Below are 57671 nucleotides of genomic sequence, written 5' to 3' on the forward strand. Positions count from 1 at the left end.
GAGCCCCCAACCGGCGTAGAACGGGCAGCCCCAGCACACCACCGGCTTGCCGCGCAGCAGCGCCTCGAAACCGGCCAACGAGGTCAGCACATGCACCTCGTCGACCTGGCGCAGCACCTGGTCCATCGGCGCGTCGACGACGATCTCGTCGCACAACGCGGCCGCCGCACCCTCGCCGCAGCCCGCTTCGCGCAGCTGGGCCACGACGTCCGGGTGCGGCTTGTAGACCAGGTGCGCATCGGGCCGCTCGGCGCGCACCGCCTTGAGCAGCGCCATGTTCGTGCGCAGGCCCGGTGCACCCAGGCGGATCGACGCGTCGCCCTCGACCTGCCCGACCACCAGCACCACCGGCTTGGCCGTCGCGGGCCGCGGCCAGCGGGCCTGGCCGACGTTGTACTTGGTCAGCCCGGCGGCGAGGATGCGCTCTCGCAGCGCCCGGGCCCGCTCGCACAGCGTGTCGTCGAACACGGTCTCGGCCAACAAGCGCTCCAGCGCTGACGGCGCGGTCGCGTCGTAGTACATGCCCTGCCGGTCCATCACCCAGGACAGCGGCCGCACCAGGTCGGCACCCAGGCCGACCGAACGCAGGAAACCGTCTTCCAGCCGCACGACCAGCGGCGGCGCGCCCTCACCGGCCGCGGCGGGTGGCACCGGACGCCGGCCCCACAACGCCAGCCCGGCACCGGCCGGGACCGGGCGGTGGGCGCTCTGGAAACGCAGGTCGCTGCCGGCGAAAAAGGCCCGGGCGATCGGCTTCTTCCAGCGCGAAAAGCCCACCGCCACCATCTGCGCCGGGAAGCGCTCGCGCATGCGCCGCTGCAGCGCCATCCAGTCGAGCAGGCGCTCGGGCTCGCAGCGCTGGCCGGTCTCGGGGTCGAGGTAACGCGGGTAGTCGATCAGCGCCGCGTGGCTCAGCGCCGCCAGGCTGGCCGCGCCGCGCCGCTCGGGCGGGCTCAGCTCGTCGCGCGTCAGGCCCCAGCCGGCGTAGAACGGCATGCCGAAGCAGCGCAGCGGCAAACCCCACAACAGCGCTTCGAAGCCCATCTGCGAGGTCACGGTGTAGACCGCGCCGGCCCGCTCGAGCAGCCCGCAGGGGTGGGCCGGGCTCGCCAGCAACTGCACCCGCGCCGCCGCGCCGGGCGACAGCTGCGCAAAGTGGCCGCGCTTGCGGCCCGCCACCACATCGGGGTGGACCTTCAGCAACACGCGCGCGCCGGGGTGCTCGTCCAGTGCCGCCTCGAGCATGCGGGTGAAGCTGGCCGGCGTGGCACCGCCATAGGCGATCGACGCGTCGCCGAAGGTCTGGTCGATCACCAGCACGTCGCCGTCGCGCACCAGGCCCGGCGCTTCGCGCGCCTGGTTGTACTTGGACACGCGTGCCTCGCGCCAGCGCGTGGCCAGGGCCGACGCGCGCGCCTGCTGCGGCGCGGTCAGCGGCGTGGCGATCAATTGCTCCAGCCGCGACGGCCCGCCGGCGTCGTAGTAGATGCCGAGCGGGTCGATGACGACCGACAGCGGCGGCTCGTCGGCACCGAGCCCGACCGAGCGCAGAAAGCCGTCTTCGAGCCGGATCAGCGGCAACCGCCGCTCATGCGCCCAGGCCTCGGCGCGCTTGGCGCTGGGCTTGCGGCCCCAGACCAGCACGCCGTCGGGCCGCGCATCGGCGGCCTTGCGCGGGCCGACCAGCGACAACTCGGGCAGCAGCGCAGGCAGCGTGGGCGTGTGGGCCAGCAGGCCGGGCCCATGGACGACCGCCACGCGCCAGCCCGCCAGCGGCTGATCGCGCGCTGGCGCAGGCTCGGCGAGGGGGAAGCGGCTGGGGCTGGGCGGGGGCGCTGACGGCCTACCGGAAGAGATCAAGTTTCATGTCCGCGGGGGTTCCGTCGGCAGCATAGCCTTGCTTCAGGTGGCCATCGGCGTCCATCACGCGGATCGAGACCGCGTCGCTGGTCACGTCGACCTTCAGGAACCCGGGGCCGTCGGCGCCGGGCAGCGGAAACGGCGGCTGGCCCCAGAGGGCGATACGCTTTTTCGAGTAGTCCATGCCCAGGCACGCGACCGGGTCGCGCTGCAGGTTGGGCTCGAGGAAACCGCCGAGTGTCCAGGTGCCGGGCGCGCTGACCAGCAGCCGGCTGTCGGCCGGGTCGAGCCGGCAGTAGGTGTCGACCCAGGTCGACGGCATGTTGGCGTGCGGTGCGGACACCTCGGGCAGCCCGGCGTTGCGCCCGTCGTCGATCGCGCCGCTGGAGTGGATGTCGGCGCTCAGCACCACGACGTTGGCGATCTGGTGCTCCTGGATGAAGTTGAGCAGCTCGGCCCGCTCGGACGGGAACGCGCCCCAGGCGTCCCAGGGCTTGGTCGTCGGGTTGAAGGTGATCGGCGAGACGATGAACTTCCACACCGCGGTCGAGCGCGACAGCCCGTCGAGCAGCCACTGCTTCTGGCACTCGCCCAGCAGGCGGCCGGTGGCCGGGTCGCGGTTGCTGCGCGCGTCGAGCAAGAAAAAGCTGGCCAGGTTGCCGTGGCTGAAGCTTTGCCAGTCACCCGTCTCGCCGCAGAGCTGGTCTTCGCGCAGGCCGTTGTCGGCGGCCGGCAAGAAATAGTCTTTGTAGACGGCGCGGGCCAGGTCGCCGAACGGGCAGTGCGAATCCGAGCCGTTCATGCAGAAGTCGTGGTCGTCCCAGGCGTAGTACAGCGGGATCTGCAGCTGCTGCGCGGTCTTCGAGGTCACGAAGGCCTTGACGAAGTCGGCGCCCAGCGGCTGGGCCGGGTCGCGCATCAGGCGGCGCATCTGGCGCAGGTTGGTCAGCACCGTGTCGGCCTGCTCGATCGGGTAATAGTCTTGCGAGTTCGGCTGCCGGGCGGGGTCGGAGTGGTCCAGGTCGCCGACGATCAGCACGAAGTTCGGCCGCGGCGTCGTCGCGGTGCGCAAGGCCTTGCTCGAGCGCTGGCGGGTCATGAAATCACCCAGCACCGAGAAGCTCAGCGCCGTCGGGACCTTGACCGGCGTGCGGAAGTACGACGGCGTATTGCGGCTGACCTCGCCGAGCGCGTCGGTGAACTGCAGCGTGTAGCTGTAGCTGGTGTTGGCCTTCAACCCCGGCAGCGCAAAGCGGCCGGTGAAGTCGTGCGCCTCGGAGATCTCGATCTCGGGGCCATCGACCGACGCGCCGGCGCCGGTCGCCTTGTAGGTGACGTGGGCGGTGCCCGGCCCGCTCCAGCGGGCCCACACGGCGGCGCTGTCGGTGGTGACGACGCCCACCATCGGGCCATGGCTGGGCAGCCCGGCCTGGGCCAGGGCGGCGGCCCCGGCGGTGAGCAAACAAGCCCCGGTCAGCGCCGCGGCAAGCCGGCGACGCCACCCTTGCGGAGACGAAGGCCCCGCACCTTTGGACCATTTGGACATGGTCACCCCCCAGTCCATCTTCTTCGGGCCCGCCGGCCCGGCCTGATGTCAGGCCAAGCCGCTGGCTGCGAAATGCGGATTGTCGAAACCCGGCTTACCGTAGCGCAAATCGGCCCCGTCGGCCACCACAGTGACCCTGCCGCCTGCGGCACGCAGCACGGCATCGCCCGCGGCAATGTCCCATTCCATCGTCCGGCCCAGGCGCGGGTACAGGTCGGCTTCGCCCGCGGCGACCAGGCACAGCTTCAGCGACGAGCCGGCGTTGGTGCGCGAGGCGACCTTGCGGCCACCCAGGAACGCGTCGAGCGCGGTTTCGTCGCCGTGCGAGCGGCTGGCGACGACCGTCAGGCCCTCGGCCGGCACGGCGCGGCAGCGGATCGCGCGCTTGCCATCCTTGTCTTCGACCCAGGCGCCGACACCGACGGCGCCGGTGAACATGCGGCCGATCGCGGGGGCGTAGACCAGGCCCAGCACCGGCTTGCCGTGCTCGACCAGCGCGATGTTGACGGTGAATTCGCCGTTGCGGCTGATGAATTCCTTCGTGCCGTCGAGCGGGTCGACCAAGAAGAAGCGGTCGCTCACATCGGGGATGTTGCCCGCGGCGACGGCTTCTTCGGCCACGACCGGGATGCCCGGGGCGATCTTGGCCAGGCCGGCCAGGATCACGGTCTCGGCCTTCTGGTCGGCCTGCGTGACCGGCGACTCGTCGCCCTTCTTGGTCACGTCAAAGTCGGTCGCATAAATGTCCATGATCACCTGGCCGGCATCCCGCATCAGCGGGGTCAGTTGCTCGAGCAGGGCAGCAGCAGAGGTGTTCATAAGTCACATATACAAATGAGGGATTCGCCATTGTGCCCGGCGCGTGCCACAATCCAATCCCCTAAAACATTTTCTGACCGTGATTCGTGACTGCCCCCACCCCAGACATCGCAGCGCTCAACGCGCGCCGTCGGCGTGCGGTCGAGTTGCGGGTCGACGGGCGCAGCCTGAGCGAGATCCACGAGGCCACCGGGCTGAGCGTGCCGACGATCATCCAGGCCTACCGGGCGTTCGAAGCCGGCGGCTGGACGGCGATTGCCGTCGGCGCGCGGGGTCGGCCCAAGGGGGACGGCCGGGTGCTCAACATCGATCAGGAGCAGTCGCTGCGGCTGGCCGCGCTGACCGACCTGCCAGAGCGCCACGGCTTGCCGCCGGCGCTGTGGACCGGACAGTCGCTGCGCACGCTGGCCACCCGCCATTTCGGCACCTCGCTGGAGCCGCGCGCGGTGTCGCGCCTGCTGCAGCGCTGGGGCCTGGCGCTGGTGTCGCTGCGCGAGGCCAAGGCGGCTCGCTCGACGGCCGAAGCCGACTGGCTGGCGCAGAGCTGGTCCACCGCGGTGGAACAAGCCCGGGCCGACGGCTCGCAGCTGGCCTGGGCCGGCAGCCTGGCCCACCCGGATCGGCCGGCGCCCGGTGGGGTGCTGGTCGCCAGCCGGCCGCGCGGCAGCCTGGCCTGGTTGCCGGTGCCCGGCACGCTGGCCTCGGCCGACATCTATCTCGACTTCCTGGCCCGGTTGCTGCGCAGCGCGGCCGGGCCGTGGCGCGTGTACCTGCACGGGCCCGACTTTCGCCGTGTGCCCAAGGTGCAGCAATGGCTGGCCGCGCACCCGCGCCTGCAATTGCTGCCCGGCCCGCTGGCGCCGCGCGCGCGGCAGGCGCCCGAGCCGGCCTCGCCAGCGGCACCGCTGCCCCCGGCGCCCGCGCCGCACACCCGCCAACCGGTGGCCGCCGCGCCGACTTCCATCACGTTTTCGCCGCCGGCCCGTGCCGAGTCGGCGAACCCCGCTGCGATCATCGCGGCGCCGCCCGAAGCCCGGCCCCGCGCCGCCTCGATTTCCTTCCCTTCCCTGCCTGAAACAACGGACATCACCCCCATGAACCTGACCCACTTGCAGCGGCTGGAGGCCGAAAGCATTCACATCATGCGCGAGGTCGTCGCCGAGGCTGACAACCCGGTGATGCTGTACTCGATCGGCAAAGACTCGGCGGTGATGCTGCACCTGGCCAAGAAGGCCTTCTTCCCGTCGCCCCCGCCGTTCCCGCTGCTGCACGTGGACACCACCTGGAAGTTCCGCGCGATGTACGAGATGCGCGACCGCATGGCCAAGGAATTGGGCATGGAGCTGCTGGTGCACCACAACCCCGAGGCGATGGAGCTGGGCATCAACCCGTTCACGCACGGCTCGCAGATCCACACCGACATGTGGAAGACGCAAGGCCTGAAGCAGGCGCTGGACAAGTACGGCTTCGACGCCGCCTTCGGTGGCGCCCGCCGCGACGAAGAAAAGAGCCGCGCCAAGGAACGCATCTTCTCGTTCCGCTCGGCCCAACACCGCTGGGACCCGAAGAACCAGCGCCCCGAACTCTGGCGCCTGTACAACGGCCGCAAGCAAAAGGGCGAGTCGATCCGCGTGTTCCCGATCTCGAACTGGACCGAGCTCGACATCTGGCAATACATCTACCTCGAGAACGTGCCCATCGTGCCGCTGTACTTCGCGGCCGAGCGCCCGGTGGTCGACCGTGACGGCACGCTGATCATGGTCGACGACGACCGCATGCCGCTGCGCGACGGCGAAGTGCCGATGATGAAGAACGTGCGCTTCCGCACGCTGGGCTGCTACCCGCTGTCGGGCGCCGTGGAATCGACCGCCGACACGCTGCCGTCCATCATCCAGGAAATGCTGCTGACCAAGACGTCGGAGCGCCAGGGCCGCATGATCGACCACGACGCCGCCGCCTCGATGGAGAAGAAGAAGCAGGAGGGGTACTTCTAAGCCCCCCCGCCTTCATCTCCATTCACACAACACAGCTATTGAGGTAAGTCATGGCCCACCAATCGGACCTGATCTCCGTCGACATTGAAAAGTACCTGAAGCAGCACGAGAAGAAGAGCCTGCTGCGTTTCATCACCTGCGGCTCCGTCGATGACGGCAAGTCGACCGTCATCGGTCGCCTGCTGTACGAATCGAAGATGCTGTTCGAAGACCAGCTGGCCGCGATCGAGAATGACTCGAAGAAGTGGGGCACCCAGGGTGGTGACATCGACTTCGCGCTGCTGGTCGACGGCCTGGCCGCCGAGCGCGAGCAGGGCATCACGATCGACGTCGCCTACCGCTTCTTCTCGACCGACAAGCGCAAGTTCATCGTCGCCGACACCCCGGGCCACGAGCAGTACACGCGCAACATGATCACCGGCGCATCCACCGCCGACGTGGCCGTGGTGCTGATCGACGCGCGCAAGGGCGTGCTGACGCAGACCCGCCGCCACAGCTACCTGGTCAGCCTGATCGGCGTGCGCAAGGTCGTGCTGGCCATCAACAAGATGGACCTGGTCGACTACTCCGAGAAGGTCTTCAACCAGATCAACGAGGAATACCTCGAGTTCGCCAAGCAGATCGGCCTGAACGACGTCACCAGCATCCCGCTGTCGGGCCTGAAGGGCGACAACATGCTGACGGCCAGCGAGAAGACCCCCTGGTACCACGGCCCCACGCTGATGGGCTTCCTGGAAACCTGCGAGGTCGACGAATCCCGCCTGCAGAAGGAAGCCTTCCGCATGCCGGTGCAGTGGGTCAACCGCCCGAACCTCGACTTCCGCGGTTTCTGCGGCGTCATCACCGCCGGCATGATCAAGCCGGGCGACCGCATCCGCGCGCAGCCCTCGGGCCGTGAAAGCAAGGTCGCACGCATCGTCACCCTCAACGGCGACCTGCCGCTGGCCGTGGCCGGGCAGTCGATCACCCTGACGCTGGAAGACGAGATCGACATCTCACGCGGCGACGTGATCTCGGCCGCCGAGTCACCGGCCGAAGTGGCCGACCAGTTCGAAGCCGCGCTGGTCTGGATGCACGACGAGCCGATGATGCCGGGCCGTTCGTTCCTGATGAAGGTCGGCACCCAGACCGTCACCGCCTCGATCACCGAGCCGAAGTACAAGGTCAACGTCAACACGATGGAGCACCTGGCCGCCAAGCAGCTGGGCCTGAACGAAATCGGTGTCGTGAACTTGGCGCTGGACCGCCCGATCGCGTTCGACCCGTACACGGTCAACCGCGACACCGGCGGCTTCATCCTGATCAACCGCCTGACCAACAACACGGTCGGCGCGGGCATGCTGCACTTCGCGCTGCGCCGCTCGCACAACATCCACATGCAGCATGTGGACGTGGACAAGGCCGCCCGCGCCAAGGCCAAGGGCCAGCGCCCCGGCGTGCTGTGGTTCACCGGCCTGTCGGGCGCCGGCAAGTCGACGATCGCCAACCTGGTCGAGAAGAAGCTGCACGCGATGGGCCGCCACACCTATCTGCTGGACGGCGACAACATCCGCCACGGCCTGAACAAGGACCTGGGCTTCACCGAAGCCGACCGGGTGGAGAACATCCGCCGCGTCTCGGAAGTGGCGCGCCTGATGGTCGACTCGGGCCTGATCGTGCTGACCGCCTTCATCTCGCCGTTCCGCTCGGAACGCGCGATGGCGCGCGGCCTGCTGGGCCCCGGCGAGTTCGTCGAGATCCACGTCGACACGCCGCTGAACGTGGCCGAAGACCGCGACGTGAAGGGCCTGTACAAGAAGGCCCGTCGCGGCGAGATCGCCAACTTCACCGGCATCTCGAGCCCGTACGAGGCGCCGGAAATGCCCGAGTTGCGCCTGGACACGACCTCGATCAGCGCCGAACAGGCGGCCGACCAGGTCATCGCTCGCATCCGCGAGCTGGGCATGATCTGACGGCGGTAAACGGCAGGTAAAGAAGGGCCAACTCGGCCCTTGCAGTAGCAGTTTGGCACGTGCTCCGGCTTAACCAGGCCGGGGCACGGCCGATATCTCGCAACACAAGGGTGCATTCCTGCACCTTTTTGTTTGTCAAGCCGAGATACGCATGCCTGCACTCCTCGCTCCGGCCCTGCCCCGGCGCACCCACCTTGCTGCCCTGCTCGCCTCCTTGTGCCTCGCCGCCTGCGGCGGCGGCGGTGGCGAAGAATCCCCCACGGCCGACAGCGCCACCGCGCCGCCGGCCGAGACCTCCCAGTCCGGTGGCCAGGCGGGCAGCGGTGCCCAAGCCGGCACCGACGGCACCCAGGCGGGCACCGGCACCGACGGCGCCCAGGCCGGCACCGACAGCGCCCAGACCCAGGGCCTGAACCTGCCGGCCGGCACCACCCGCGCCGACGCCTTCCGCCTGCTGACCCAAGCCAGTTTCGGCCCGACCGAGGCCGAGGTCAGCCGCACGATGACGCTAGGCGCCACCGGCTGGGTCGACGAGCAACTGGCCAAGCCGGCCAAGGCCGTGCACCTGACCCGCTGGAACAACGACGACGCCGCGGCGAAACTCAAGGACCCCAAGGCCACGGCCGGCGCGCCGAGCGTCGTGTCGTCGTTCTACCAACAGGCGTTGCAGGCCGACGACCAGCTGCGCCAACGCGCGGTGTTCGCGCTGTCGCAGCTGTTCGTCGTCTCGACCTACGACCTGGCCAGCGAGCGCGGCCAGGCCGTGGCCTCGTGGGCCGACATGCTGGGCCGCGACGCCTTCGGCAACTTCCGCACGCTGCTGCAGGACGTGGCGATGCACCCGGCGATGGGCCTGTACCTGTCGCACCTGAAGAACCGCAAGGAAGACCTGGTGCTGGGCCGCGTGCCGGACCAGAACTTCGCCCGCGAGATCATGCAGCTGTTCACCATCGGCCTGGTGCAGCTCAACAACGACGGCACGCCGAAGAAAGACGGCAACGGCGCGCTGCTCGACACCTACGGCGCCGGCGACATCGAAGGCCTCGCCTCGGTCTTCACCGGTTTCTCGTGGGGCGGCCCGGACCAGCTCAACAGCCGCTTCGCCGGCTCGACGCAAGACCCGCTGCGCCTGGTGATCCCGATGCAGGGCTACCCGCAGTACCACTCGGTGCTGCCCAAGAGCTTCCTCGGCACCACGGTGGCGGCGCAAAGCCCGGCCAACCCCGCGGCGAGCCTGAAGGCGGCGCTGGACACGCTGTTCGCCCACCCCAACGTCGGCCCGTTCGTCAGCCGCCAGCTGATCCAGCGCCTGGTCACCAGCGCGCCCAGCCCGGCCTACGTGGCCCGCGTGGCCGCCGTGTTCAACAACAACGGCTCCGGCGTGCGCGGCGACATGAAGGCCGTCTTCCGCGCCATCCTGCTCGACAACGAGGCCCGCTCGGCCACGCTGGCCGCCGGCGCGCAATACGGCAAGGTCAAGGAGCCGGTGCTGCGTCTGACCGCGTTCCTGCGTGCCTTCGGCGTCAAGAGCGACAGCGGCAAAGTGCTGATGAACTTCACCGACGACCCCGGCCTGCAACTGGCGCAGACGCCGTTCCGCTCGCCCAGCGTCTTCAACTTCTACCGCCCGGGCTATGTGCCGTCGGGTGGCGAGGCCGCCTCGTACGGCATGACGCTGCCCGAGATGCAGATCACCGACGAATCCAGCGTGGCCGGCTACGCCAACTACATGATCACCGCGGTCAAGGCCGGTGTCGGCCCGCGCGGCATCAACAACACCGGCGCCCGGCCCGACCTGCAGCTGAACTACACCGCGCTGCAGCCGCTGGCGCTCGACCCGGCCGGGCTGGTCGACAAGGTCAACGCGCGCTACTTCGGCGAAACGGTCAACAGCGCGCTGCGCACCGAGCTGATCAACGCCGTCACCTCGATCACCGTGCCGACCCTGAAGCCGGACGGCAGCAACAAGGCGCTGGTCGACAAGGCCAAGACCAACCGTGTCTGGACCGCCGTGGCGATGCCGCTGGTGACCCCCGAATTCATCGTCCAGAAGTGACGCCCGACCCGACGAGCCCGATTGCCATGAACCGTCCGCTTTCGAACCCCACCCGCCGTGAACTGCTGCGCCGCGGCGCCGCCCTGGGCCTGGCCCAGCCGGCGATGTCCGGCCTCGGCGGCCTGGGCCTGAGCCTGGCCGCGATGGGCCCGGCCGCCGCCGCCAGCACCGGCGGCTACAAGGCCCTGGTCTGCATCTTCCTGACCGGCGGCAACGACGCCTACAACACACTGCTGGCGACCGACAGCGCCTCGTGGGCGGCCTACAACGCCGCCCGCGAAACCAGCGCCGAAGGCATCGCGCTGGCCGCCCCCGGCACGCCGGCACAACAAAGTGGCTCGCTGCACGCCCGCCTGGGCGGCGTGCTGCCGATCAGCCCGATCAACGCGCAAGGCCGCACGCTGGCGCTGCACCCGACGCTGGGCGCCGTGCGCAACCTGTTCGCCGCGCAGCGGCTGGCCTGCGTCAGCAACGTCGGCCCGCTGTCCGGCCCGACGACCAAGACCGCCTTCCTTGCCGGCACCGCGCCGAAGCCGCCCAAGCTGTTCTCGCACAACGACCAGCAATCGGTCTGGCAATCGTTCTCGGCCGAAGGCACGACGCGCGGCTGGGGCGGCCTGATGGCCGACCGCGTGCTGTCGGCCAACAGCAAGTCGATGTTCACGTCGGTCAGCGTCAGCGGCAACGCGGTCTGGCTGTCCGGCCAGGGCGCGCGGCCTTACCAACTGGCGCCCACCGGGGCGATCCACATCGGCGGCAGCGACGGCACCGTCTACGGCTCGGCCGCGGTGCGCCAGCGCATGGTGGCGCTGATGCGCGGCACCCGCGTCGACAGCGTCGCCCAGCGTGAGCACGCCGCCGTCGTCGGCCGCTCGGTCGATGCCGACCTGCTGCTGTCCGGCGCGCTGCCGGGCGCCGGCGCGGGCCCGTGGGGCACCGGTGGCCTGGGCGTCGGCCAGCCCGACCCGATGCTGCAGTTCCGCGACCCCGAAACCAACACGCTGATGCCCAACCCGCTGGCCGCACAGCTGCAGGCGGTGGCCCGCATGGTGGCCGCGCGCGGCACGCTGGGCATGGCGCGCCAGGTCTTCTTCGTCACGCTGCCGGGCTTCGACACGCACGACCTGCAGCCCTCGCGCCACACCCGCCTGATGGCCCAGCTGGCGCATGGCCTGAGCTACTTCGACAACGTGACCACCGCGATGGGTGTCGACGACTTCGTCACCACCTTCACCGCCAGCGACTTCGGCCGCACGCTCGCCGCCAACGGCGACGGCTCGGACCACGGCTGGGGCGGCCACCACTTCGTGATGGGCGGCGCGGTGCGCGGTGGCGACATCTACGGCAAGCTGCCGGCCTACGGCCTGTCTGACGGCAAGGGCGGTTTCAACAGCGCCGACCAGCTGCAAGGCGGCTCGCTGCTGCCGACCACCAGCGTCGAGGCCTACGCCGCCACGCTGGGCAAGTGGTTCGGCCTGACCGACAGCGAGCTGCTGAGCGTGCTGCCGGGCCTGTCCGCGTGGAACTACAGCCAGCGCAACCTCGGCTTCATGGCGGCTTGACCAGCGGCGCGATTGATGGCCCCAACGGCCACCGCTCGCGCCAACAAATAACGCCGCCTGTGGTGTACTTCGCGCGTGCCCTCGCTCGCGCCCGAACACCCCCTCGACTCCCCGCCCCCGCCTGAGGCGCTGCTGGCGCGCCTGCAGGCGCTGGCGCAGGCCCCCGGCCGCTCGCTGCCGGGCGGCGAAGCCCTGGCCGCCAAACTCGCCAAGCCAGCGGCACCGGCCGCCGCCTGGTCGCGCCTGGCGCATGCCATCCACACCGACTGGCTCAAGGGCCAGGAGCAGCCCGACGGCGCGCTGCAAGACCTCTTCATCGACAGCGTCGCGCTGGCCTGGCAAGGCCTGGCCGAGCCCGAGCGGCTGCACAGCGGCCTGTACCCGGCGCTGATCCGCGCGCTCGGGGCACGCGGGCATCACGCCGCCCTGGCCGCGCTGGCGGTCAGCCTGGCGCCCTTCGCCGCCGATGGCGAGGCCGAGCAGCCGCTGGCCGCCTTGCTGCGCCAGTTGCGCCAACACCACCAGCTCGACGCCCTGCGCACGCTGCTGGACGCCTTGCGCCCGGCCGCCCAGCCCAGCCGCGCCTGGAACGCGCCGCTGCTGGCCGGCGTGCTCGTGCTGGCCCGCGAAGCCGACGACTTCGACGCGCTGCGCCACGCCGCCAGCTGGCTGCCCGAGCTGCTCGACGCGGCCGAGGCGCAGGCACCGCTCGACAGCGCGCACTGGCGCGAGCTGGGCAAGCTGGCGCTGCGCACGCTGCAAGTGCCGGCGATGCAGCGGGTGGCGCAGGCGCTGCTCGACGACGACGGCATGCTGCACGCCGAAACCCAGCCGCTGCTGGTGCAGTTGCTGGGCCTGCTGGCCGGCTTCGCCCCCGACGCGACGACACGCGCGCAGTTGGCGCAAGCCGCCGCGCAGCAACCCGGCCACCCGGCGATCCAGCTGGCGCGCGCCCGCATCGCCCATGGCGAAGGCGCGAGCCTGGCCGAGGTCGGCGCGCTGCTCGAGGGCCTCGACCCCGCGCAGCCGGCCTGGCCCAACGCCATCAGCTGGCTGGCCGGCACCCGCTTTCACGGCGGTGACGACGCCGGCGCGCTGGCGCTGTACCGCGAGCTGGCCGAGCGCCACCTGCTGGGCGCCGCCGACCGGCTGCGGATGAACCACCTGTCGGCCCGCGACGACGCCGCCGAACCCGGCGCCGCGCCCGATGCCAGCGCCAACGGCACGCCGACCACCGAGCCCCCCGCAGCCTGGTCGGCCGAGGCACTGGGGCCGTTTGCCGCCGCGCTGGCGCCACTGATCGCGCTGCTCGACGAAGCGCCCAACCACGACGCGCCGCGCAGCGTCGAATCGCTGCAGGCCGCCACCGAGGCCGCCTGCCGCCAGTGGCAAGCCCAGCTGCCGCAGCTGCCCGACATCAGCATGCAGGCCTGCCTGCAGCTGGCGCGCCACCTCGCGCAGCTCGAAGCGGGTGCCTTCGCCAGCCACAGCCAGTGGTTGACCGCGTTCCCGTTCGCGCTCGGCCCGGCCTACGGCCGTGTCGACGCCCAGCGCTGCCGCCTGCTCGGCCGCGCGCTGCAGCAGCATGTGGTGGCGCTGTGCGACTTTGCGCTCGAGCGCCCGCGCGCGCTGCAAGGCGCCCCGGGCCAGGCCAGCCTGCGCCAGGTGCTGGACCTGGCCGAGCAGCGCTGCGAGGCGCTGTGGGCGCTGGCGCAGGCCGACGACGCCGCCATCACGCTCGAGCGGTTGCAGGGCCGGCTCGGCGCGATGGGCGCCGCGCCGCTGCACGAGCTGCAGGCCCGCGCAGCCTTGACCCTCGGCCAGCTGCCCCGCGCCGCCGAGCTGCTGGCCCACGCCGGCGAGCCGGTGGCGGCGGCCGACGTGTGGCCGCTGGCCGACTGGGACGACTGGCTCGCGACCGAGCAGCTGCACCCGCAGACCCTGGTCGACGACCCGGCGCTGGCCGGCCACTTCGAGGCGGTGCGGCCTGACGGCCAGGTTCAGCGGCACGCGCACCAGCTGGCGCCCACGCGGCTGACCGTGCTGCACCACACCGACCTGCGGGTGCGCAACTCGCACCTGCTGATCGGCCCGCGCGCCGGCATCCTGCGCCCGGGCCCCTGGCACCTGAGCATGGGCGACTACCCCTACGAGCACCGCCATGTGCGGCTGCGCGGCGGCGGCCCGCGCGCCGGCGGGGCGGTGCTGCGGCCGGCGCGCTGGCAGCGCATCGACACGCCGGTGCTGGTGCTGGCCAACATGGACGCCACCTACCACCGTAACTTCTATCACTGGATGTTGCTGCTGCTGGCGCGCATCGACGCCCTGCGCGCCCGCGGGTTGCTGCTGGGCGGGCGCAAGCTGCTGCTGCCGCGCGAGCTGTCGGGCTGGATGCGTTCGTCGCTGGCCGACATCGGCCTCACCGAGGACCAGATGCTGCTTTACGGCGGCGATGACGACCTGCAGCTCACCGACGCCCTGCTCGCCTCGCCGATCGACTTTGCCAGCCCGTCGCTGGTCGAAGGCCTGCGCCAGACGCTGTGGCGCCACGCCGGGCTCGACCCGTCCGCGCCGCCGCCCGCCTCGCGGCTGCTCTACATTTCACGCCGTGGCGAAGGCCGTCGCCCGCTGGTCGAAGAGGCGCGCATCCAGCGCGCCGCCGAAGCGATGGGGTTCGAGGCCGTTGCGCCCGAGACCCTGACGCTGGCCGAACAGGTGCACCTGTTCGCCACCGCGCGCGGCATCGCCGGGCCCCCTGGGGCCGCCTACACCAACCTGATCTGGGCCCAGCCCGGCACACGCGTGCTGTCGATATTCAAAGAGGAAGCCAATTTGCCGACCTTCATCGATCTGTCCATCATCCGCGGCCAATCGCACCGCTGGCTGCTGGGCCGCAACTTGGCCGGCTATGCGCTGATGTCCATCGTCAACGCACCGTTCAGCGTCGACCTCTCGTTGGCTGAGCGCGAGCTGGCCTGGGTGGCCGGTGGGAGTGACCACGAATGAGCAGTACCCAAGCAGTGGTGCCGGCGCTGGGCCGGCTGTGGTTCGACGAGCTGAGCCAGCGCTGCGCCAAAGAGGGCGTGGCGCTGCCCGGGCCCGAGAACCTGCACCAGAAGTTCCAGCAGCCCGAGGTGCCGCCGGCCGCGCGCGGCAAGCTGGCCCAGGTCATGCACGTCGAGTGGGTCAAGGGCCGCGCCGACGTGCCGCACTGGCAGTTGCAGGCGCTGGTCGACGCGATCGAGGCCTGGTGGCAGCTGCTGCCCGAAGGCAGCACGCCGCTGACCGCCGGGCTCGCGCCGGCCTGGGTGCGCGCCCAGGGCAGCCTCGGCCACATCGAGCCGCTGGCCGAGGCCGCGCTGCGTTGGCAGGCGCAGCTCGCCCTGCCCGACCATGAAGCCGTGGCGCTGGGCTTGCTGCGCCAGCTGCGCCGCCTGAAGGGCGAGGCCAGCATCGGCCCCAGCCTGGCGCTGATCGACGCGCTGGGCCAGCGCTGGCAGCCCGAGGCCGCCTGGACGCAAGAGGTGGTCGGCACGCTGGCGATGGTCGCCCGCGCGGCCGAAACGCTGCCGCCGCTGCAACGCGTGGCCGCCTGGCTGGACCGCCTGGCGCCGCACGCCGGCCGGCCCGACGCCCGCGGCTGGCAGGCCCCGCTGACCGCGGCCGCGGTGCGCTGCGCCGCCCTGCCGGTGCTGCGCCAGCTGGCCGAAGCGATGCTGGACGACGACGAGCCCGATCCGGCCGGCGGCTTCTCGCTCGCCGCGGCGCTCGAGGCGCTGGGTGAACTCGCTCCCAGCCCATCGGTGCACGCGCTGGTCGCGCGGGCCGCCAAGGCCTGGCCCAAGCAGCCGACGATCCAGGTTGAGCAGGCCAAGCTCAAGCGCGCCGAAGGCGCCACCGTGCAGCAGCTGGCCACGCCGCTGCTGAACCTCGAGGCCGCGCACCCGGCCACGCCGGCCGCCTGGCAGCTGCTGGCCGAATACGCCTTCCACGACGGCGATATCGCGCTGGCCAAAGAGACCTACCAGCGCCTGGCCGAGCTGGGCCAGCTCGACGAGCAGTCGCAGCTGCGGCTGGACCACCTGAGCCTGCACCAGGCCGGCGCCGTGGCCGCCGCCAGTGCCACCGGCGCCTTCCCCGAAGCCGGCACGCCGGTGCTCGACCCCGCGCAGCTGGGCCCGCTGGCCGAGCCGCTGGCCGCGCTGGGCCTGGTGCTGGCGCAAGCGCCGCGCCACGACAGCCCCGTCAGCCTGGCCGACACCGAGGCACGCTGCGCCCAGGCGCTGGCCTCGTTCGAACGCATCCTGCCAGCGCTGGACAGCCTGACCCTGGCCGAGGTCGGCCAGGCCGCCAGCCACCTGTGGGCCCTGGCCAACAGTGGCGCGCTCGACCTGGCGCACTGGGAAGGCGTGTTCCCGTTCGAGATCGGGCCGGCCTTCGGCACGCTCGACGGCCACCGCTGCCGCGCCCAGTGCCTGGGCGTGCTGCGGCACCTGGTCGCGCTGTGCCGCCATGCGGTGCAGCGTGAACGCCCGTTGCAAGGCGCACCGGGCGACGCGAGCCTGGCGATGCTGCTCGACCTGTTGCACCAGCAGCAGGACGCGCAGGTGGCAATGAAACAGGCCGACGCCGCGCTGGCCGACCTGGACGACGCCACCGCCCGCCTGGGCGGCCTGGGCCGCACCGCCACGGCGGCGCTGCGCGAACGCGCGCTGCTGGCCGCGGGCCGCATCGACACACTGCGCGCCGAGCTGGAAGCCACGCAGCCAGCCGACGCCGCGCAAGCCCCGCGCCACCCCGAGGCCTGGCCGCTGCGCGAATGGGACGACTGGCTGCAGGCCGAAGGCGTCACCGCCCACCCGCTACTGCACGACGAGCCGCTGGTCGGCCAGTTCGACGTGGTCGACGTCACCGGCCGCGTGCGCAGCCACGCGCACGAGATGGTCGGCACCACGCTGAGCCTGGCCCGCGTGACCGACCTGCGAGTGCGCAACGTGCACCTGCTGATCGGCAGCCAGGGCGGCGTGCTGAAACCGCACGCATGGCACTTGCAGATGGGCGAGTTCCCGTACCCGCACCCGAACGTGCTGGCGCGCGGCGCCGGCGGCACCGTGCTGCGCGGCGCGGGGCTGTGGAAGCGGCTGGACGAGCCGCTGGTGGTGCTGGCCAACATGGACGCCCCGTTCCACCGCAACTACTACCACTGGATGGTGCTGACGCTGGCGCGCATCCAGGCGCTGATGTCGCGCGGCATCCTGAAGACGCGCAAGCTGCTGCTGCCGCGCGAGCTGACCGGCTGGATGCTCAGCTCGCTGCACGACATCGGCCTGGACGAGACCCGCGTACGCTGGTACTCGGCCGACGACGACCTGCGCCTGACCGACGCGGTGATCGCATCGCCGTCGGAGTTCGCCAGCGCGACGATGGTCGAGGGCCTGCGCCGCACGCTGACGCAGGCCGCCGGGCTGGACCCCGACGTCGAAGCCACCGGCGACCGGCTGATCTACCTGGCCCGCCGCGGCGAGACACGCCGCCCGATGGTCGAGGCCGAGCAGGTCATCAACATCGCCGAGGAACTGGGCTTCGAGATCGTCGCCGCCGAAACCTTGAGCCTGCTCGACCAGGTGCGCCTGTTCGCCAGCGCACGCGGCATCGCCGGCCCGCCGGGCGCGGCCTTCACCAACCTGATGTGGGCGCCCCCCGGCACCCGCGTGCTGACGATCTTCAAGCAAGACATCAACGGCCCGACCTTCTTCGACCTGTCGTTCCTGCGCGGCCAGCAGCACCGCTGGCTGCAGGCGCGCAGCATCGCCGGCTTCGAATCGGTGTCGATCGTGACCTCGCCGTTCTCGGTCGACGTCGACCTCGCGCGGCGTGAATTGCAATGGGTGCGGGACGGCGAATGAGCAACGGCATCAAGTTCCTCGACCTGCAGGCGATCTACCGGCAAGACCAGACCGCCTACGACGCCGCCTACCGACGCGTGATGGACAGCGGGCGCTGGATCCTCGGCCCCGAGCTCGAGGCCTTCGAGGCCGAGTTCGCGGCCTACGGTGGGCGGCGCCACGCGATCGGTGTCGGCAACGGGCTGGACGCGCTGGCGTTGGCGCTGCAGGTGGCCGGCATCGGCCCCGGCGACGAGGTGATCGTGCCGGCGCACACCTTCATCGCGACCTGGCTCGCGGTGCGCCAGTGCGGCGCCACGCCGCGCGCGGTGGAGCCGGCCGCGGGCTCGTACAACATCGACGCGGCCGGCGTGGCCGCGGCGCTGACGCCAGCCACCCGCGCCGTGATGCCGGTGCACCTGTACGGCGCGCCCTCCGACCCCGCGGCCATCAAGGCCCTGTGCGACTCGAAAGGCCTGCTGCTGCTCGAAGACGCGGCGCAAGCCCACGGCGCGCGCCACCAGGGCCAGCCGGTCGGCGGCTTCGGCCGCATGGCCGCCTACAGCTTCTACCCGGGCAAGAACCTGGGCGCCTTCGGCGACGCCGGTGCGCTGGTGACCGACGACGACGCGCTGGCCGCTGCGCTGCGCGCACGCCGCAACTACGGCAGCGCCGTGCGCTACCAGCACGACAGCGAAGGCGTGAACAGCCGGCTCGACGAGCTGCAGGCCGCCTTCCTGCGCGTGCGGCTGGCGCGGCTGGACGAGCACAACGCCCAGCGTCGGGCACAGGCAGCGCGTTATGCCGAGCGGCTGGCAAGCGTGCCGGGCCTGTCGCTGCCGGCGGTGCCCCACGGCGACGAGCCGGTCTGGCACCTGTTCGTCATCCGCCACGCCCGGCGCGACGCGTTGCAGGCCGCGCTGAAAGACCAGGGCATCGAGACCTTGATCCACTACCCGAAGCCGGTCTACCGGTTCCCGCCGTTCGCAGCGCACGCACCGGCGGGCCGCAGTGCCGCCGACGCCGTTTGCGACGAGTGCCTGAGCCTGCCGATCGGCCCGCATCTGGCGCTGGACCAGATCGACCAGGTGGCCGATGCGGTGGTGGCGTTCTGCCAGGGGCGCGCGGCATGACCGATGCCACGCTGCCACCCACTGGCAAACCGCTCGACGCCGACGAATACGCCGCCCGCCACGACGCCGAGCTGGACTTCGAAACTGTCTGCCTGCAAGCGCGCCAGCAACACAACCTGGCGCAGGTGCAGGCGCTGCAACCGGCTGTTGTGCTCGAGGTCGGCTGCGGCCCCGAGCTGCTGAGCCTGCAGGCCTTGGCGCGGCCCCATCGCATCTCACGCTGGGCAGCGGTCGAGCCGGCCCAGCGCTGGGCCGAGGCCGCCCGGGAGGTGAGCCTGCGCGAGCCGCGGCTGGCGGTGGTGCACGACTACATCGAGCGCGCCGACGCCGCGCTCGCCGCGCTGTGGCCGCAGGGGCCGGCGGCCGACCTGGTCATCGTCTCGGGCGTGATCCACGAGACCGCCGAGCCCGAGGTGCTGCTGCGCGCCAGCCTGAAGTGGCTCAAGCCCGGTGGCCACCTGCTGGTCAGCGTGCCGAATGCGCTGTCGTTCCACCGCCTGCTGGCGGTGCAGATGGGGCTGATGGACGCGCCGGAGGTGCTGAGCGAGCGCAACCGCCTGCTCGGCCAGCCGCGTGTCTACCGCCCGCAAGACCTGCGCGAGACGGTCACCGCGCTCGGCCTGACCGAGGTCGCGCTCGACGGCTACCTGTTCAAGCCCTTCACCCATGCGCAGATGGCGCTGCTGCTGCCGTCGCTCGGCGAGCGGGGTGTGCAGGGGCTGATCGAGCTGGGCCGGCAGTTCCCGCAGCAGGCCGCCGAGATCGCGCTGCTGGCGCAGCGGCCGGCATGAGCGTCGACCGGCCGATCCGGGGGCTGCTGCTCGACCTCGACGACACGCTGTTCGACGAGCGCTCGACAGCGCAGCGGGCCTTCGCGGCCTGGCAGCCGATGCATGGCGGGCATCGCCACGACGAGAGTGCCGAGCAGGCCTTTCAACGCTGGCGCCTCGTCACCGACAAGCACTGGAAGCGCCACAGCGCCGGCGAGATCTCGTTTTTGGACCAGCGCCGCGAACGCCTGCGCGAGTTCGTGGGCCAGGCGCTGACCGACGCGCAGGCCGACGCCTTGTTCGAGCCCTACATGCAGGCCTACCAGAGCAGCTGGTCGCTGGTGGACGATGCGGTCGAGTTCTTGCAGCGCTGCGCCCACCTGCCCAAGGTCATCGTCACCAACGGCCCGCGGGTGATGCAGGAGCGCAAGCTGTCGAGCCTGGGCCTGAACGATCACTTCGTCGGCATGGTGACGCCCGACGACTGCGGCCACGCGAAACCGCGGCCCGAGATCTTTCACCGCGCACTGGGCCTGATTGGCCTGCCGGCCAGTGCGTGCCTGATGGTCGGTGACGATCACGTCTGCGACATCGAGCCGGCGCATGCGCTGGGCATGGCGGCTTTCCACATCCGGCCGGGCACCCACGAGCTGCTGGGCGCGCTGGCGCTGCTGTAGTCAGCCAACCTTTTCAGCGCGAGCGTTCAGCGGCGCGGCGGATCAGTTGCTGCGCCTGCGCCGAGGCCTGCCAGCGCTGCGACAAGAACTCGGCCAGCCGCGGGTGCTGGGCATGGACCACGTTGAAGCGCAGGTGGCGCGGGTCGGCGTTGGCCACGTCGAACGCCGCGCCGGCCAGCAGGATGTGCTGGCGAAAGGCATCCTTGACCAATGCGTCGGCGTCGATGCCGGCCGGCAGCTCGCCCCAGAGGAACAGCCCGCCTTCGGCCGGCCGGTCGAGCAACAGGCCGGCGCCGCGCAGCGCGCGGGTGCTGACCTGGCGCGCGGCGGCGAGCTTTTGTTGCAGCCGGTCCAGATGCTTGCGAAAGCGCCCGCTGGCCAACAGCTCGAGCAGCACGTTCTCGTTCAGCGTGGCGGTCGTCAGCACAGACTGGATCTTGGCCCGCAGCAAGGCCTTCAGCAGCGCGGGCTCGGCCGCCATGTAGCCCACCCGCAGCGCGGGGCTGAGCGCCTTGCAGAAGCTGGAGTAGTAGACGACGCCACGCAGCTCGGACAGCTGCGCCAGCCTGGTCACGCTGCCGGCATGAAAGTGCCCGTGCACGTCGTCTTCGGCCAGCAGCAGCTGGTGGCGCTCGGCCAGCATCAGCACGCGGTGCAGGTTGGCCGCGCTGCTGCCCCAGCCGGTCGGGTTGTGCAGCACGCTCTGGATGAACAGCAGGCGCGGCCGGTGTTCGATGCAGGCGGCTTCGAGCTGGTCGAGGTCGATGCCGTCGTGCCGGCGCGCGATGCCGACCAGCTTCACGCCCGCTTCGCGCAGCCGGTCGAACAGCAGGTGGTAGCCCGGGGTTTCGACCAGCACCACGTCACCGGGCTTCAGGAACGAGCGGCAGATCAGGTCGATCGCGTGGGTGCCGCCATAACAGCTGAGCACCCGGCTCGCATCGACCGCGATGCCCTGGCCGCGCATCAGCATCGCGATGCGCTCACGCAGCTCAGGCAGGCCTTGCGGTGGGCAACGCGCCGCCATGCCGCCCACACTGCGCGCCAGCCCGCGCTGCACCACCGCGGCCGGGATCGCGTCTTCCAGCCAGCTCACTGGCAACGCGCCGCTGCTGGCCGGCAGCAGGCTGGCGCGCTGGTCGTGGGCCTGCTGCACCAACCAGACGGCGTCGTGCGCCTCACCGGCTTCGAGCTGGCTGGGCAGGGCTTCGGGCATGGTCGATTCGGCGACGAAGAAGCCGGCGGTGCCGCGGGTCTCGACCACGCCACGCGCCACCAGCCGGTCGTAGGCCGTGACCACCGTGTTCGGGCTGACCGACAGCTGCGACGCCAGCGCGCGGATCGACGTGAGCTTGGCGCCCACCGGCATCTGGCCCGACGCGATCAACGCGGCCAGGCGCGACTCGATCTGGTCGGCCAGCGGCACGGCGGAAGAACGGTCGAGCGGGGCCATCGTCAAAGCGGCATCAAACAAGCAAGGCCATCGCCAGCACCACCAGCGAGGCCGCCATGATGGCATTGAAGGCACGCTGGCGGCGCGGGTCGGTCAGCAGGCGGCGGATCGCAACGCCGAAAAGCGCCCACATCGAGATGCACGGCACGCCGATGGCGACGGCGATCACGCTGACCAGCGCCGACGCCGGCAACACCGCCATGCCCGGTGGCATGAAGACGGTGGCCACGGTGATGGCCTTGACCCAGCCCTTCGGGTTGACGAGCTGAAAGGCCGCCGCCTGCCACAGGCTCAAGGGCTTTTGCACCTCCTTATGCCCGATCGCCGAGCCGGCCAGGCGCCACGCCAGGTAGACGAGGTAGGCCGCGCCCACCACGCGCAGCACCTGGTGCAGCACCGGAAAGGCCTGGAACAGCGACCCCAGGCCCAGGCAGGTGATGAAGATCTGCGGCCCGTGGCCGGCGGCGATGCCCAGGATGTGCGGCAGCGAGCGGCGGTAGCCGAAGTTGGCGCCCGACGCGGTCAGCATCAGGTTGTTCGGGCCGGGCGTGCTCGACATCACAAACGCGTAGGTCATCAAGGGCAGCAGTTCGATCATGGCGCGGGGTGTGAAGAGGTGCCGCCAGCCTAGGGGCCCGCGCCCGGCGGGTGAAGCCACAACGCGCCCCGCCACCGAATGCACTGTGTCAGCCCGCGCAGCCACACAGTTTCAAGCGCGAACCCGGGTGATACCTTGTCGGCCATGACTTCATTGGCCATCTCCTACGACGACGTCGCGCAGGCCCACGAGCGCCTGGCCGGCATCGCCCACCGCACCCCGGTGCTGCGCTCGACCACGGCCGACGCGCGCACCGGTGCCTCGCTGTTCTTCAAGTGCGAGACCCTGCAACACATCGGCGCCTTCAAGATCCGCGGCGCCTACAACGCGGTCGCCCAGTTCACCGCGGCCCAGCGCGCCGGTGGCGTGGTGACCTTCTCGTCCGGCAACCACGGCCAGGCGATCGCCCGCGCCGCGCAGCTGCTGGGCGTGCACGCGGTGGTGGTGATGCCCAAGGACGCGCCGGCGATGAAGGTCGCCGCGACCGAGGGTTATGGCGGCGAGGTGGTCCGCTACGACCGTTATGCCGAAGACCCCGCGCTGATCATCGAGCGCATCGTCGCCGAACGCGGCACGACCTTCATCCCGCCGTTCGACCATCCGCATGTGATGGCCGGCCAGGGCACGGCGGCCAAGGAGCTGTTCGAAGACGCCGGCGAGCTCGACATGATCGTCACGCCGCTGGGTGGCGGGGGCTTGTTGTCCGGCACCGCGACGGTGGCGCGCTACCTGTCACCACGCTGCGAGATCATCGGCGTCGAGCCCGAGGCCGGCAACGATGGCCAGCAAAGCCTGGCCCAGGGCTGCATCGTGCGGATCGAGACACCGAAGACGATTGCCGACGCGGCGCAGAGCCGCTCGCTCGGCCAGCACACCTTTCCGGTGCTACAGCAGCTGGGCGCGCGGGTGGTCACCGCCACCGACGATCAGCTGGTCGAGACGATGAAATTCTTCGCGGCGCGGATGAAACTGATCGTCGAGCCCACCGGCTGCCTCGGCGCCGCAGCGGTGTTCAACGGCCAGCTCGATGTGCGTGGCAAACGCATCGGCATCGTGCTGTCGGGCGGCAACATCGACCTGGCGCGGTTTGCGGCGTTGGTGGGGGCTTGAGGTAGCTGGCCTGCCTGCGTCGCGCTTGGGCAGGCGACTCGGGGCACGTTTTCCGGCCTGGCTCGCGGGGAGCCGGGGTGCGCTGGCCATGGTCTCTCGATCGGCCGCGTGTTCACGGGACGTCGGTTGGGGCGACCGCGAATGAAGGCCTGCAAACGCACCCCGAATCCCCTGCCCCATCCACCGCCTGTGGCATGCCACGCGGTGCCCTGCCACGGTCGGTGCCTCAGGGTGGCGGTGGTGCCCCCGGGCACCGGCCTTCATTCGCGGTCGCCCCCACGCATCACGGGCACGACGGTGTTGATGGGCAGCCCGCCGATCACCTCAAGCAGTGGCCCGCGAGCGGGCCGGAGACCGGGGGCACCGCCGCCGCCCTGCACGCCAACCTGCGCAGTAGGTGAGTCGACAACAACCTACGCCTTCGAGCCCTGCACCCACTTCATGAAGTCCGCATGCTCGCGGATGTAGTCCGCCTCGTCGAACAGCTCGGAGGCCAGCACCAGCAGGCAGGCGTTGGACGAGAAGCCATGCAGCTCGCGCCAGATGCCCGGCACCATCAGCAGCCCCTCGCTCGGGTGGCTCAACGTGACGACACGCTGGTGCACGCCATCGTCCATGTGAACCTGGAACGAGCCCGAAATCGCGACGTAAAGCTGGCGCAGGTTCAGGTGCGCGTGCCCAGCGCGTGACGCGCGCGAGGGCACGTCATAGGTCCAGTAGGCACGCTTGATCGGGAACTCGAAGTCGACGCCGGATTCGACGAAGGAAATGGAGCCGCGGTGGTCATAGACCGTGCGCAACTCGACAGCGCGGCAATCGTCGACGTGGGCCAAGGCAGGAATCCTTTCGCGTTCGCAGTCTGGGGCTAGCAGGGCAACAGATAGTGGTCGTGCACGACCGTGCTGGCGCCGAAGCTTTCCTTGTAGAAGGCCAGGCCAGTGTTCAGCACCCGGCCCTCGTCTTCGTTCGAGTGACCGAAATCGAACCACTTGGACTGCGCCTGCGCACCGGCGATGGCCTGTTCCAGCAACAGGTCGAGCGCCGCACAGCGGCGGCCTTGTTCGTCGGCGGCCATGTACTGCAGGTGGCAGACGGCGGGCGTGTCGAACAACACCAGGCCAGCCACGATGCGGCCCGACCAGCGCGCCAACCGCAGGCTGATCTGCGCGGGAAAGCGGCTCGCCAACATGCGGATTTCAGCGAGCGTATGCACCGGCCGGCTGCCATGGCGAGCCTGCAGCTCGTGGTCGAGCAATTGCCAGAACGCGGCCCAGTCTTCGGTCGCCTCGTTCGGCGCGCCGTCATGGGCCGACAGGCTCAACTCTTCGCGCTGGCGCGTGGCCTGCGTGATGGCGCGGCGGCGCTTGGGCGGCCAGTGCGCCGGCGTCGGTCCGATCACCGACAGCGCGTCGCGCCGCACCAACTGCGCGCCGCAGCGCAGCAGCGCATAACGGTCGTCTTCGCACGGCAGCCGGTGGTAGATCGACGGCATGGTCTTGTACAGCAACTCACGCACGCCCTGCCCGCGCCAATGCGCCTGCAAGGCCCGCATCAGATCCCAGGTGGCCTGCGCGCCCAGCGTGTCGGCCAGCACCAGGCCGCCGTAGCTCAAGCCGCCGTGGCTGGCGACGCGCTCGCCTTGCCGATGGGCCGGCAGCACCGCCACCAGCTTGCCGCGCCGCTCGACCAGCAGCGACGCGTCGTCGAAGCGGTCGGCGTGGTAGCCCATGAAGCGCCGGTCGAACAAAAAGGTGCCGTTCTGGCTGGCAGCAACGAGCGCGTTCCACGCGGCTTCGTCGGCATCGCGGTAGGGGCGGAAGCTGAAGGCATCGGCCATGGGCCCGGCCACCGTCGCGCGGGTCAGCGCAACACGCCGTGCTGCGACGGCGCGTGGGCGAAGTCGAGCACGCGGCGCACCATCGGGTGGGCCGGGTCGAACTCGGCCTCGATCTCGGCCAGCACCTGCGCGAACGGGCGCTCGGTGCCCTGCAGCTTGGCCAGCACCTGGCGCACGATGTCGATGTCCTCGCGCGAGAAGCCGTGCCGCTTCAGCCCGATCAGGTTGGCGCCACGCAGATGCGTCGGGCCCTCGGAGCCATAGGCGATCGAGTACGGCAGCACGTCCTGCGTCATCGCCGACATGCCCGAGATGAACGAGTAGGCGCCGACCCGCACGTACTGCTGCATGCCGACCATGCCGGCGATGACCGCGTGGTCGTCGATCGTGCACAGGCCGGCGATGCCGGTGTAGCTGGTGATGCGGGTGTGGTTGCCCAGCACCACGTCGTGCGCCAGGTGCACATAGGCCATCACGAAGTTGTCGTTGCCCAGCACCGTGCGCCCATCGCGGCGGCGGGTGCCGCGGTGGATGGTGACGAACTCGAAGACGTGGTTGCGGTCGCCGATCACGACCTCGGTGTCGTCGGCCTGCTTGTAGAGCTGGTCGTGCGGCGCGCCGCCGATCACCGCATGGGCACCGAACACGTTGTCGGCGCCCACCGTCACCCGCCCCTGCAACGACACGCCATTCATCAGCCGGGTGCGCGGGCCGATCGTGATGTCGCCCTCCAGCACGCACCAGGGGCCAATCTCGGCGCTGGGGTCGATCTGGACGTTGCCGGCGATGACGGCGCTCGGGTGGATCATGGCTGGCGCGGCCCCGCTGTCAGCGGAACCAGAACTGCAGCGAGCAGCCGGCGGTCATCGCGTCGTACGGGCGCGTCACCAATTGCTCGGTCAAGGTCTGGGCGTTGGTCTCGCGCTTCTCGGTCGCCACGTCGCAACCCAGGTCGAGCGCTCGCAAGGGCGTGTAGCGCACGCCGAGCGTGAAGGCGGTGGTGCGGTCTTCGATGCGCGAGCCGGTGGCGGTGAACTGGTCGTTGAAGCGCCGGCGCGACCATTGGGCGGTACCGATCAGGCTGATCTTGGCCGAGGCGGCCCATTGCGCCGACCACAGGAACGCGTCGCGCAGCTGGTCGCCCGCCGGGGCGGCCGGCATCGTGGCCTCGAGGTTCGTCACGTTGCCGCTGCTGCCTTCGGTGTCGCGCAGCAGCTGGGTGCGAAGACGCAGCTTGCCGCTCGGCGTCCAGTCCCAGCCGATGCCACCGGTCCAGAAGCTGCGATCGTCCATCACGGCATGCTTTTCTTCGGCCCGGGTCACGCGCGCGTCCAGGCGGCTGGCGCCGGTGGCCTGCCAGACCACGCCCAGCTCCAGCTGCTTGCGGCCGACGTCGTCGCCAACCCCCAGGTCGGAATCCGGCCGCGAGATGCGGGTGTAGCGACCCAGCGCGGTGAAGCCCAGGTCGGGGCTGGGCCGGTAGCCGATGCCACCTTCGGCGCCCCATTGCGACAGGTCGTTGAGCTTGGCAAAGGCGTCGGCCGAGTATTCGCGGTGCAGCGCATTGAAGCCGGCCTGCAGCGCCCACTCGCCCATGCCGCCCAGCCTGCCCTGCGCGAAGGCAGACTGCGTGCTCTCGATGTTGAGGCCATCGAATGGCGTCACGCTGTCCAGCCCGTAGCGGTACTGGCGGCGCGCCGATTGCACACCGAGCGCGCCGGACAGGTTGGCGACGGTTTCCCAGTCGAGCTGCAGGCCGACGTCGTGGCCGGTGTTGTTCAGCTCGTCGTGATCGCGGTAGCGGTTCATCTGCAGCGCGGCGCTGCCATGCAGGCGCTGGCGGCCGATCGGCTGGTCGAGCGCGAAGTTCAGCGCAGTGACCGAGTTCCAGTCTTCCTCTTCGTTGGCGCTCTCGCGAAACAGGTTCGACTCGTGCATCAGCGTCTGCGACAGCCCGAAGCTGAACGGCTGGGCCGGCCCGCTGGGCGACGGGCTGAGCGGCGGCGGCGGTGAGACCGGCGGCGGGGCGTCGGCTTGCGCCAACGCGGCACCGGCCAGGGCCCAGACGGCCGCCACCGCCAGCAGGTGCATCGCGAAGCGGGGGGCGAAGGAAGGGGTGGTGCCTGTCATGTGCGCCTCGTCGTGTCGTTGTCGTTTGCGTCAGCGCCGGTGCGGCGCGTTCAGGAGCGTGGGCTGCTGAAGGCCGGCCGTCAATACGCCTTGCGGTCGAAAAACATCAGCTTGGCGGTGCGGGCGATGATCAGCAGATCGAGCCCGAGCGACCAGTTGCGCAGGTATTCGAGATCGTACTCGACCCGCCGCGCCATCTTGTCCACCGTGTCGGTCTCGCCGCGCAGGCCGTTGACCTGGGCCCAGCCGGTGATGCCGGGCTTGACCTTGTGGCGCGCCATGTAGGCCTTGACGATCTTGCGGTACTGCTCGTTGTGCGCCACCGCATGCGGGCGCGGGCCGACGATGCTCATCTCGCCCTGCAGCACGTTGACGAACTGCGGCAGCTCGTCGAGCGAGGTCTTGCGGATGAAGGCGCCGAACTTGGTGATGCGCGGGTCGTTGCGCGTGGCCTGCTGGACGACGGGGCCGTTGTCCTGCGTGACCATCGAGCGGAACTTGAAGACCTCGATGATCTCGCCGTCCAGCCCGGTGCGTCGCTGGCGGAAGATGATCGGCCCCGGCGAGCTGAGCTTGACGCCGATCGCCACCGCCGCCAGCACCGGCGAAATCAGGATCAGGATCAGCACCGCCAGCACGATGTCGCTGGCGCGCTTGAGCAGGCCGTTGATGCCGGTGAACGGCGTCACGTGCAGGCCGACGACCGGCACGCCGCCCATGTCTTCGAGCCGGCCCTGGATGATGCTGACACCGAACACGTCGGGCACGAAATGCACCGAGGCGGTCGAGTTCTGCAGCGTCTCCATCAGCTGCAGGATGCGCGGCTGCGAGGTCAGCGGCAGCGTGATGAAGACGTCTTTCACGCCGTGCTGCTCGATGAACTCGGGCAGCTCGTTCAAGCCGCCGATCAGCGGGTCGGCCCCGGGCAGCTCCAGCCGCTCGGCCGAACGGTCATCGAAGAAACCCAGCAGGTCGTGGCCATAGCCCTTGCGCGCCTGCAGCATCTCGGCCACGCGCTGGCCCATGCGGTGCGCGCCGACGATGACCGCCGGCCGGCGGAACTCGGGCAGCGCCGCGCGGTGGCGCATGTACGCGGTGCCCAGCACCACGAACACCCAGTGCACCAGCGGCGTCGCGATCGCCCAGCCCAGCAGCAGGCGCGGCTCGAAGGCGCCCAGGCCGCCGGTGGCATAACCCACCATCAGCAGCACTGCGAGCACACCGACCCACGACAGGATGATGTCGATGCCGACACCGATGCCGGTCTTGCCGAAGCGATTGACGCCCGGGAACATCAGCACCAGCAGCAAGATGGCCAGCGCCATCGCCGCGCCGCCGAAGGGCTCGGCGAAGATGCCGTGAAAGACCGCCAGGTTGACGGCCGCCAGCACCGGCTCCAGCACCGCCGCGATGGCCGACGGCACGCTCGGCGGCGCGCTCAGGAATTGTTTGCGGGCGGTTCGTTCTTCAAACATCGACTCAAGCGCAGCGGTTTCCGTGCAGGGCACTCAGTTGCCGCCGGGCTGTCACCTGGCGGCGGGGCCGCAGCGCCGAAGCGCGGGGCCCTCGCCCAAGGTGACGCAGGGGCCACAGATCAGGCCGTACGGCCGTAGGTGTCCTCGTAGCGAACGATGTCGTCTTCGCCCAGGTAGCTGCCGGATTGCACCTCGATGATCTCGAGGTCGACCTTGCCCGGGTTGGCCAGGCGGTGCACTTCGCCCAGCGGGATGTAGGTGCTCTGGTTCTCGGACAGCAGGATCTTGCGCTCGCCGCAGGTCACTTCGGCGGTGCCGGTGACGACGATCCAGTGCTCGGCGCGGTGGTGGTGCATCTGCAGGCTGAGCGAAGCACCCGGGCGCACCATGATGCGCTTGACCTGGAAACGCGGGCCGGCGTCGATCGAGTCGTACCAGCCCCAGGGGCGGTGCACCTTGCGGTGCAGCAGGCCCTCACCGCGCCCGTGGGCGGCCAGCTTGTTGACGATCTTCTTGACGTCCTGGCTGCGGCCGGCATCGGCCACCAGCACCGCGTCGGCGGTCTCGATCACGACCAGGTTGTCGACACCGACCGTGCTGACCAGCCGACCCGACGCGTGGACCAGCGTGTTGCGGCTGTCTTCCATCATCACGTCGCCGACGAAGGCATTGCCGGCGCCGTCCTTGGGCGACACCTGCAGCACCGCGTCCCAGGCGCCGAGGTCGTTCCAGCCGGCGGCCAGCGGCACCATGCGGATGTCGAACGCGCTGCCGGGGCAACGCTCCATCACCGCGTAGTCGACCGACTCGGCCGGCACCTGCTCGAACTCTTTCTTGCCCGGGCGCACGAACTTGGCGTCGGCCCGCTTGGCTTCCCACGAGGCCTTGGTGGCTTCGAGGATGTCGGGGCGGAAGGTCTGCAGCGCCTTCAGCCAGACCGAGGCCTTCAGCACGAACATGCCGCTGTTCCAGTAGTAGCCGCCTTCGGCGAGGTAACGCTCGGCGGTGGCCTGGTTGGGCTTCTCGACGAACTGCGCGACAGCGGCCAGCTCGTTGCCCATCGCACCGGGCTGCACGCGGATGTAGCCGTAGCCGGTTTCGGGCCGATCGGGCGTGATGCCCAGGATCACGATCGAGCCTTCGGCCGCGCCGCGCACTGCGTTCTGCAGCGCGTGGTTGAACGCGGCGCTGTCGGCCACCGTCTGGTCGGCCGGCGTGACGACCAGCACCGGATCGGCGCCGCCCTCTTGGGCTTGCAGCGCCGCCAGCGTCAGCGCCGGCGCGGTGTTGCGGCCGGACGGCTCCAGCACCACGGCGGTGCTGTCCATGCCCAGCTCGCGCAGCTGCTCGAGCACCATGAAGCGGTGCTCGGCGTTGCCGACGACGACCGGCGACTCGACGACGATGTCGTCGCAGGCCAGTTGGGCCACGCGCTCGGCGGCTTGCTGGAACAGGCTGGTCTCGCCGGTCAGCACCAGGAACTGCTTGGGATAACCCGCGCGCGACAGCGGCCACAGCCGGGTGCCGCTACCGCCGGCCATGATCACCGGCAACACGGAAATGGATCGGGACATGGGCAACCTCTTTGGCAAATCGATATAGGCACCGCGGCGCATTCAGCCGCCGCAGTGCAAGTGCGGGCTATTGTGGCAAAGAACCCTTGCCCCGCCGGCCCCCTAGTAGGCAAGGAACGGGCCGTGTTATATGGGCATTCCGTCACGCCGGCCGGGCCGGAATGACGGACGGTCAGGCGCGACCAATCGAGCGGTAGTCGAGCCCGAAGCCGCGGACCAGGGCCGGGTCGTAGAGGTTGCGCCCATCGAAGATGCGGCGGTCGGTCAGCGTCGACGACATCGCCTCGAAGTCGGGGGTGCGGAATTCCTTCCACTCGGTCACGATGACCAGCGCGTCGGCACCGGCCAGCGCCGACGGCGCAGAGGAAACAAAGCGCAACTGTTGGGCCAACGCCTCATCGCCGAGGTCCAGCCGCAGCACGCGCTCGGCCTCGGCCGCCGCGACCGGGTCGTAGGCCCGGACCACCGCGCCGCGGCGGATCAGCTCGGCCACGACCACGCGGCTGGGCGCCTCGCGCATGTCGTCGGTGTTGGGCTTGAAGGCCAGGCCCCACAGCGCGAAGGTCTTGCCGCGCAGGTCGTCGCCGTACTGGGCGACGATCTTGTCGACCAGCACCAGCTTCTGCTCGTCGTTGACCGCCTCGACCGCGGCCATCATCTTGCTCGGCAGGCCGGCGTCGGCCGCGCTGCGGGCCAGGGCTTTCACGTCCTTCGGGAAGCAGCTGCCGCCGTAGCCGGCACCGGCATAGAGGAAGTGGGTGCCGATGCGGGGGTCGGAGCCAATGCCCACACGCACCTGCTCGATGTCGGCACCGACCGCTTCGGCCAGCCGCGACAGCTCGTTCATGAAGCTGATGCGGGTGGCCAGCATCGCGTTGGCGGCGTACTTCGAGAACTCGGCGCTCTTGATGTCCATCACCAGCAGCCGGTCGTGGTTGCGCACGAACGGCGCATACAACGCCCGCAGCAGCAGCGTGGCGCGCTCGTCGTCGGTGCCGATGATGATGCGGTCGGGCCGCATGAAGTCTTCGACCGCGGCGCCCTCTTTCAGGAATTCGGGGTTCGAGGCGACCGAAAAGGCGAGGTTGACCCCGCGCTTGGCGAGCTCGTCAGCCACCGCGGCGCGCACCTTGTCGGCCGTGCCGACCGGCACCGTGCTCTTGTCGACGATGACCTTGTGGTCGGTCATCAGGCGGCCGATGTTGCGCGCCGCCGCGGTCACATACTGCAGATCGGCCGAGCCGTCTTCGTCGGGCGGCGTGCCGACCGCGATGAACTGCAGCGTGCCGTGCCCGACCGCGCGCGCCACGTCGGTCGTGAATTCCAGCCGGCCGGCCGCGGCGTTGCGGTGCACGATCTCTTGCAGGCCCGGCTCGTGGATCGGGATGCCGCCACTGTTCAGGACCTCGATCTTGCGCGCGTCCACATCGAGGCAGACCACGTGGTTGCCCATTTCGGACAGGCAGGCGCCGGTGACCAGGCCGACGTAGCCGGTGCCGATGACGGTGATTTTCATGGTGCGGGTGTCGGGTTCAAGCGGCCAGTTCGCGCAGGCCCGGCGCCACCGCGTCCTTGGCCGACAGCACCGGCGCCACTCCGGCGTCGGGCCAGGCGATGCCCAGGTCCGGGTCGTCCCAGCGCAGCGAGCCTTCGGCCTGCGGGGCGTAGTAGTCGGTGGTCTTGTAGAGGAAGTCGGCCGAGTCGCTCAGCACCAGAAAACCATGGGCCAGGCCGGGCGGGATCCACAGCTGGCGGTGGTTGTCGGCGCTCAATTCGACCCCGACCCAGCGGCCGTAGGTGGCGCTGCCGGGGCGGATATCGACCGCCACGTCGAACACCGCACCCGCCGCCACCCGCACCAGCTTGCCCTGGGCATGCGGCGCACGCTGGAAATGCAGGCCCCGCAGCACGCCGCGGGCCGAGCGGGAGTGGTTGTCCTGCACGAACGCGACCGGCGCGCCGACGGCGTCATCGAACAGGCGCTGGTTGAAGCTCTCCATGAAAAAGCCGCGTTCGTCGCCGAACAGCTTCGGCTCGAACACCAGCACGCCCTCGATGGCGGTTTTCTCGATCTTCATGGGGCGGGATTGTCCCATGCAGGCCACGTTCGCCGGGCCGGTAACCACTTGTTCACGCTTTGCTTGCGGTGGCCCACTCCAGTGCCGGCGCGACAAGCCGATCATCAAGTGGTCAGGTACCCGCATGCCCGCTTCTCGCAAGACCACCACCATGAACCTCGAGTTGGCCGCCCTTGAATCCGAACTCGCCTACCGAGGGCCCGAGCGCCGCGGCGGCGAAAACGCCGGCCTGGTGCGGTTGATGGCCTGCGTGCTGGACGAAGTCGACTACGGCCTGATGCTGCTGTCGGCCAACGCGCTGGTGGTGCATGCCAACCATGCCGCGCTGCGCGAGATGGGCTCGAACCACCCGCTCGAACTGCGCAGCCGCCGCCTGCGGGCGCGCGACAGCCTGGAACAACAAGCCTTGGGCGACGCGCTCGACGCGGCCCGCCACCGCGGCGTGCGCTGCATGCTGAACCTCGGCACCGCGCCGGCGCGGGTCGGCCTGTCGATCGTGCCGCTTCCGCTGCCCTTGTCGAACAACGCCAGCGGCAACGCGGTGCTGCTGACCCTGCAGCGCGCGCAGCTGGTGGAAAAACTCTCGGTCGGTGCCTTTGCCCGCGCCCGCGGCCTGTCGCAGCGCGAAGAAGAAGTGCTGACCGCCTTGTGCGAGGGCCTGCGGCCGACGCAGATCGCCGAGCGCATGGGCGTGGCGGTGGCCACCGTGCGCAGCCACGTGCACAACCTCAAAGAGAAGACGCACTGCAGCAGCATGGTCGAGCTGGTCAAGCAGGTGGCCTTGTTGCCGCCGATGGTGACCGCGCTGAAGACCAGCCCGCTGATGAGCTGACGCGCCCCGCGGCGGCTGGCGCCGCAGGCGCTCAGAACACCCGGTCGCGCAGCACCTGCTGCAGGTAGCGACCGTAGCCGCTCTTGGCCAGCGGCGCCGCCAGCCCGGCCAGTTGCTCGTCGTTGATCCAGCCCTGGCGCCAGCAGATCTCTTCCGGGCAGCAGACCTTCAGGCCTTGCCGCTTTTCCAGCGTCTGCACGAACGCGCCCGCTTCGAGCAGGCTATCGTGGGTGCCGGTGTCGAGCCAGGCGTCGCCGCGGCCGAAGATCTGCACATCGAGCTGGCCGGCCTCAAGGTAGCGGCGGTTCAGGTCGGTGATCTCCAGCTCGCCGCGTGGGCTGGGCTTCAATGCCTTGGCGTGGTCGACCACCTGCTCGTCGTAGAAATACAGGCCCGTCACCGCATAGCGGCTCTTCGGCGCCTCGGGCTTTTCTTCCAGGCTCACGGCGCGGCCGGCCGCATCGAACTCGACCACCCCGTAGCGCTCGGGGTCGGTCACCGGGTAGGCGAACACGGTGGCGCCGCTCGGCCGCGAAGCCGCGGTCTGCAGGCGCCGACCGAGATCATGGCCGTAGAAGATGTTGTCGCCCAGCACCAGCGCACTGGGCGAGCCGGCCAGGAACTCTTCGCCGATCAGGAAGGCCTGCGCCAGCCCCTCGGGGTTGGGTTGCACCGCGTAGCGCAGCGACACGCCCCAGCGCTCGCCGTTGCCCAGCAGCTGCTCGAAGCGCGGCGTGTCCTGCGGCGTGCTGATCAGCAGGATGTCGCGGATGCCGGCCAGCAGCAGCGCCGACAGCGGGTAGTACACCATCGGCTTGTCATAGACCGGGATCAGCTGCTTGCTGATCGCCAGCGTGGCCGGGTGCAGCCGCGTGCCGGAGCCGCCGGCGAGGATGATGCCTTTGCGGGCGATGGGGGTGCTGGTCATGGTCGGGCTCCAACAGGGGGCCGCGGTGCGGGCACGGCCTGGGGAAAAGGGTCTTTGTACTGGCCGGCGCGGGCTTGCGCCATCCACCACAGGAAACGGGCGTTGCGCAGGTAGCGCATGCCGTAGCGGCGCGGTTCGCTCAGCACCCGGTAGGCCCATTCGAGGCCGAGCCGGCGCATCCAGACCGGCGCGCGCTTGACCTCGCCGGCTTCGTAGTCGATCGTCGCGCCGACCCCCATCAGCACGCGCACCCCGGGCAGTGCATGGCGATAGCGGGCCAGCCAGATCTCTTGCTTCGGCGCGCCCAGGCCCAGCATCAGCGCGGTCGCACCGCTGGCGCGCACCATCGCCAACACGCTGGCGATCTCGGCCTCGTCGTCGACGAAACGCATCGACGGGCCGTGCGCGCCGACGACCAGCTCGCGGCCGGCCATCGCGTTCAAGGCCTGGCGCGCGCGCTCGGCCACGCCGGGCGCCGCCCCGAGCAGGAAGATGCGCACCGCCGGGTTCGCGGCGTGGCGCCGGCAGTAGGCCGGCATCAGGTCCGAGCCGGTGATCTTCTCGGCCACGCCCTGGCCCTGCCAGCGCAGCGCCAGGTCGACGTAGTGGCTGTCGACGGTGATGATGTCGGCGTCGCGGTAGGCCGCGGTGAACGCCGCGTTGGTCTGCAGGTGGTACAGGTGGTCGGGGTTGATCGTGAAGACCATGCCGCCGTCGGCGTCGAGCCGGTCCAGCAACTGCGCCATCGTCAGGTCATCGGCCCAGACGTTGAGCAGCGGCACGCGCCGCCACGCCCGCGGCGCGATCTCGAAGTGCGGCCGGGCGCCCAGCGGGGCGACGGCCTGCGGTTCAGAACTGGTCGACATTCGGCTCATGGCCGCGACGCGGCGAACGGGGGTCGTGAAAATTCTGGCATGGCGTCATTCGCGGTCGGTGCGGACCCAGTCTTTTTGCCGGCGCGACCAGAAACGCAGGTAGATCGCCAGCTTCGACAACGCGTACCAGGGCGCACGCAGCAGGTCCCACGGCGCCAGCACCGCCCGGCCCCACCCGGCCCACGCCGCCAGCACGGCGGCCGACAGGACGGCGAGCAGCCCGCAGGCGCCCCACACCGGCCCGGCGCCCGTGCCGGCGAAGCCCAGCACCAGCGCCAGCAACCACAAGGCGCCGGCCAGCATCACCAGCAACGCCAGCGGCGGCACCGCCAGGTCGAGCGCCAGGCCCAGCAGGCGCCAGTCGGCACGGCGCAAGGCCTGCTGCAGCATCGGCCACGCGTGGTCGACCAGCATGCCCAGGTGGCCGTGCTCCCAGCGGGTGCGCTGGCTGGCGATCGCCGCCGCGCTGGTCGGGAAGGTGCTGCGCACCCCCGCCGCTTCGCAGAACTGCGGCGCGTTGCCGGCCCGCGCCAGCACCAGGCCGAGCTGCATGTCTTCGACGATGCTGCTGTTGGCCAGCGGCGCCGATGCGATCAGCGCCCATGGAAACGCCATGCCGCTGCCGGTCAGTTGGCAGGGCCAGCCCAGCCGCGCGGCGCCGCGCGGCCGCACCCAGTTCTTGACCCGCCAGGCGAACTCGGCCACGCGGCCGTTCAGGCCCACCGCACCTTCGTGCGTCATCAGGTACTTGGCCTGGATCGGCGCGCCGCTGCGCTCGCAGGCCGCGGCCAATGCGTCCAGCGCGCCCGGCTCCAGCTGGCAATCGGCGTCGACGATCACCACCACCGGCGGCGGCGCCTGGCGCAGGTGCTCGACACCGAAGGCCAGCGCATAACCCTTGCCGCGCTCGGTCGCATGCTGGCGCTCGATCACCTCGGCGCCCTCGGCGCGGGCGCGCTCGGCGGTGTCGTCGCTGCAGTTGTCGGCCACCACCAGCACCCGGTCGCCGGGGCGCAGCTGGGTGCGCAGCGTGCGCAAGGTGGCGGCGATGCCCAGCGCCTCGTTGTGGGCCGGCACCAGCACCGCCAACGTGGGCCGCGGCGCCGCGCCGACACCGCGCCTGGCCGGCAGGCAGGCGGCGGCGATCTCGACCGTGAACACCAGCACCGGCACCGCCAGCACCAACACGGCCAGGCCCAGCAGCACGCCGACCAAGCTGGCGACGATCATGCCGCCCCCCCCGCGGCCGCGTGCGCATCGCGCCAGGCGCCAAGCAGCTTGGTCGCCTCGGTGTCGACCTGGTGGCGCGCCAGCACCCGGGCGCGCCCCGCCGCCCCCATCGCGCCCAGCGTCTCGGGTGTCGCAGCCAGGCAGGCGCGCATCGCGCGGGCCGCGGCCTCGGGCGAGCCGGCTTCGAACAGCCAGCCTTCGACACCGTCGCGCACCAGCTCGGGAATGCCGGCCACATAGGTGCTGAGCACGGGCCGGCCGACGGCCATCGCCTCCATGATGACGACCGGCAGCCCCTCGGCAAAACTCGGCAGCACCAGGGCGCGGGCGGCGATCAGCTCGTCGCGCACCTGTGCGCTCGAGATCCAGCCGGTGATGCGCACCCGGTCGCCCAGGCCGTGGCGGCGGATCGCCGCTTCGACCTCGGGCCGCATCTCGCCGTCGCCGGCCAGCACCAGCTCGAAGTTCAGCCCTTCGGCGGCCAGCTGCGCCGCCGCGTCGACCAACAGGAGCTGGCCCTTCTGTTCGCACAAGCGGCCGACGCACACCAACCGCGGTGCCGCACTCGGCGGCGCCGCGGCATCACCGAAGAACGAGGCTTCGAGGCCGCAGTGCACGACATGCACCTTGGGCCAGTCGGCCAACGCCGCCCAGCGCCACAGCTGGCTGCGGCCATAGGCGCTGATCGCGACCACGCCGTTGGCACGCTTGATCTTTTCGGCCAGGCCCAGGAACTGCGGCTTGTCGAACTCCTCCGGCCCGTGGACCGTGAAGCTGAACGGCGGGCCGCCCAGCGCATGGGCCAGCATCACCACCTCGGCCGAGTTGGTGCCGAAGTGCGCGTGCAGCTGCTCGGCGCCGCCTTGGCGCTGGAGCTCGCGCACCAGCGCGCAGGCCTCGGCCAGATAGATCAGGTGAAACGGCCACGGCCGGTCGGCCCGGCGCGCCATGCGCAGCGCCAGTGCCAGCGCGGCGAAGAAACGCCCCGGCGCGGCCAGCGCCTGCGCCAGCGTGGCGATCAGCAACTGCGCGACGCCGCTCTGCAGCAGGTAGTGCGTGCGGCCGCGCTCGGCCTGGTCGTCGGGGTCGACGACTTCGGCGTCCCAGCCGCGCACCGCGAAACGCAACACGCTGGCGCCCTGGCGCTCCAGCGCCGCGATCTCGCGCCGAATGAAGGTGTGGCTCACCTTCGGGTACTGGTTGACCAGGTAGGCCACACGCATGTCGACGCCCCTGCCGCTCAGCGCAGGTAGTGCCGCACCGACGCAGCGATGCCGCGCTCGATCAGCCCTTCGCGCGTGCCCACCGGCTGCCAGCCCAGCACTTGGCGGCTGTGGCTGTTGTCGAAGCGTGCCGTCAACTGGCGGCAGGCCCAGTCGTGGTAGCTCGGCACCTTGCGGTTCGGGTGGCGGATCGCGTTCTTGACCAGCTCCTTGGCCACGTCGAGCAAGAAGAACTTCCAGATCGGCGTCGGCGTGGCGCGCAGCTTCGTCTGCGTCAGCGTCGACACCGCGTCGACATACTCACGCGCACTCAGCAGCGGGCCGTCGGTCAGCAAGAACGACTGGCCCTCGATGCCGGGCTTGTCCAGCCCCAGCACCAGCGCGTCGGCGACATCGTCGACCAGCACCAGCGGCAGCTTGTTCTGGCCGTCGCCCCAATACTGCACCCGGGTGTCGCTGTGGAACATGCCGACCCCCCAGTGCGCCGGCGGGCAGCCTTCGCCGATCACCACCGCGGGGCGGAAGATCACCAGCGGCAGGCCCTTGCTGCGGTGCATGTCGAGCAGCAGCGCTTCGCAGGCGGCCTTCGAGCGGGCGTAGAGGTTGCGTGTCTTGATCGCGGCGTCCAGCGGCGTGCTGCCGTTGATCACCGTCGACGGGTTGGCGGCATCGTAGGAATCGATCGTGCCGGTGTAGATGAAGCGTTTGACGCCCGCCGCAAGCGCCGCCTCGGCCAGCACCTGGGTCGGCTTCAGGTCGTTGTCGACGTAGTCCTGCCAGCGCTGGCCGACCGCCTTGGCCAGGTCATAGACCACCTCGATGCCCTGCAACGCGCGGCCCACCGCTGCCGCGTCGTCGAGCGCACCTTCGGCCACCTCGACCGGCAGCCCCTCGAGCTCGTACAACGCCGTCGCCTTGCTGCGCGACAACACACGCACACCATGGCCCTTGGCCAGCAGGGCCTTCACCAGGCGCTTGCCGATGAAGCCGGTGCCGCCAATGACCAGCACGTTGGCCGGCTTCGACGGCGTGGCCTGCGCCGCAGGTTGCGCGCGCGGCGTCAACGACACGCCGGCGCTGGCGGCCACACGCTCGCAGGTGCGGATGACCTCGGCGCCGAAGCGGCCGTCCAAGCGCTCGTCCAGCGTGCCGGCGCGCACGCCGGCGTAGAACGCGGCCACGCTGCGCGCGATGCTGTCGAGGAAGACATTGGCCTGCGGGCCCTTCTTCAGCGTCGAGATGAACTGGCGCTGGAAATTGCCCCAGGCCTGTGCGCGCAGCGAGGCGCTGCTGCGCCGGCCTTGGCCCAGGCCGTCGAACAGCGCACTGTTGGTGCGGGCCTCTTGCACCTGCAGCAGGTCACGGTCGAAATCGAGGTCGGCGCTGGCGGCATAACCACGCACCCGCACGCTGCGGTCGGCCTGGCCCGGTTGTACCGACAGCTCCAGGCTGACCCCCGTGCCACCCTTCTGCCCCGTCAGGCTCCAGTGGCGGAACACGCGCTGCGCGCCGGGCAGGTCGATCGGCAGCGAGGCGCGCGCCTGCAGCTCGTCCAGCGGGCCGACCAGGTCGAGCAAAAAGGCCACCAGGTGCGGCCCCAGCTCGTAGAACAGGTTGGCTTCGGCGCGCAGCATCCAGTTGTTGTACGGGCCGAACTGGATCAGGCCGAGCGGGTACAGCCAGCGCAGCGCGACATGGTCGAGCCGGCCGATCGTGCCGTCCTTCACCTGCGTGCGCAGGCGCTCGTACGACGACAGGAACAGGAAGTTGTGGTTGACGCCCAGCTTGACGCCCTTGGCCGCGGCCAGGTCGGCCAGCGACGCACAGGCCGCCGCATCCAGCCCCATCGGCTTTTCGACGAACGCGTGCACGCCGGCTTCGAGGATCTGCCGCGTCACGTCGATGTGCAGCTGCGGCGGCACCAGCACGTGGACCGCGTCGACGCCGGACTTGAGCATGTCGGCCAGCGAGGTGAACACGCCCGCGATGCCGAAGCTGGCGGCCGCCGCTTCGGCGCGGCCGCGCGAGACATCGCAGACCGCGGTGATCTCGACCTCGGGCAGGGCCTGCAAGGCCTTGGCGTGGGCTTGCAGGATGTAGCCGGCGCCGAGCAGGCCGACGCGCATTCGTTGGGTGGTCATGACAGTTCTTCTTTTCGCTTGTTTACTTGTATTCGATGATGCGGAAGCGCCCCCTCAGGCGGTTCCATTGAAAGCGCAGCAGCCCGCGGCCGTTGGCCAGCTTGGCCAGCAAATTGAAGCGGGTGTAGAGCCAGGCGTCGGCGGCGCTGTCGCCCCGCCCGCGGCGAAAGCGAAAGATGCGCCAGCCCAGCAGCACATAGCCCCCCAGCAGCAGCAGGCTCAGGCCGCGCGTGGGCCAGGCGGTCAGCAGCACCAGCAGCGGCAGCGCGATGCCCCAGAGCCAGGTGCTCTTGCGCTCGCGGGCACAGTCGCGCAGCGGGCCATCGCCATGCAAAAAGGCGCGTTGGCCGATCGCATGGCCGGCGCGCACCGAGCGTGTCCACCATTGTGAGAAGCGGTGGATGTCGGCATCGTGACGGGCCATCGCGACGTCGAGCTTGCGCACCTGCAGGCCCGCTTCGCCGACACGCACGCCGAACTCCGAGTCTTCGCCGGCGATCACCTCGGGGCGGAAGCCGCCGAGCCGCTCGAACACCGCGAGCTTGACCATCATGATGCCGCCCAAGGCACCGAAGTTGTCGATCAGGCCGGCCGGCGACTGCCACTCGAGCGCGCACAGCCGGTTGTAGACCGAGGCCTCGGGCTTCATCTCTTGCAGGTGACCGATCACGACCGCCAGCTTCGGGTCGGCGTCGAGCGCGGCCTCGGCGGCATCGAGCCAGGTCGGCTGCATCAGGCAGTCGCCGTCGATGAACTGCACGTAGCGCAGGCCAGGGTGGCGCTGGTGCAGCAGCGCCGCGCCTTCGTTGCGCGCACGGGCGGCAGAAAACGGTTTCGCCGGGTCCAGCGGCAGAACCGCGTCGCACAGCGGGCGGGCGCGCTCCGGGCTGCCGTCGGACGAGCCGGAATCGACGTAGACCACCGGCCGCGGCTGCGCACGCAGCGCCTGCAGGCAGGCCACCAGCCGCTCACCCTCGTTGCGGCCGATCACCACCACGCCGGCGGCGGGCACCCCGGCGGCCTCAGGCGGCGTCATGGCGCGAGGCAGGGGATTGCGGGGGACGAGCGGGGTGGAAAACGGTGGCCATCGGTGGGGTGGCGCCCGGCTGCCGACGTTGGCAGGCCGGCCGCGGGGCAGGAGCAGCGCGAACCCGCTATTGTTGCTGACGCACGGCCACCAGCCCAGCGGCCGGGTGCAGCGGCTGCCTTTCGGGGCGGTACAAGCGTGCACAGGACACGCCCAGGCCGGTCAGCATGTAGGTCAGTTGCAGCACCACGACGATGCTGCTGGTGGTGACCAGCGTGAACATCACGGCCAGCGTGGTCGCGAGCAGGCAGGTGGCCATGTGGCGGCCCTCGGGCGACGCGTCCTTGTTGCGCCTGACGCCCCACAGCCCGAGCATCATCGACACCAGCATGCCGACGAAGCAGAACAGCCCGACGACGCCGGTGGTCAACGCCACCGCGAGGTACGAGTTGACGATGTCGATGATGCCCTGGCCCTGGCGCAACTCTTCCATGTAGTTCAGGTAGCCCGGCACGCCCAGCCACGGGCTCTGGCGGATCAGACCGAGCGAGATCTCGAGCAGGCGCTGGCGGTACTCGACGTTTTCGCTGTCCACGTTGCCGACGAAGGGCAGCATGTCGATCACGAAACCCATGCCCGGCACCACCGCCGCGATGCCCAGGAAGACCACTCCGCCCACAGCCAGCAGCAGCAGGTGCTTGACCGGCGCGCGGCCCATCGCCAGCATCAGCACAGTCAGCACCGCCGCACCCAGCCACGAGCCGCGGGCCAGCGACGCGGCCAGGCCGGCGATCAGGCCCAGCGTGCCGAGCCAGACCCAGGTCTTGCTCTTCAGCTCGGCGCGCACCACGCCCCACCAACCCCAGGCGATCAACAGCACGCAGCCCAGCATCAGCGAGTGGCCGGCCGAGGCCTTGGCGCGCAGGAAACCGGCCCGTTCGAGGAACACGATCATGTCCCAGTCGATGCCCCAGTGCACCGACACCGCGTCGTACAGCGGCCAGCGGCGCACCGACTCGAACATCGCCAGCACCGACAGGATCAGCGCCACCAGCACATAGGCGCGCATCGCGCCGGTCAACGCCTCGGGTTGGTTGAAGGCCCGGCTGAACACCCAGTACGGCAGCAGCGTGTCGATCGACAGCACGAAGGCCTGGCGGATCAGGTCGGTGGTCGACGCATAAGGCGCCATCACCGCGATCTGCACGACGAAATACGCGAGCACAAACCAGTCGGTGCCGATGCCCAGCAGGCCCGGGCGACGCGGGCCCTTCTTCGGCATCATCATGATCGCCGGCACCAGCAGCGCAAAGCTGAGCGCCCGCGAGTGGGTCATTTCGAAGAAGTTGCTGATGCCGCCCAGGCCCGGGATGTACGCCCCGGCATTGGGCACCGCCATCAACAGCAGCGCCCACAGCACGGCCGCGCGCTCGGCGCGGTCGCCCTCGGGCGCGAGGAACATGGCCACGACAGCAGGCATCGCCACGGCATAGACCCAGATGCTGGGCGTGACGAACGACAGGGTGGTGACCAGCAGGAAGGCCCAGCGCCACCGACGGATCTCGGGGCGGGCCGCTTCCGGCCAGGCCGCGCTGGCCATCCAGAACACGGGCAGCGCGACAGCCAGAATGACGATCAGCGCCTTGAGGTGAGCAAGCATGGAGCGGGGAAATGCCGCGACAGGCGGCGTGGCAAGCGTACCTCATGGCCTGTGCGGCGCCGCAGCGGCGGGTGCGGCACTGTTGGCGCCGACGCCGTCCGCATGCCATCTTTGGCCGGGATCACCCCCCAAAGGCAGTTGTCGAACCGGTTACAGCGCGAGTTCTTGGCGACAATAGGCGGCTTTGCCCAGCCCCAAGCCCCAAGCCCCAAGCCCCATGCCTGACGCCACCCCCGCCGACACGCCGGCCCCCAGCAGCCTGCGCCAGCGGGCCGGATCGGCGGCCCTGTGGATCGGCCTCGGCTTCGCGCTGACGCAGGCGGTGCGGCTGGGCAGCAGCATCGTGCTGACACGCCTGTTGGCGCCCGAGATGTACGGCCTGATGACGATGGGCACCGTCGTGATCTCGGCCGTCGTGATGATGTCGGACTTCGGCTTCTCGCAGAGCGTGATCCACAACCCGCGCGGCGACGACCCCGAGTTCCTCAACACCATCTGGTCGCTGCAGATCGGCCGCGGCCTGGCGTTGTGCCTGCTGATGAACCTGGCGGCGCTGGCGATGTACACCTCGCACAACTGGTGGCCCGGCCTGCTGCGCGGCAGTTATGCCGACCCCCACCTGCCGGGGGTGGTGGCGATCCTGTCGCTGGTGCCGATCGCGATGGGGCTCGAGTCGACCAACCTGGCGCGGGCCCAGCGCGCGCTGGCGATGGGCCAGGTGGTGCGCAACGAGGTCATCGTGCAGCTGGGCGTGACCACGCTGATGATCGTGCTGTCGATGCACTGGCCCGAGTTCTGGGTGCTGCCGCTGGGCTGGGTGGTGCTGTCGAGCAGCATCACGCTGCTGAGCCACCTCACGCTGCCAGGGCCCCGCAACCGGCTGGGCTGGGACCGCGCCGCCGCCAGCGCGGCCTGGCATTTCTCGAAGTGGATCCTGCTGTCCTCGCTGCTGACCTACCTGTTCCGCGAAGGCGACCGCATCCTGCTGGGCGGCCTGCTGACCTCGGCCGAGCTGGGCATCTACGCGGTCGGCGCGTTGCTGGTCAATGCGACGCGCGAGGTGATCTACCGGCTGGCGGCGTTCGTCGGCATGCCGGCGCTGGCCGAGGTGGCGCGCAACCAGCCCGAGCAACTGCGCCGGTCCTACCGCCAATGCCGCCTGCCGATCGATGTGGTTTGCCTGTTCGGCGCCGGCTTCCTGTTCGCCGCATCCGACCGCATCATCGGCGTGATCTACGACGGCCGCTACGGCGCCGCAGGCCATGCGCTGGCCATCCTGTCGCTGGGGCTGATCGCCTTCCGCTACACGATGATGGACCAGTACCTGATCGCCACCGGCGAGACCAACCAGCTGTTCAAGCGCGGCGTGCTGCAAAACGTGATGCTCTACACCGCCGTGCCGCTGGGCTTCTGGCAGTGGGGCATGACCGGCGCGCTGGCCGGCATCTTGCTCGCCCAGTCGGCCGTGGTGCCGTTCATGTTCAAGGTCCAGCACGATCGGGGGCTGCTCGACTGGCGCTTCGAGATCGGCACCCTCGCCATCTTCCCGGTGGGTTGGGGCCTGGGCTGGCTAGTGAGTTGAAATGCCTCCTGCGATGCAACTGACCACCATCATCGTCAGCTACAACACCCGCCATCTGCTGGACGAGTGCCTGGCCGACCTGCACCGGGCTGAAGCGGCCATCGGCGGCGGCGTCTGCGTGGTGGTCGACAACGCGTCACGCGACGGCTCGGCCGAGCACCTGCAGGCCCACCACCCGGACGTGCAGTTGATCCAGCTGGAGCAGAACGTCGGCTTCGGCCGCGCCAACAATGCGGCGCTGCCCAAGGTGCACACGCCGTTCGTGCTGCTGCTGAACACCGATGCATTCATGACGCCGGACTCGATCCGGCTGTCGCTGGACTACATGCAGGCCCACCCGCGCTGCGGTGTGCTGGGCGCCCGGCTGCTCAACCGCGACGGCAGCCCGCAACCCAGCGCGCGGCGCTTTCCCACGCCATGGAACGTGTTCCTGCTGCAGGCCGGGCTGGAGCGCTGGTTCACCGGCACGCCCCGCATCGACCCGGCCGACTTCGACGCCGAGCGCGCACAGGAGTGCGACTGGGTGCCCGGCTGCTACTACCTGATCCGCAAGTCGGTGATCGACGAGGTCGGCCTGTTCGACCCGCTGTTCTTCCTCTACGCCGAAGAGGTCGACCTGTGCCGGCGGGTCAAGAACGCCGGCTGGCAGGTGCATTACTTTCCCGATGCGCGCGTCGTCCATCTGGGCGGCGAGAGCGCCAAGTCCGACGGCGAAATCACCGCCAGCCGGCAGATCGACGCCCTGTCGATCGAGAGCAACCTGCTGTATTTCCGCAAGCACCACGGCCGCGTGGGCCTGGCGGCGCATGTGGTGTTCGAAGGCCTGGCCGCCCTGCTGGTCGGCACGCGTGAGCTGGTACGCCGCAGCAGCATCGCCCGCTTGAGCACCGGCATGCACCGCTGGCGCGCGACGCTGGGTCTGCTTTGGCAGACCAAGTTCGGAACAACGCCCACGCGCTGACCCCAAGGCTCAAGGCGCTCCGCCAGGAGCCGCCTTCTTCAAGTGGCGTGCGCGGATCTGGCTTTGCCAGGCCGCTGCGCGAGCCCCCTCGGGGGGCAGCCCCGACAGGGGCATGGGGGTCACAGCTTCTTGTACAGCGCCAACCACTGTGCCATCACCTCGGGCCAGCGCCAGGCGCGGGCCTGTTCGCGAGCGGCGATCGACATGCGCTCGGCCAAGGCCGGGTCTTCGGCCAGTTGGTCCAGGCAGGCGGCGATGCCGTGGGTGATGCCCTGCAGGCTGTCCGGCGCGACCAGGAAACCCGACTCGCCGTGGCGCACCAGCAGTTGCGGGCCGCCCCAGTCCAGACAGACCGGCGGCAAGCCCAGCGCCATCGCCTCTTGCACGACGATGCCGTTGGCGTCTTCGAGGCTCGGCAGCACCATGCCACGGTAGGCACCGAAGCTGGCAATCAGGTCCTCGTGCCGCTCGTACCAGTCGAGAAATCTCACCCGCTGCTGCAGCCCCAGCTCTTCGACCAGCGCGCGGCAGGCTTCGAGCTCGGGGCCGCGACCGACCACATCGAGCTCGATCGGCAAGCGCGTGTGCACCAGGCTGCGCAACGCCAGCGCCGTGCCCTTGTGAAACACCAGCCGGCCGAAGTGCACGAAGCGCAGGTTAGTGCCCTGGTGCGTCAGGCGTGGGCGCTCGAGCAGGGCCTGCGGCACACCGCAGTCCACCGTGTCGACCAAGGTCGCCGGGGCGATGCCGGCGGCCAGCAGCGACTGGCGCGTGCGATCACCGCCGGCCACCAGGATCAATTCGGCCCCGCGCCTGAACAGCGGCTGCCAGCGCCGCAGCCACTGCAGCGGCATGTGCAGCCGGCGCCGCAGCGAGGCACTGACGCTCTCGCGGTGGCGAAACAGCGCCGGGTAGTAGATGTTGCCGTTGACGGGCCCGAGCACGTTCGGAAACCGGCGCGACAGCCAACGCGGCATCACCGGCGAGTTCGGCTCGACTTGGTGGATCACCACCTTCTGGCCCGGCCGGGCGCGCTCGGCGGCCAGCCGTTCCGCCATGCGGACGGCCTTCCAGCAGAACCAGGGGTTGAGCAGCGCGCGCAGCACCACCGATTCCCAGATGGTGCGCGAGACCCAGGTGTCGGCGACAAAGCTGACGCCGGTCAGGCCCAGCCGATCGGCGACCTCGGCGCGGTTGCGGTCATGGGTGATCTGCAAGGTGTTGGGCAACACCCGGCGCAGTTCGCGCAGGATCTGCAGCGCCTTCATCGCTTCGCCGCCCATCTGCTCTGAGACATTGGGCGCTATCAGGATCACGAGCAAATCGGTCTCGGGCACGGTCGGGTTCAAGGTCGGGAAGCGGGGGCAGCGGTGATCGGCCGACGACAGGCGCCGGGCCCGCAGCATAAAGCCTCGGCGCCCGTGGCCTCGCTGCCGCCCACCAGCACGGCCTGCACGGCCGGCACGGGCCTCGACCACAAGCAAGAAAACCGCCGGCCTTGCAGCATCGACGGCCGAGGGCCACCAGAGCCCGGGCGCAAAGGAAAAGCCGCCGGGCTTTGCAGCACCGGCGGCTTCGGGATGTGCGCTTCAGCTCAGCTTAGCGGGTGCAACCAGCCCACCAGCATTGCTTGGTGTCGCGGTACGGCAGCACAGCTTGCCACTTGACGTTGCCATTCTGGTTCTGCGTTTCCTTCAGGCCCCAGATGCCGTACTTGCTGGGCTTGTACACGTGGTTGTACAGCGTGTAGGCCTGGCCACCAACCGCTTGCCAGTCGGCCAGCGTGCGGGAGTAGGCGGTGCCCATGCGGGGGTCACGGTTGGCGGCGGTCATCAGGTTCAGCCATTGCTGGTCGGTGTCGCCGGGGGCCATGATCAGGTGCTGGCCACCTTCGTAAGCCATCAGCGGCAGGCCGCGGGCGGTGGCTTCGTTCTTGTTGGCGTTCATCCAGGTCTTGACTTGGGCGACGGCGCCGTCGATGTACGACTCGCGGGTCTTGCCATACAGCGGCGGGGTCACCTTGTTGCCGTTGGCGTCCTGGCCCAGGATTTCCTGGAACAGCTTGTTCAGACCACCGTCCGGCTCGGCGTACCAGGTCTTGACCGTGCTGCGCACCGACAGGTCACCGATGTAGCCACCGAAGTAAGGCGCCACCGTCATCGCGTCCATGCCCTTGTAGCAAGCCTGGCCGACCTGGGCCACCGCGTACGGGCAGTCCATCTGCATCTTGCTGACCCACGAGTTCGAGGCCTGGCCGTTGAACACGCACTTGAGGCGGTTGGCATCGGCACCGAATTCGGCCTTCATGATCTTGCACAGCTGCGCCGAGCGCATGCCGTACCAGCTGGGCTGCAGGTCATAGACGCTGACACCCTTCTTGATCTGGTCGGGCCAGGTCGCTGCGGCCTGCTCGCGCATCCACACCGCTTGGCTGAAGGCGTAGTTCCAGGGCTCGTTGCTGTATTCGACGATCAGGTTCAGCTTCGGGGCCAGCGTCTGCTTGAGCTGGCGGGCGAACTTCATCGCGTAGTCATCGGTGGCGTGGGTCGGCAGGTTGATCCAGGGATCGGCACCCACTTCGTTGGCCAGCGACACCATCGCGTTCACCGGCACACCGGCAGGGCCCGTCCACAGCGCGTCGTTCCAACGCGGGCGGTCTTCCCAGTTCGCCAGCGGCGAGCTGTTGGTGCGGTTCCAGTCGAGGAAACGCAGCGTGCGGAAGCCCTTCAGGTCGGCCACGTAGTTCGGGTGCCAGGTGCGGCCCGAGAGGTTCTCGAAGGTGACCAGCGTGCCCAGGCCCTTGGCGGTGCAGTCGGCGGTCGACAGCGAGAACACGGTCTTGTCACCGCTGCAGACGCCACCCGGGGGCAGCACGCGGATGTTGCGGATGTAGTTGGTCGGGTCGGTGGCGCGGATCGTCAGCAGCAGGCCAGCGTTGTCGCTGTTGGTGACGTTGACGATGTCACGGCCCGGGGTGGACTCGGCCGCCACCTTCGAACCGGCCAGGCCGTATTCGACGGTGCCCGAGCCTTCGTACAGCACGGTGTACTTGCCGGCGGCGTGCACACGGGCGTCGTCCTGGAACATCAGCACCGACACGGTGCGGTACTTGACGCTGGTGTCGTTGGAGGCCGGCAGGCTGGTCGGCCAGCCGTTCGCGTCGACCTTCATCTTCGACTGTTCCAGCGTGTCCCAGCTGCTCTGGCCGTTCGTGAAGTCCTTGCAGCCGGCATCGCGCGGGTAGCTGCACTGGGTGAACCAGCCGCCGGCGCGCTTGAATTGGTCGATCGTCGCCACGTCGGGCGAGTAGTAGTCGAAGCTGTTCAGGTTCACGCCCACGCCGTGGTTGGACGGGGTACCAGCAGCTTGCGCCGAAATCGAAGCGGTCAGCGCCAACACCGTGGCAGCGGCCAGCGAGGCGGGGCGGGAGATCAGGTTGAATTTCATCGTGTGTGCCTTTTGGTGAACGTGGGCTATGCAGTCAGTCTTGGGTTTGGGGCTGTATCGCTACACCGAACTTCTGCATGAGCGACGCGTTGTGATTCGTCCGGTCGGAGGCCTCGCTAAGCCGCCATCCGCAAGAAAACCTACGGTTCTGAAACCAAAGGCAACTCGGGTCTTTTTCATGTTCTTTTCCACAGATCAAGCATTCAAGTCGGCTGATAAGGCCAACTCAGAAGGGCCAAAACTGCAGCCCGCGTACAAGTTGTGACGGGCGTTTTGCCCGTCGGCGGTGATCCAAAACAAGCTCGGTAGGCGCGTCATTGCAGGCACCCCGCCCACCAGCAGGGCTGGTTGTCGCGGGCCGACTTGACCGCCTGCCACTTTGGGAAAGCGTCCGAGAACTGGGTCTCTTTCAGGCCCCAGGCGCCCCACTTGGAGGGCCGCCCGGCATGGTTGAACCAGACGAACAGCTGGCCGCCAGCGGCTTGCCAGTCGGCCAAGTGGCGCTGGTAGGCGCGGCCCATGCGGGGGTCGCGGTTAGCGCTCGCTATCAGGTTCACCCAAGTGGGGTCATCGTCTTTGCCCGGCGGCACGGTCAGGTGCTGGCCAGCCTCGTAGGCCCACAACGGCAGGCCCTGGGCGTCGGCGAGGGCCTTGGCGCTGCCCATCCAGCCGCGCGACTGGGCCAGCGCGCCGCCCTCGGGCGCCTGCGCATGACGGCCTTGCAGCGGGGTCTTGGCGGCCCGGCCTTGGGGGTCTTCGGCCAGCAGTTCCTGGAACACCCGGTCGACACCGTCGGCTTCGCGCGGCCAGCTGCCGACCAGCGGCTGCAGCTCGGCGGTGCCCAGGTAGCCGCCGAAATACGGGGCGATCGCGAGCGCGTCGACCCGCTTGGCGCACGCTGCGCCCAGGGCCGGCGCGGCCTGCGGGCAGGCCAGGGCCTGGCGGATCAGCTCGGGGTTGGCGGCCTGGGCATTCAGCACACAGCGCACCGGTGCCGCCTGCCCGGCCCATTCGGCCTTGATCGTTTGGCAGATCTGCGCCGACCGCCAGGCGTGCCAGTTCACGGCCAGCGCGGCGTCGCTGTCGGCCTTGGCCTTCGGCCATTGCGCGCGGGCCTGCTGCAGCATCCAGCCGGCAACCGGGAAGGCCTGGTTCCACGGCTCGTTGGCGTATTCGACGATCGCGGTCTGGCCCGGCGCGAGCTGGGCCTTCAGCAGCTTGGCAAAGCCGCGCACGTAGTCGTCGCTGGCCCGCATCGGCAGGTTGAGCCAGGGGTCGGCGTCGGCGACACGGGCCAGGTCCAGCATCGCCTCGACCGGCACGCCGGCGGGCGAGGCCCAGGTCGCCGAGTCCAGCCGAGGGCGGTCGGCCCAGTGGGCCAGCGGCGAGCTGTTGGTCTTGCCCCAGTCCATGAAGCGCAGCACCCGGAAACCGCGCAGGTCTTGCACGAAGCGGGGGTGCCAGCGCCGGTCGGCCGGGAATTTCTCGAACGGGACGAAGGCGCCCTGGGTCTTGGCGTCGCAGCCGGCCGGCGTTTCGGCGTAGTGGCCGAGGTCGCGCTGGCAAGCGCCCCCGGGCGGGAACACGCGGATGTTGCGCAGCGGGTTCTTCGGGTCGGTCGACTTGATCGCGATGCGCCAGCCGCCGTCGGTCTTGTTGTCGACCTGGACCACGTCGCGGCCGGGCGCCGATTCGCGCTCGATCTTGCGGCCGATCAGGTCGTGCACCAACACGCCCTGGCCTTGGTAGGTCACCACGTACTTGCCTGCCGGGTGAGAGCGGCCGTCGTCGTTGAACAGCAGCACCGCCACCGAGCGAAAGCGTGTCTGGGCGTCGTCGGCGTTCGGCAGCCGGCGCGGCCAGCCCTGCTCGTCCAGGTCCAGCTGGGCCTGCTCGCGGGTGTCCCAGGCGCTGGCGTCTTTGCCGAAACCGCGGCAGCTCTTGTCTTGCGACGGTTCGCACTGGGTCAGCCAGCCGGAGCTGCGCTTGAACTGGTCGACCAGCGGGAAGTCGGGGCTGAAGTAGTCCCAGGCGGCGAGGTTCAAACCCAGCCCGGAACGAAAGGGGCGCGCAGGCGCGTTGGGCCCACCGGCTGCCACCGCACCGGCAGCACCGAGGCACAACAGGCTGGCAACGCTCGACCGACGGCCCCGGGCGCTCAAGCGCCGCATGCCATCAGGCTGCTGCCAGCGTATTCCCTCCTCCGAGCCCTCCAACAACTGCCAACTCCGTCATCAATTTGGTGTTGCCGCCTCCCCAACTTAGGGGGGCGAGTCCAGCGGCGGATGATGCATGGGAGCAAGCCCGTTAGGCGTGACAGCCCCGGCTCAATTGGTAAGCGAATGCTGCAAATTAGGGGTTAGCCCCGACCCGGGGTAACGATCGACACGCCGGGAAACCCCGGCCGTCAGGGCAGCGCAGCCAAGCGCCGCCGGTCGGCCGGCGGCAGGCTCATCAGCAGGTCGCGGATGAATTGGTCCTGCAGCGCAAAACCTTCGGCCGAATTGACGGTGATCGACGAGACGCGCACCAGCATGCCGTCGACGATCTCGCCCTGCAGCCCGTGCCGGATCTCGGCCAGGCGCTTGTCCAGGCCGCTCATCGTCAGCTCGTCGCCAATGACCGTCCAGTAGGTGACCGGCTCGTGCCGCACGGTCGAGAACACGGTCTCCAGCCGCCGCACCGGCAGGCGCCCCATCGGCAGGTCGAGCACGTCTTCGCGCCGGTTGTTGAGCTGGAAACCCTGGGCCGGGTAGCAGACCTCCGGGTAGTGCATCTGCAGGCTGACGTCGGACTGGTCGGCGCCATAGGCGATCGACAGCATGATGCGTTCGCCCGGCCCGCGCACGTAGGTGCGCTCCAGCGTCTCGGTGTAAAGGCGCCGCAGCAACGCCTCGGTCTGCGGATTGACCACCATGCCGCGGGCCCGGTCGTCGAGCGTCCAGCCCCTGAAGTGGGTGGGCACCGCGTCGGCCAGCTTGAACGGCCCGCGCCGGTCGGCCATGCGCCGGGTCGGGATCATCGCCGTGCCCAGCGCCGATGCCACGGCCATCAGCGCCGCCGCCAGCGCGGCGCGGCGGGTCAGCGGCGGCGAGGCGTCGTTGGCCATGGTCAGGCGGCCGGCCGGTGCAGCCAGCGCAGCACCGAATCGAAGGCCACGATCAACAGCAGCGCAGACAGGAACAGCACGATGCCGGCCAGGCCGTGCAAGAACCCCTGCCCCGCCGCGTCACCAAGGTGGTAGGTGATCAGCGCCAGCGCGATCACGCGGATCACGTTGGCCGCGAACGAGATCGGCACGATCAGCAGCGCCAGCGTCAGGTTGCGCCACAACGAGGCCGAGCGCACCACGTTCAGGTACAGCAGGCCCATCGCCTCGAGCGTGAACAGCGTGTAGAGCCCAGCGCAGGCATCGGCCACCAGCAGCTGGTACGGCCCGACCTGCAGGATCACGCCGCTGCGGGCCACCGGGTAGCCCACGCTGTACAGCAGGTTGGCGGCCACGGTCGACACCGCCAGCTTCATCGGCTGCGTCACCGCCTCGACCAGCGCCGCCGGCAGCGGCACCAGGAAGAGCATGAAGAACAGCGGGAACCACATCGCCTTCAGCGGCCGAGTGCCCCGCATCAGCAGCAGCAGGGCCGCCAGCGCCGGCAAGGCCGACAGGGCCTGCGCACTGAGGATGCGCTGCGAGCGGCCGAACACATGCATCAGCAACGCCAGCGCCAGCAGCGCCCAGCCCCACCCGGGGCGGGTGGCGTCGGTGCCCGGCTGCCACGCCATCGACTCGCGCTGGCGCCAGAACAGCCACAGGCACAGCGCCAGCACCACCGGGCCGTGGCCTTGCTCGTCGGTCGACCAGATCACCGTCATCAGGTCGCGCAAGGTCGGCGCGTACAACGCCGCCAAGCCGGCGACCACCAACGCCACCTGCAGCCCGAAAGGGGGCAGGCCCATGCCCGGCGGCGACGAAGAGCCCGGGTTGACAGCGGGCTTCGACAAATGGCGCCTCGGTACGGCTCAGAACTCGTTCATCACCACGCCGGCCAGGCGTGATTGGCCGGCCTGCAGCGAGACCACCAGGTCCTGCAGCCTGGCCACCTTGCTGGCATTGCGCCGCGCGACCACCAGCGCCGCGCCGCAGCGGGCGGCAATCACGACCCCGTCGGTGCCGAAGACGGCCGCCGGCGTGTCGATCAGCACGTGGTCGAATTTCGAAGTCAGCTCGCGCAGCAGCAGGCCGAAGGCCGGCCCTTCGACCAGCTCGAGCGGGTTGGGCGGCTGCACGCCGACCGGGATGACCCACAGGTTCGGCACGTCGGGCACCGCCTTGACGACGTTCTTGCCCCCGCGCCCGGCCAGCAGGTTGGACAGCCCGCGCGAATTGTCGATGCCGAAGATCTGGTGCATGCGCGCACCGCGCATGTCGGCGTCGACGACCAGCACCTTGGCACCGAGCTGGGCCAGCGCCACCGCCAGGTTGGCGCAGAAGTAGGTCTTGCCGTCGCCGGTGTCGGGGCTGACGACGGCCAGCGCGCGGCGCTGGGTCTCGTCCTCTGAATGGGTGCGCAGCAGGATCTGGCTGCGAATCGCGCGAAACGCCTCGGCCTGGTGGCCGAAGGGCTGGGTCAGCGCCACCAGCTCGGGGTTGGCCTTGCGCCGGTCTTCGTCGCCATAGGCGTACTGGAACTGCTGCGACAGCGCGAACAGCACGTCTTCGGCATTCGCCAGCCCGAGCGCGATGGCGGCCTCGCCGAAGCGCATCTTGTGCTCGCGCTGGTACTTGCTGATGCGCTCGACGTCTTCGGCGCTCAGGTTGCGCGCGTCGCGGATCAGCTCGCCAATGGCGCGGATCTTGAGGTCGCTCTGATCCAGCGTCTGAACGGATTCGAGATCCGGCTCCTCGCCGGGCCCGCCCTTGGGGTTCATCATGTCCCCTTGCCCGGCGCCGGCAATCGCCGGCCCGAGATCATGCGGTCCTGCGCCTGCGCCAGCTGCACGCGCATGCGGCGGCCGATGGTCGGCGTCGGCATGATGCCGATCACCGGCAGGCCGAGCGCCGTGACGGCGTCCGCCGGCACCCGGATGCGCTTGTCGAGCTGCTCGAGCCCCAAGGCCAGGCCCAGGCCGACGGCGATGCCGAAGAACACACCGATCAGCAGATTGGCCGCCACCTTGGGCGACGACGGCGCCCCCGGCGGCGTGGCGCGCGCCAGCATCGATGCGTTGCTCTGCTTGTTCTGGCTTTCCAGGTTGCTCTGGTTGTAGCGGTTGAGCAGCAGGTCGTAGGAGCGCTGGGCGTTCTCGACATCACGCGCCAGCACCGAGCCCTGGTCGCGCACCTCTTTCATGCGCAGCACCTTGGCGCGCTGCTCTTCGAGGCTGGCCCGCACCTGGCCCTCGCGCGCGCGGTCGATGCGCGCGCTGACCGACACGCTGCCGGTGACGTTGCGGGTCTCGGCGGCCAGGCGGGTCTTCAGCTCGCTCAGCGTCGCGCGCGCCTCGACCACCTGCGGGTGCTGGTCGCCGTAGCGGGAGTTCAGCTCACGCAACCGGGCCTCGGCCCGGCTGACATCGGACTTCAGCGTCGCCAGCACCGGGCTGTTCAGCACCTCGCTGAGGTTCTCGGCGTTGGTCGCCGCCTGCGCCTGCCGGCTCGACGACTCACCCGACACCGCCTGCATCGACACCAGCTGCTGGCTCAGCATGTTCAGGCGGTTCATTTCGACGTCGAAACGCTCGTCGGTCGCGATGATGCCCTGCGCCTGCTGGAACTTGGACAGGTGCTGCTGCGCGGCCTCGAGCGCGGCGCGGGCATCGTCGACCTGCTTGCCAAAGAAGCCGCTGTACTCGCGCGCCGGGTCGACGCGCAACTCGACCGCCGTCTCGAGGTAGGCCTGGACGAACGCATTGGCGATCGCGGCCACGAACTGCGGCTCGTTGCCGCGGTAGGCCACGTTGACGACGTTGCTGCCGGCCCGCACCACCTGCACATCGAGGTTGCGCAGCATGAAGTCGACCAGCCAGTCTTCGATCGTGCCGTCGCCCTTGCTGACCTTCTCCCACAGCTTGCGGATCTCGGGCACCTCGGTCAGCTTGAGGTTGCGCACCACGCGCAACGCGACGCGGTCGCTGCGCAGCACCTCGACCTGGGTGTTCATCATCGCTGGCGACGCGGCGCCGCCGTAGAGCATGGCGGCCACCGGGTCGGGCTTGATGTCGATCACCAGCGTGGCGGTGGCGGTGTACATCTTGGGCGCCAGCAGCGTGTAGGCGATCGCCGCCCCCAGCACCAGCACAAAGGCCAACACCGCCGGCAGCCAGCGGGCGCGCAAGACGGCAATCAGGTTGGCGAAGTTCATGGCATCAGGCCCAGGTTCGGCTCAGAACAGGCTTTCGCGGACGAAGACCACATCGCCGGTTTGGAGCGCATCGTCGAGCGACAGTTCAAGCGACTGCACCTGGCCGTTGGCGCCGCGCCGGCTGACCCGCAACCCACGCTGCGTGCCACGCTGCGTCAAGCCGCCGGCGCTGGCCAAGGCCTGCATCACCGTCATGCCGCGCTCCAGCCGCAACTGGCCCGGGCGCTGCACTTCGCCGTACAGGTAGATGACCGGGTAGCGGTCGACCCAGATGGCGTCGCCGGGCTGGATCACGATGTCTTCGTTGCGGCCATTGGGCGCGAAAACGCGCGGCAAGTCCACCTCGCGGCGGAACGGCTGGCCGTTGCGCATGCCGGTGACGACCACCGTGTCGGAGCCGGCGCTGGCGGCAATGCCACCGGCCAGCGCGATCACGTCGGTCAGGCGCATGCCTGCCACGTCCAGCGGGATGCGGCCCGGCCGGCCGACCTGGCCCAGCACGTTGACTTGGTTGGCGCGCACCTGGGTCACCATCACGGTGACCTGCGGGTTTTTGATGAAATCGCCCTTCTTCAGCGCGTTGGCCAACGCCGCCTCGGCCTCGTTGACGGTCAGGCCGCCCAGGCGGATGGCACCGATCAGCGGGTAGCTGATGACGCCGGCCTCGGTCAGCCGCGTCTCCAGCGACAGGTCGGGGCTTTGGTAGACGGTGATGCGCACGGTGTCGCCGGCGCCGATGCGGTACTGGTCCTGTTCGGCCTTGGCCGGCTCGGCGGCCTGTGCCTGCGCAGCCATCGGCGCCAGGCTGGCGCACGCCAGCGCCAGGCCGGTGCAGGCGGCCGCCACGGCGGTGCGGGCCGACAGCAGCCGGCGGTGTTGGTTCTTGTTCATTTCAATCCCATCCCTTTCTTTGCAATTGTCGGGTCGATGCCGCTGCCCGCCGAAGCCGGCGGCGGCGCGGCGTCAGGCACCGTCATCTGGACCGGCTCGGGCGAGCCCTCCACCGGCGCCATCGCCGGCATGTTGGCCGCCGACGCGGCGCCCGCGGGCAGGCCGGCCGCGCCGGGGCCACCGACGAACTTGCCCTGGTAGGTGATCTGGGCCGCGGTGCGCAAGGCCTTCAGGTTGTCGTCGATCGCGCGGCGCTTGGCCAGCGCCGCCAGGTACTGCTCGATCGCCGGAGCGGCGCGCTCGAAACTGACCGGCTCGATGCGCGAGGCGGCAATGAACACGACCCGCATGTTCGGCGCATCGGACAGCACGGCCGATTCGCCGTCCTTCATGCTCGCGAACCGGTCGACCAGGCCCATCGGCAACTGTTCAGCGGGTTTGACCGCATGGCTGCCGGTGTAGCGCAGGCCCTCGGCCTTCAGCGCGTCGGCAAATTCGTCGGCGGTCTTGGACTTGGCCAGCAGCGCCGTGATCGCCGCCTGCTGGGCCGGTGGCGCATCGATCACCAGCTCTTGCAGCGAATAGACGCGGCGCTCCTTGAACAGCGACGGCGTGGCCTCGTAGAAGCTGCGCGCCTCTTCGGAGCCGGCGCGCGTCACGCCCTGGGTCACGCGCTCTTTGTAGGCGCGTGCCAGAACCTCGCGCCGCGCGGCTTCGAGCGCCTGCACCACCTGGGGGTCGCGGTCGAGCTTGAGCTCCACCGCCTTCTGCACCGCCAGCTCCTGGTCGATCAGCGTCTCGAGCACCCGCTTGCCGGCGGCGTCGAGCTGGTCGGGCCGCACGCTGCGGTCTTGCTGCAGCAAGAAGTTGATCTGGTGGACGGTGATGTCGCTCTGGTTGACGCGGGCGGCCACCTGGGTGGCATCGACCTTGCGCTCACCGCAGCCAGCGGCGGCGACCAGCACGGCTGTCATCGTCAGCAGCCATCGGGCCCCTCGGGGCAGCGTCTTGTCTCGGGGCTTCATGCGGGTTCTGCTCCCGGGCCCCGGCGCGCGGAACCCATGCTGGGGCAAGCTTCACCGCGGCAGGCGGCGGCTGCCGGTGATTTTACGAACGCAGGCGCCCGTCGGCCCGTCGCCGCCGGTTCAAACGTGGGGGCGTTGATAACCGAATCGTTCAATGAAGAATTTTTCCCGCCGCGCGACCAGCTCGACCGACGCCTCATCGTAGAAACGCTCGGTGCGGGCCGGCCGGCCACTGGCCTTGGTGTCATAGATCATCTTGCGCTGCTCGTCGCTCAGGGCAATGCCCGAGCGCTCCAGCGCCTTGACCAAATCCTCGGTCAGGCTGTCTTGCCGAATGACGTGCTGCACGATGCTGTTCTGGGCCTCGAAGGCGCGCAGGCCCTCTTGCGTGCCCACGGTGACCGGCATCTGCGCGGTGCCGCGTACGTACAGGTTGAAGTAGCGGTAGGTCATCAGGCCGGCGATCTTGCCGATCGGCGACTTGGCCATGTTCGGATCCACCGCGCGGCGCGTCTGCAGCGAGCAGACCACGCGCAGCCATTCGCGGAAGGCCTCGACATTTTCCGGGTCGGCGTACCAGAAGTTCTTGGCGCGCTCGGCGCTGAGGTCCTCGGGCAGCACGACCCGCTTGACCTGGTCGGCCGGCGCCTGCTCGCTGCGGGCCTTGGCGTTGGCGTCGATCTTCTCGGTCACCTTGACCCAGGCCTTGTCGCTGATCAGGCGCTGGTACAGGTCACCTTGCTGCGCACAACCGGATGCCCACAGCGACAGGTACCAACCCCACGGGTCGCGCACCGAGCCGAAGATCGGGCGGCCACTGGCCAGGATCGCTTCGGGCGGCGCCTTGTGCTTGTTGTCGACCTCGCCGCCGACAATCTTCAGCAGCAGCTTCTCGACGTGCGATGCACCGGTATTGCGGAATTCAACGAAGACCAGTTTGTCGGCGATCAGCATGCAGGCACGTCCCAGGAAAATCAA

43 protein-coding genes and 1 pseudogene (1 of these 44 running past the window's edge) are annotated in these 57671 nt (G+C 69.8%); 14 read left to right on the forward strand and 30 right to left on the reverse strand.

The features are described 5' to 3' along the window. The 3 genes from ACE3SG_RS22510 to cysQ form a co-directional block, all read right to left on the reverse strand. Positions 1-1758, reverse strand: the 5' portion of a protein-coding gene (locus ACE3SG_RS22510; RefSeq protein WP_374568462.1) for a capsular polysaccharide biosynthesis protein. Its footprint begins 267 nt before the window's first position; only the first 1758 of its 2025 coding nucleotides appear in the window; it begins with the start codon at positions 1756-1758; the stop codon falls past the left edge of the window. 85 nt (positions 1759-1843) lie between these two features. Further along, positions 1844-3322, reverse strand: a complete 1479-nt coding sequence (locus ACE3SG_RS22515; protein ID WP_374568463.1) for an alkaline phosphatase — start codon at positions 3320-3322, stop codon at positions 1844-1846. Positions 3323-3454: 132 nt separating this feature from the next. After that, on the reverse strand, positions 3455-4225 hold the full coding sequence (gene cysQ / locus ACE3SG_RS22520) for a 3'(2'),5'-bisphosphate nucleotidase CysQ (RefSeq protein WP_374568464.1): 771 nt from the start codon (positions 4223-4225) through the stop codon (positions 3455-3457). Positions 4226-4521: 296 nt separating this feature from the next. Here cysQ and ACE3SG_RS22525 point away from each other — a divergent pair. The 10 genes and pseudogenes from ACE3SG_RS22525 to ACE3SG_RS22570 form a co-directional block, all read left to right on the forward strand. Next, positions 4522-4698, forward strand: a pseudogene (locus ACE3SG_RS22525) (winged helix-turn-helix domain-containing protein); the annotation flags it as partial. Between the two features lie 621 nt (positions 4699-5319). Further along, a complete protein-coding gene (gene cysD / locus ACE3SG_RS22530; RefSeq protein WP_374568543.1) occupies positions 5320-6219 on the forward strand; it encodes a sulfate adenylyltransferase subunit CysD in 900 nt (299 codons plus the stop codon). A 50-nt stretch (positions 6220-6269) separates the two neighbouring features. Continuing rightward, the gene (cysN, locus tag ACE3SG_RS22535) at positions 6270-8171 is read left to right on the forward strand and encodes a sulfate adenylyltransferase subunit CysN (protein WP_374568465.1); all 1902 of its coding nucleotides are present in this window, start codon (positions 6270-6272) and stop codon (positions 8169-8171) included. 151 nt (positions 8172-8322) lie between these two features. Further along, complete coding sequence (locus ACE3SG_RS22540; protein ID WP_374568466.1) at positions 8323-10227, forward strand: DUF1800 family protein; 1905 nt, start codon at positions 8323-8325, stop codon at positions 10225-10227. A 26-nt stretch (positions 10228-10253) separates the two neighbouring features. Beyond that, the gene (locus tag ACE3SG_RS22545; protein WP_374568467.1) at positions 10254-11789 is read left to right on the forward strand and encodes a DUF1501 domain-containing protein; all 1536 of its coding nucleotides are present in this window, start codon (positions 10254-10256) and stop codon (positions 11787-11789) included. A 75-nt stretch (positions 11790-11864) separates the two neighbouring features. Beyond that, positions 11865-14795: a DUF563 domain-containing protein gene (locus ACE3SG_RS22550; protein ID WP_374568468.1), complete on the forward strand. Its 2931-nt coding sequence runs from the start codon at positions 11865-11867 to the stop codon at positions 14793-14795. Beyond that, complete coding sequence (locus ACE3SG_RS22555; RefSeq protein WP_374568469.1) at positions 14792-17695, forward strand: DUF563 domain-containing protein; 2904 nt, start codon at positions 14792-14794, stop codon at positions 17693-17695. The genes ACE3SG_RS22550 and ACE3SG_RS22555 overlap by 4 nt, the downstream gene beginning before the upstream one ends. Then, a complete protein-coding gene (locus ACE3SG_RS22560; protein WP_374568470.1) occupies positions 17692-18807 on the forward strand; it encodes a DegT/DnrJ/EryC1/StrS family aminotransferase in 1116 nt (371 codons plus the stop codon). The genes ACE3SG_RS22555 and ACE3SG_RS22560 overlap by 4 nt, the downstream gene beginning before the upstream one ends. Further along, positions 18804-19598 carry a class I SAM-dependent methyltransferase gene (locus ACE3SG_RS22565; RefSeq protein WP_374568471.1) on the forward strand — a complete coding sequence of 265 codons (795 nt, stop codon included), beginning with the start codon at positions 18804-18806 and terminating at the stop codon, positions 19596-19598. Before ACE3SG_RS22560 ends, ACE3SG_RS22565 begins: the two co-directional genes overlap by 4 nt. Beyond that, on the forward strand, positions 19595-20254 hold the full coding sequence (locus tag ACE3SG_RS22570; RefSeq protein ID WP_374568472.1) for an HAD family hydrolase: 660 nt from the start codon (positions 19595-19597) through the stop codon (positions 20252-20254). Before ACE3SG_RS22565 ends, ACE3SG_RS22570 begins: the two co-directional genes overlap by 4 nt. A 13-nt stretch (positions 20255-20267) precedes the next feature. Here the strand turns inward: ACE3SG_RS22570 and ACE3SG_RS22575 are convergent, their stop codons facing one another. Further along, positions 20268-21707 carry a PLP-dependent aminotransferase family protein gene (locus tag ACE3SG_RS22575; RefSeq protein WP_374568473.1) on the reverse strand — a complete coding sequence of 480 codons (1440 nt, stop codon included), beginning with the start codon at positions 21705-21707 and terminating at the stop codon, positions 20268-20270. Positions 21708-21720: 13 nt separating this feature from the next. Next, positions 21721-22305, reverse strand: a complete 585-nt coding sequence (locus ACE3SG_RS22580) for a LysE family translocator (protein ID WP_374568474.1) — start codon at positions 22303-22305, stop codon at positions 21721-21723. 144 nt (positions 22306-22449) lie between these two features. On the opposite strand from ACE3SG_RS22580, the gene ACE3SG_RS22585 reads away from it, so the two are divergent. Beyond that, a complete protein-coding gene (locus tag ACE3SG_RS22585) occupies positions 22450-23415 on the forward strand; it encodes a threo-3-hydroxy-L-aspartate ammonia-lyase (RefSeq protein WP_374568475.1) in 966 nt (321 codons plus the stop codon). A 413-nt stretch (positions 23416-23828) separates the two neighbouring features. Here ACE3SG_RS22585 and ACE3SG_RS22590 read toward each other — a convergent pair whose 3' ends face one another. The 8 genes from ACE3SG_RS22590 to rfbC form a co-directional block, all read right to left on the reverse strand. After that, positions 23829-24248: an FdtA/QdtA family cupin domain-containing protein gene (locus ACE3SG_RS22590; RefSeq protein ID WP_374568476.1), complete on the reverse strand. Its 420-nt coding sequence runs from the start codon at positions 24246-24248 to the stop codon at positions 23829-23831. Between the two features lie 32 nt (positions 24249-24280). Next, positions 24281-25252: a GNAT family N-acetyltransferase gene (locus ACE3SG_RS22595; RefSeq protein WP_374568477.1), complete on the reverse strand. Its 972-nt coding sequence runs from the start codon at positions 25250-25252 to the stop codon at positions 24281-24283. A gap of 23 nt (positions 25253-25275) precedes the next feature. Then, positions 25276-26061, reverse strand: a complete 786-nt coding sequence (gene lpxA, locus ACE3SG_RS22600; protein WP_374568478.1) for an acyl-ACP--UDP-N-acetylglucosamine O-acyltransferase — start codon at positions 26059-26061, stop codon at positions 25276-25278. A 19-nt stretch (positions 26062-26080) separates the two neighbouring features. Then, the gene (locus tag ACE3SG_RS22605; protein WP_374568479.1) at positions 26081-27382 is read right to left on the reverse strand and encodes a hypothetical protein; all 1302 of its coding nucleotides are present in this window, start codon (positions 27380-27382) and stop codon (positions 26081-26083) included. Positions 27383-27462: 80 nt separating this feature from the next. Further along, a complete protein-coding gene (locus ACE3SG_RS22610) occupies positions 27463-28857 on the reverse strand; it encodes an undecaprenyl-phosphate glucose phosphotransferase (RefSeq protein ID WP_374568480.1) in 1395 nt (464 codons plus the stop codon). Between the two features lie 119 nt (positions 28858-28976). After that, the gene (locus tag ACE3SG_RS22615; protein WP_374568481.1) at positions 28977-30431 is read right to left on the reverse strand and encodes a mannose-1-phosphate guanylyltransferase/mannose-6-phosphate isomerase; all 1455 of its coding nucleotides are present in this window, start codon (positions 30429-30431) and stop codon (positions 28977-28979) included. Between the two features lie 172 nt (positions 30432-30603). Further along, positions 30604-31947, reverse strand: a complete 1344-nt coding sequence (locus ACE3SG_RS22620; RefSeq protein WP_374568482.1) for a UDP-glucose/GDP-mannose dehydrogenase family protein — start codon at positions 31945-31947, stop codon at positions 30604-30606. Between the two features lie 16 nt (positions 31948-31963). Then, positions 31964-32509, reverse strand: a complete 546-nt coding sequence (rfbC, locus tag ACE3SG_RS22625; protein WP_374568483.1) for a dTDP-4-dehydrorhamnose 3,5-epimerase — start codon at positions 32507-32509, stop codon at positions 31964-31966. 151 nt (positions 32510-32660) lie between these two features. Between rfbC and ACE3SG_RS22630 the strand changes: the two genes are divergently transcribed. Continuing rightward, positions 32661-33341 carry a response regulator transcription factor gene (locus ACE3SG_RS22630; protein WP_374568484.1) on the forward strand — a complete coding sequence of 227 codons (681 nt, stop codon included), beginning with the start codon at positions 32661-32663 and terminating at the stop codon, positions 33339-33341. 31 nt (positions 33342-33372) lie between these two features. On the opposite strand, the gene rfbA is transcribed toward ACE3SG_RS22630, so the two are convergent. The 7 genes from rfbA to ACE3SG_RS22665 form a co-directional block, all read right to left on the reverse strand. Next, a complete protein-coding gene (gene rfbA, locus ACE3SG_RS22635; protein WP_374568485.1) occupies positions 33373-34269 on the reverse strand; it encodes a glucose-1-phosphate thymidylyltransferase RfbA in 897 nt (298 codons plus the stop codon). Then, entirely contained in the window at positions 34266-35135 is an 870-nt protein-coding gene (locus ACE3SG_RS22640; protein ID WP_374568486.1) for a WecB/TagA/CpsF family glycosyltransferase, read from the reverse strand. The genes rfbA and ACE3SG_RS22640 overlap by 4 nt, the downstream gene beginning before the upstream one ends. 54 nt (positions 35136-35189) lie before the next feature. Continuing rightward, positions 35190-36374 (reverse strand): glycosyltransferase family 2 protein, encoded by a 1185-nt coding sequence (locus ACE3SG_RS22645; protein ID WP_374568487.1) that lies wholly within the window; start codon positions 36372-36374, stop codon positions 35190-35192. After that, positions 36371-37597: a glycosyltransferase family 4 protein gene (locus ACE3SG_RS22650; protein WP_374568488.1), complete on the reverse strand. Its 1227-nt coding sequence runs from the start codon at positions 37595-37597 to the stop codon at positions 36371-36373. Before ACE3SG_RS22650 ends, ACE3SG_RS22645 begins: the two co-directional genes overlap by 4 nt. 17 nt (positions 37598-37614) lie before the next feature. Continuing rightward, entirely contained in the window at positions 37615-39738 is a 2124-nt protein-coding gene (locus ACE3SG_RS22655; protein WP_374568489.1) for an NAD-dependent epimerase/dehydratase family protein, read from the reverse strand. 22 nt (positions 39739-39760) lie between these two features. After that, positions 39761-40774, reverse strand: a complete 1014-nt coding sequence (locus tag ACE3SG_RS22660) for a glycosyltransferase family 2 protein (RefSeq protein WP_374568490.1) — start codon at positions 40772-40774, stop codon at positions 39761-39763. 118 nt (positions 40775-40892) lie between these two features. Then, complete coding sequence (locus tag ACE3SG_RS22665; protein WP_374568491.1) at positions 40893-42425, reverse strand: O-antigen ligase family protein; 1533 nt, start codon at positions 42423-42425, stop codon at positions 40893-40895. A gap of 217 nt (positions 42426-42642) precedes the next feature. Between ACE3SG_RS22665 and ACE3SG_RS22670 the strand changes: the two genes are divergently transcribed. Together ACE3SG_RS22670 and ACE3SG_RS22675 are read left to right on the forward strand one after the other, a co-directional pair. Further along, positions 42643-44007 (forward strand): oligosaccharide flippase family protein, encoded by a 1365-nt coding sequence (locus tag ACE3SG_RS22670; protein ID WP_374568492.1) that lies wholly within the window; start codon positions 42643-42645, stop codon positions 44005-44007. A gap of 13 nt (positions 44008-44020) precedes the next feature. Beyond that, entirely contained in the window at positions 44021-44968 is a 948-nt protein-coding gene (locus tag ACE3SG_RS22675; RefSeq protein ID WP_374568493.1) for a glycosyltransferase family 2 protein, read from the forward strand. A 119-nt stretch (positions 44969-45087) separates the two neighbouring features. On the opposite strand, the gene ACE3SG_RS22680 is transcribed toward ACE3SG_RS22675, so the two are convergent. The 10 genes from ACE3SG_RS22680 to ACE3SG_RS22725 all read right to left on the reverse strand — a co-directional run bounded on the left by ACE3SG_RS22680 (position 45088) and on the right by ACE3SG_RS22725 (position 57647). Further along, complete coding sequence (locus ACE3SG_RS22680; RefSeq protein ID WP_374568494.1) at positions 45088-46317, reverse strand: glycosyltransferase family 4 protein; 1230 nt, start codon at positions 46315-46317, stop codon at positions 45088-45090. A gap of 250 nt (positions 46318-46567) precedes the next feature. Next, positions 46568-48415 carry a hypothetical protein gene (locus tag ACE3SG_RS22685; RefSeq protein WP_374568495.1) on the reverse strand — a complete coding sequence of 616 codons (1848 nt, stop codon included), beginning with the start codon at positions 48413-48415 and terminating at the stop codon, positions 46568-46570. Positions 48416-48729: 314 nt separating this feature from the next. Beyond that, a complete protein-coding gene (locus tag ACE3SG_RS22690; protein ID WP_374568496.1) occupies positions 48730-50460 on the reverse strand; it encodes a hypothetical protein in 1731 nt (576 codons plus the stop codon). A gap of 362 nt (positions 50461-50822) precedes the next feature. Next, positions 50823-51524 carry an exosortase-associated protein EpsI, B-type gene (epsI, locus tag ACE3SG_RS22695; RefSeq protein ID WP_374568497.1) on the reverse strand — a complete coding sequence of 234 codons (702 nt, stop codon included), beginning with the start codon at positions 51522-51524 and terminating at the stop codon, positions 50823-50825. A 2-nt stretch (positions 51525-51526) separates the two neighbouring features. Beyond that, the gene (gene xrtB / locus ACE3SG_RS22700) at positions 51527-52417 is read right to left on the reverse strand and encodes an exosortase B (protein ID WP_374568498.1); all 891 of its coding nucleotides are present in this window, start codon (positions 52415-52417) and stop codon (positions 51527-51529) included. A gap of 18 nt (positions 52418-52435) precedes the next feature. Next, a complete protein-coding gene (locus ACE3SG_RS22705) occupies positions 52436-53347 on the reverse strand; it encodes a polysaccharide biosynthesis tyrosine autokinase (protein ID WP_374568499.1) in 912 nt (303 codons plus the stop codon). Next, positions 53344-54777, reverse strand: a complete 1434-nt coding sequence (gene epsF, locus ACE3SG_RS22710) for a chain length determinant protein EpsF (RefSeq protein ID WP_374568500.1) — start codon at positions 54775-54777, stop codon at positions 53344-53346. The genes ACE3SG_RS22705 and epsF overlap by 4 nt, the downstream gene beginning before the upstream one ends. Positions 54778-54798: 21 nt before the next feature. After that, on the reverse strand, positions 54799-55668 hold the full coding sequence (gene epsE, locus ACE3SG_RS22715; protein WP_374568501.1) for a polysaccharide export protein EpsE: 870 nt from the start codon (positions 55666-55668) through the stop codon (positions 54799-54801). After that, positions 55665-56693 (reverse strand): EpsD family peptidyl-prolyl cis-trans isomerase, encoded by a 1029-nt coding sequence (locus tag ACE3SG_RS22720; RefSeq protein ID WP_374568502.1) that lies wholly within the window; start codon positions 56691-56693, stop codon positions 55665-55667. Before ACE3SG_RS22720 ends, epsE begins: the two co-directional genes overlap by 4 nt. A gap of 120 nt (positions 56694-56813) precedes the next feature. Then, positions 56814-57647 carry a hypothetical protein gene (locus ACE3SG_RS22725; RefSeq protein WP_374568503.1) on the reverse strand — a complete coding sequence of 278 codons (834 nt, stop codon included), beginning with the start codon at positions 57645-57647 and terminating at the stop codon, positions 56814-56816. Between the last annotated feature and the right edge of the window lie 24 nt (positions 57648-57671).

Source organism: Ideonella sp. (assembly GCF_041914305.1).
Lineage (GTDB): Bacteria > Pseudomonadota > Gammaproteobacteria > Burkholderiales > Burkholderiaceae_C > Ideonella.

Bases quoted from the DNA above. Each gene is read 5' to 3' on its own strand.
- ACE3SG_RS22660 (WP_374568490.1), bottom strand. From the start codon at position 40,774: ATGACGCCGCCTGAGGCCGCCGGGGTGCCCGCCGCCGGCGTGGTGGTG.
- ACE3SG_RS22580 (WP_374568474.1), bottom strand. From the start codon at position 22,305: ATGATCGAACTGCTGCCCTTGATGACCTACGCGTTTGTGATGTCGAGC.
- cysD (WP_374568543.1), top strand. From the start codon at position 5,320: ATGAACCTGACCCACTTGCAGCGGCTGGAGGCCGAAAGCATTCACATC.
- ACE3SG_RS22620 (WP_374568482.1), bottom strand. From the start codon at position 31,947: ATGAAAATCACCGTCATCGGCACCGGCTACGTCGGCCTGGTCACCGGC.
- ACE3SG_RS22605 (WP_374568479.1), bottom strand. From the start codon at position 27,382: ATGACAGGCACCACCCCTTCCTTCGCCCCCCGCTTCGCGATGCACCTG.
- epsI (WP_374568497.1), bottom strand. From the start codon at position 51,524: ATGGCCAACGACGCCTCGCCGCCGCTGACCCGCCGCGCCGCGCTGGCG.
- cysN (WP_374568465.1), top strand. From the start codon at position 6,270: ATGGCCCACCAATCGGACCTGATCTCCGTCGACATTGAAAAGTACCTG.
- ACE3SG_RS22615 (WP_374568481.1), bottom strand. From the start codon at position 30,431: ATGTCCCGATCCATTTCCGTGTTGCCGGTGATCATGGCCGGCGGTAGC.
- ACE3SG_RS22720 (WP_374568502.1), bottom strand. From the start codon at position 56,693: ATGAAGCCCCGAGACAAGACGCTGCCCCGAGGGGCCCGATGGCTGCTG.
- ACE3SG_RS22655 (WP_374568489.1), bottom strand. From the start codon at position 39,738: ATGACCACCCAACGAATGCGCGTCGGCCTGCTCGGCGCCGGCTACATC.
- ACE3SG_RS22610 (WP_374568480.1), bottom strand. From the start codon at position 28,857: ATGTTTGAAGAACGAACCGCCCGCAAACAATTCCTGAGCGCGCCGCCG.
- rfbA (WP_374568485.1), bottom strand. From the start codon at position 34,269: ATGACCAGCACCCCCATCGCCCGCAAAGGCATCATCCTCGCCGGCGGC.
- ACE3SG_RS22675 (WP_374568493.1), top strand. From the start codon at position 44,021: ATGCAACTGACCACCATCATCGTCAGCTACAACACCCGCCATCTGCTG.
- ACE3SG_RS22565 (WP_374568471.1), top strand. From the start codon at position 18,804: ATGACCGATGCCACGCTGCCACCCACTGGCAAACCGCTCGACGCCGAC.
- ACE3SG_RS22670 (WP_374568492.1), top strand. From the start codon at position 42,643: ATGCCTGACGCCACCCCCGCCGACACGCCGGCCCCCAGCAGCCTGCGC.
- ACE3SG_RS22545 (WP_374568467.1), top strand. From the start codon at position 10,254: ATGAACCGTCCGCTTTCGAACCCCACCCGCCGTGAACTGCTGCGCCGC.
- ACE3SG_RS22645 (WP_374568487.1), bottom strand. From the start codon at position 36,374: ATGATCGTCGCCAGCTTGGTCGGCGTGCTGCTGGGCCTGGCCGTGTTG.
- ACE3SG_RS22595 (WP_374568477.1), bottom strand. From the start codon at position 25,252: ATGGCCGATGCCTTCAGCTTCCGCCCCTACCGCGATGCCGACGAAGCC.
- ACE3SG_RS22725 (WP_374568503.1), bottom strand. From the start codon at position 57,647: ATGCTGATCGCCGACAAACTGGTCTTCGTTGAATTCCGCAATACCGGT.
- ACE3SG_RS22665 (WP_374568491.1), bottom strand. From the start codon at position 42,425: ATGCTTGCTCACCTCAAGGCGCTGATCGTCATTCTGGCTGTCGCGCTG.
- ACE3SG_RS22630 (WP_374568484.1), top strand. From the start codon at position 32,661: ATGAACCTCGAGTTGGCCGCCCTTGAATCCGAACTCGCCTACCGAGGG.
- ACE3SG_RS22560 (WP_374568470.1), top strand. From the start codon at position 17,692: ATGAGCAACGGCATCAAGTTCCTCGACCTGCAGGCGATCTACCGGCAA.
- ACE3SG_RS22705 (WP_374568499.1), bottom strand. From the start codon at position 53,347: ATGATGAACCCCAAGGGCGGGCCCGGCGAGGAGCCGGATCTCGAATCC.
- ACE3SG_RS22640 (WP_374568486.1), bottom strand. From the start codon at position 35,135: ATGTCGACCAGTTCTGAACCGCAGGCCGTCGCCCCGCTGGGCGCCCGG.
- cysQ (WP_374568464.1), bottom strand. From the start codon at position 4,225: ATGAACACCTCTGCTGCTGCCCTGCTCGAGCAACTGACCCCGCTGATG.
- lpxA (WP_374568478.1), bottom strand. From the start codon at position 26,061: ATGATCCACCCGAGCGCCGTCATCGCCGGCAACGTCCAGATCGACCCC.
- epsF (WP_374568500.1), bottom strand. From the start codon at position 54,777: ATGAACTTCGCCAACCTGATTGCCGTCTTGCGCGCCCGCTGGCTGCCG.
- rfbC (WP_374568483.1), bottom strand. From the start codon at position 32,509: ATGAAGATCGAGAAAACCGCCATCGAGGGCGTGCTGGTGTTCGAGCCG.
- ACE3SG_RS22575 (WP_374568473.1), bottom strand. From the start codon at position 21,707: ATGGCCCCGCTCGACCGTTCTTCCGCCGTGCCGCTGGCCGACCAGATC.
- ACE3SG_RS22585 (WP_374568475.1), top strand. From the start codon at position 22,450: ATGACTTCATTGGCCATCTCCTACGACGACGTCGCGCAGGCCCACGAG.
- ACE3SG_RS22540 (WP_374568466.1), top strand. From the start codon at position 8,323: ATGCCTGCACTCCTCGCTCCGGCCCTGCCCCGGCGCACCCACCTTGCT.
- ACE3SG_RS22555 (WP_374568469.1), top strand. From the start codon at position 14,792: ATGAGCAGTACCCAAGCAGTGGTGCCGGCGCTGGGCCGGCTGTGGTTC.
- ACE3SG_RS22570 (WP_374568472.1), top strand. From the start codon at position 19,595: ATGAGCGTCGACCGGCCGATCCGGGGGCTGCTGCTCGACCTCGACGAC.
- ACE3SG_RS22685 (WP_374568495.1), bottom strand. From the start codon at position 48,415: ATGAAATTCAACCTGATCTCCCGCCCCGCCTCGCTGGCCGCTGCCACG.
- epsE (WP_374568501.1), bottom strand. From the start codon at position 55,668: ATGAACAAGAACCAACACCGCCGGCTGCTGTCGGCCCGCACCGCCGTG.
- ACE3SG_RS22650 (WP_374568488.1), bottom strand. From the start codon at position 37,597: ATGCGTGTGGCCTACCTGGTCAACCAGTACCCGAAGGTGAGCCACACC.